This is a genomic window from Pseudomonas fluorescens Q2-87, assembly GCF_000281895.1.
In the GTDB taxonomy this organism is placed as follows: domain Bacteria; phylum Pseudomonadota; class Gammaproteobacteria; order Pseudomonadales; family Pseudomonadaceae; genus Aquipseudomonas; species Aquipseudomonas fluorescens_S.
In genome coordinates, this window is record NZ_CM001558.1 from 6203684 (window position 1) to 6261354 (window position 57671).

47 protein-coding genes and 2 pseudogenes (2 of these 49 running past the window's edge) are annotated in these 57671 nt (G+C 58.1%); 25 read left to right on the top strand and 24 right to left on the bottom strand.

Going from position 1 to position 57671, the window contains the following annotated elements:
* Positions 1 to 586 carry the start of a CaiB/BaiF CoA transferase family protein gene (locus PFLQ2_RS00660; RefSeq protein ID WP_003187006.1) on the bottom strand. Its footprint begins 635 nt before the window's first position, so the window shows 586 of its 1221 coding nt (coding positions 1-586); it begins with the start codon at positions 584 to 586; its stop codon lies beyond the left edge, outside the window.
* Between the two features lie 13 nt (positions 587 to 599).
* A complete protein-coding gene (locus PFLQ2_RS00655) occupies positions 600 to 1781 on the bottom strand; it encodes an acyl-CoA dehydrogenase (RefSeq protein WP_003187007.1) in 1182 nt (393 codons plus the stop codon).
* A 157-nt stretch (positions 1782 to 1938) separates the two neighbouring features.
* Here PFLQ2_RS00655 and PFLQ2_RS00650 point away from each other — a divergent pair, with 157 nt between their 5' ends.
* The 10 genes from PFLQ2_RS00650 (at position 1939) to PFLQ2_RS00605 (ending at position 11756) form a co-directional block, all read left to right on the top strand.
* Entirely contained in the window at positions 1939 to 2838 is a 900-nt protein-coding gene (locus PFLQ2_RS00650; RefSeq protein ID WP_003187008.1) for a LysR family transcriptional regulator, read from the top strand.
* A 431-nt stretch (positions 2839 to 3269) separates the two neighbouring features.
* Positions 3270 to 4391 (top strand): Re/Si-specific NAD(P)(+) transhydrogenase subunit alpha, encoded by a 1122-nt coding sequence (locus tag PFLQ2_RS00645; protein ID WP_003187009.1) that lies wholly within the window; start codon positions 3270 to 3272, stop codon positions 4389 to 4391.
* 15 nt (positions 4392 to 4406) lie between these two features.
* Entirely contained in the window at positions 4407 to 4730 is a 324-nt protein-coding gene (locus tag PFLQ2_RS00640; protein WP_003187010.1) for an NAD(P) transhydrogenase subunit alpha, read from the top strand.
* Entirely contained in the window at positions 4730 to 6166 is a 1437-nt protein-coding gene (locus PFLQ2_RS00635) for an NAD(P)(+) transhydrogenase (Re/Si-specific) subunit beta (RefSeq protein WP_003187011.1), read from the top strand. The genes PFLQ2_RS00640 and PFLQ2_RS00635 overlap by 1 nt, the downstream gene beginning before the upstream one ends.
* 197 nt (positions 6167 to 6363) lie before the next feature.
* Positions 6364 to 7857: an acetyl-CoA hydrolase/transferase family protein gene (locus PFLQ2_RS00630; protein WP_003187013.1), complete on the top strand. Its 1494-nt coding sequence runs from the start codon at positions 6364 to 6366 to the stop codon at positions 7855 to 7857.
* 318 nt (positions 7858 to 8175) lie between these two features.
* On the top strand, positions 8176 to 8391 hold the full coding sequence (locus PFLQ2_RS00625; protein WP_003187014.1) for a DUF1127 domain-containing protein: 216 nt from the start codon (positions 8176 to 8178) through the stop codon (positions 8389 to 8391).
* 327 nt (positions 8392 to 8718) lie between these two features.
* Positions 8719 to 9036, top strand: a complete 318-nt coding sequence (locus PFLQ2_RS00620; protein ID WP_003187016.1) for a DUF2388 domain-containing protein — start codon at positions 8719 to 8721, stop codon at positions 9034 to 9036.
* Positions 9037 to 9142: 106 nt separating this feature from the next.
* Positions 9143 to 9451 (top strand): DUF2388 domain-containing protein, encoded by a 309-nt coding sequence (locus PFLQ2_RS00615; RefSeq protein WP_003187017.1) that lies wholly within the window; start codon positions 9143 to 9145, stop codon positions 9449 to 9451.
* A gap of 26 nt (positions 9452 to 9477) precedes the next feature.
* Entirely contained in the window at positions 9478 to 9798 is a 321-nt protein-coding gene (locus PFLQ2_RS00610) for a DUF2388 domain-containing protein (RefSeq protein WP_003187020.1), read from the top strand.
* Positions 9795 to 11756 carry a DUF4105 domain-containing protein gene (locus PFLQ2_RS00605; protein WP_003187022.1) on the top strand — a complete coding sequence of 654 codons (1962 nt, stop codon included), beginning with the start codon at positions 9795 to 9797 and terminating at the stop codon, positions 11754 to 11756. The genes PFLQ2_RS00610 and PFLQ2_RS00605 overlap by 4 nt, the downstream gene beginning before the upstream one ends.
* Positions 11757 to 11856: 100 nt before the next feature.
* Here PFLQ2_RS00605 and PFLQ2_RS00600 read toward each other — a convergent pair whose 3' ends face one another.
* The 16 genes and pseudogenes from PFLQ2_RS00600 to tssA form a co-directional block, all read right to left on the bottom strand.
* Positions 11857 to 12789 carry a serine/threonine-protein kinase gene (locus PFLQ2_RS00600; RefSeq protein WP_003187024.1) on the bottom strand — a complete coding sequence of 311 codons (933 nt, stop codon included), beginning with the start codon at positions 12787 to 12789 and terminating at the stop codon, positions 11857 to 11859.
* A complete protein-coding gene (locus PFLQ2_RS00595; RefSeq protein WP_003187025.1) occupies positions 12786 to 13505 on the bottom strand; it encodes a PP2C family protein-serine/threonine phosphatase in 720 nt (239 codons plus the stop codon). Before PFLQ2_RS00595 ends, PFLQ2_RS00600 begins: the two co-directional genes overlap by 4 nt.
* Complete coding sequence (tssM, locus tag PFLQ2_RS00590; protein ID WP_003187026.1) at positions 13505 to 16987, bottom strand: type VI secretion system membrane subunit TssM; 3483 nt, start codon at positions 16985 to 16987, stop codon at positions 13505 to 13507. Before tssM ends, PFLQ2_RS00595 begins: the two co-directional genes overlap by 1 nt.
* Before the next feature lie 13 nt (positions 16988 to 17000).
* Positions 17001 to 17864: a type IVB secretion system protein IcmH/DotU gene (icmH, locus tag PFLQ2_RS00585; RefSeq protein WP_003187027.1), complete on the bottom strand. Its 864-nt coding sequence runs from the start codon at positions 17862 to 17864 to the stop codon at positions 17001 to 17003.
* Between the two features lie 5 nt (positions 17865 to 17869).
* Positions 17870 to 19201, bottom strand: coding sequence for a type VI secretion system baseplate subunit TssK (tssK, locus tag PFLQ2_RS00580; RefSeq protein ID WP_003187028.1), 1332 nt, complete (start codon positions 19199 to 19201; stop codon positions 17870 to 17872).
* Entirely contained in the window at positions 19198 to 19698 is a 501-nt protein-coding gene (gene tssJ / locus PFLQ2_RS00575; protein WP_003187030.1) for a type VI secretion system lipoprotein TssJ, read from the bottom strand. Before tssJ ends, tssK begins: the two co-directional genes overlap by 4 nt.
* A 4-nt stretch (positions 19699 to 19702) precedes the next feature.
* Entirely contained in the window at positions 19703 to 20896 is a 1194-nt protein-coding gene (gene tagH, locus PFLQ2_RS00570) for a type VI secretion system-associated FHA domain protein TagH (RefSeq protein ID WP_003187031.1), read from the bottom strand.
* A 19-nt stretch (positions 20897 to 20915) separates the two neighbouring features.
* Positions 20916 to 21056, bottom strand: a complete 141-nt coding sequence (locus tag PFLQ2_RS00565) for a hypothetical protein (RefSeq protein ID WP_003187032.1) — start codon at positions 21054 to 21056, stop codon at positions 20916 to 20918.
* Positions 21057 to 21117: 61 nt separating this feature from the next.
* On the bottom strand, positions 21118 to 22629 hold the full coding sequence (locus PFLQ2_RS00560; protein WP_003187033.1) for a sigma-54 interaction domain-containing protein: 1512 nt from the start codon (positions 22627 to 22629) through the stop codon (positions 21118 to 21120).
* Between the two features lie 10 nt (positions 22630 to 22639).
* A pseudogene (gene tssH, locus PFLQ2_RS28300) lies at positions 22640 to 25224 on the bottom strand (type VI secretion system ATPase TssH).
* Position 25225: 1 nt separating this feature from the next.
* The gene (gene tssG / locus PFLQ2_RS00555; protein ID WP_003187039.1) at positions 25226 to 26239 is read right to left on the bottom strand and encodes a type VI secretion system baseplate subunit TssG; all 1014 of its coding nucleotides are present in this window, start codon (positions 26237 to 26239) and stop codon (positions 25226 to 25228) included.
* Positions 26203 to 27990 carry a type VI secretion system baseplate subunit TssF gene (tssF, locus tag PFLQ2_RS00550; RefSeq protein WP_003187040.1) on the bottom strand — a complete coding sequence of 596 codons (1788 nt, stop codon included), beginning with the start codon at positions 27988 to 27990 and terminating at the stop codon, positions 26203 to 26205. The genes tssG and tssF overlap by 37 nt, the downstream gene beginning before the upstream one ends.
* A gap of 6 nt (positions 27991 to 27996) precedes the next feature.
* Positions 27997 to 28407 (bottom strand): type VI secretion system baseplate subunit TssE, encoded by a 411-nt coding sequence (tssE, locus tag PFLQ2_RS00545; RefSeq protein WP_003187041.1) that lies wholly within the window; start codon positions 28405 to 28407, stop codon positions 27997 to 27999.
* Positions 28408 to 28416: 9 nt separating this feature from the next.
* On the bottom strand, positions 28417 to 29892 hold the full coding sequence (tssC, locus tag PFLQ2_RS00540) for a type VI secretion system contractile sheath large subunit (RefSeq protein ID WP_003187042.1): 1476 nt from the start codon (positions 29890 to 29892) through the stop codon (positions 28417 to 28419).
* A gap of 25 nt (positions 29893 to 29917) precedes the next feature.
* Entirely contained in the window at positions 29918 to 30421 is a 504-nt protein-coding gene (gene tssB / locus PFLQ2_RS00535) for a type VI secretion system contractile sheath small subunit (protein ID WP_003187044.1), read from the bottom strand.
* A gap of 32 nt (positions 30422 to 30453) precedes the next feature.
* On the bottom strand, positions 30454 to 32010 hold the full coding sequence (gene tssA / locus PFLQ2_RS00530; protein ID WP_003187045.1) for a type VI secretion system protein TssA: 1557 nt from the start codon (positions 32008 to 32010) through the stop codon (positions 30454 to 30456).
* A gap of 390 nt (positions 32011 to 32400) precedes the next feature.
* Between tssA and PFLQ2_RS00525 the strand changes: the two genes are divergently transcribed.
* Genes PFLQ2_RS00525 through PFLQ2_RS00510 form a run of 4 tightly spaced genes read left to right on the top strand, consistent with a single transcriptional unit; the run spans position 32401 to position 38290 of the window.
* The gene (locus PFLQ2_RS00525) at positions 32401 to 34473 is read left to right on the top strand and encodes a type VI secretion system tip protein VgrG (RefSeq protein WP_003187047.1); all 2073 of its coding nucleotides are present in this window, start codon (positions 32401 to 32403) and stop codon (positions 34471 to 34473) included.
* Positions 34470 to 35324: a DUF4123 domain-containing protein gene (locus PFLQ2_RS00520; protein WP_003187048.1), complete on the top strand. Its 855-nt coding sequence runs from the start codon at positions 34470 to 34472 to the stop codon at positions 35322 to 35324. Before PFLQ2_RS00525 ends, PFLQ2_RS00520 begins: the two co-directional genes overlap by 4 nt.
* Complete coding sequence (locus PFLQ2_RS00515) at positions 35321 to 36094, top strand: hypothetical protein (protein ID WP_003187050.1); 774 nt, start codon at positions 35321 to 35323, stop codon at positions 36092 to 36094. The genes PFLQ2_RS00520 and PFLQ2_RS00515 overlap by 4 nt, the downstream gene beginning before the upstream one ends.
* Before the next feature lie 12 nt (positions 36095 to 36106).
* Positions 36107 to 38290, top strand: a complete 2184-nt coding sequence (locus PFLQ2_RS00510) for a lipase family protein (protein WP_003187051.1) — start codon at positions 36107 to 36109, stop codon at positions 38288 to 38290.
* 59 nt (positions 38291 to 38349) lie between these two features.
* Here PFLQ2_RS00510 and PFLQ2_RS00505 read toward each other — a convergent pair whose 3' ends face one another.
* From PFLQ2_RS00505 to PFLQ2_RS00480, 6 genes are all read right to left on the bottom strand, one after another.
* Positions 38350 to 38661 (bottom strand): tetratricopeptide repeat protein, encoded by a 312-nt coding sequence (locus PFLQ2_RS00505; protein ID WP_003187053.1) that lies wholly within the window; start codon positions 38659 to 38661, stop codon positions 38350 to 38352.
* Positions 38662 to 38766: 105 nt separating this feature from the next.
* On the bottom strand, positions 38767 to 39303 hold the full coding sequence (locus tag PFLQ2_RS00500) for a DUF3299 domain-containing protein (protein WP_033046355.1): 537 nt from the start codon (positions 39301 to 39303) through the stop codon (positions 38767 to 38769).
* A gap of 87 nt (positions 39304 to 39390) precedes the next feature.
* Positions 39391 to 39636, bottom strand: a complete 246-nt coding sequence (locus PFLQ2_RS00495) for a GlsB/YeaQ/YmgE family stress response membrane protein (protein WP_003187057.1) — start codon at positions 39634 to 39636, stop codon at positions 39391 to 39393.
* A 102-nt stretch (positions 39637 to 39738) separates the two neighbouring features.
* Positions 39739 to 40824: a 5-(carboxyamino)imidazole ribonucleotide synthase gene (locus tag PFLQ2_RS00490; protein WP_003187058.1), complete on the bottom strand. Its 1086-nt coding sequence runs from the start codon at positions 40822 to 40824 to the stop codon at positions 39739 to 39741.
* Positions 40825 to 40836: 12 nt separating this feature from the next.
* Positions 40837 to 41328, bottom strand: a complete 492-nt coding sequence (gene purE / locus PFLQ2_RS00485; protein WP_003187060.1) for a 5-(carboxyamino)imidazole ribonucleotide mutase — start codon at positions 41326 to 41328, stop codon at positions 40837 to 40839.
* A gap of 333 nt (positions 41329 to 41661) precedes the next feature.
* On the bottom strand, positions 41662 to 42579 hold the full coding sequence (locus tag PFLQ2_RS00480) for a LysR substrate-binding domain-containing protein (RefSeq protein WP_003187061.1): 918 nt from the start codon (positions 42577 to 42579) through the stop codon (positions 41662 to 41664).
* 177 nt (positions 42580 to 42756) lie between these two features.
* On the opposite strand from PFLQ2_RS00480, the gene aspA reads away from it, so the two are divergent.
* From aspA to PFLQ2_RS00435, 11 genes and pseudogenes are all read left to right on the top strand, one after another.
* Complete coding sequence (gene aspA / locus PFLQ2_RS00475; protein ID WP_003187063.1) at positions 42757 to 44181, top strand: aspartate ammonia-lyase; 1425 nt, start codon at positions 42757 to 42759, stop codon at positions 44179 to 44181.
* 488 nt (positions 44182 to 44669) lie between these two features.
* The gene (locus PFLQ2_RS00470) at positions 44670 to 46121 is read left to right on the top strand and encodes an alanine/glycine:cation symporter family protein (protein WP_003187064.1); all 1452 of its coding nucleotides are present in this window, start codon (positions 44670 to 44672) and stop codon (positions 46119 to 46121) included.
* 135 nt (positions 46122 to 46256) lie between these two features.
* Entirely contained in the window at positions 46257 to 47261 is a 1005-nt protein-coding gene (locus tag PFLQ2_RS00465; protein ID WP_003187066.1) for an asparaginase, read from the top strand.
* Positions 47262 to 47500: 239 nt separating this feature from the next.
* Positions 47501 to 48493: an AraC family transcriptional regulator gene (locus PFLQ2_RS00460; protein ID WP_003187067.1), complete on the top strand. Its 993-nt coding sequence runs from the start codon at positions 47501 to 47503 to the stop codon at positions 48491 to 48493.
* A gap of 443 nt (positions 48494 to 48936) precedes the next feature.
* Entirely contained in the window at positions 48937 to 49476 is a 540-nt protein-coding gene (locus PFLQ2_RS00455; protein WP_003187070.1) for a hypothetical protein, read from the top strand.
* A 41-nt stretch (positions 49477 to 49517) separates the two neighbouring features.
* On the top strand, positions 49518 to 49730 hold the full coding sequence (locus PFLQ2_RS00450) for a hypothetical protein (protein ID WP_003187072.1): 213 nt from the start codon (positions 49518 to 49520) through the stop codon (positions 49728 to 49730).
* Positions 49731 to 49801: 71 nt separating this feature from the next.
* Positions 49802 to 49944 (top strand): annotated as a pseudogene (locus tag PFLQ2_RS31130) (DUF6124 family protein); the annotation flags it as partial.
* Between the two features lie 548 nt (positions 49945 to 50492).
* Positions 50493 to 50849 carry a DUF6124 family protein gene (locus PFLQ2_RS28305; protein ID WP_033046357.1) on the top strand — a complete coding sequence of 119 codons (357 nt, stop codon included), beginning with the start codon at positions 50493 to 50495 and terminating at the stop codon, positions 50847 to 50849.
* 332 nt (positions 50850 to 51181) lie between these two features.
* Entirely contained in the window at positions 51182 to 52213 is a 1032-nt protein-coding gene (locus tag PFLQ2_RS00445; protein WP_003187076.1) for a histone deacetylase family protein, read from the top strand.
* A gap of 11 nt (positions 52214 to 52224) precedes the next feature.
* The gene (locus tag PFLQ2_RS00440; protein ID WP_003187078.1) at positions 52225 to 53325 is read left to right on the top strand and encodes a polyamine ABC transporter substrate-binding protein; all 1101 of its coding nucleotides are present in this window, start codon (positions 52225 to 52227) and stop codon (positions 53323 to 53325) included.
* A gap of 205 nt (positions 53326 to 53530) precedes the next feature.
* On the top strand, positions 53531 to 57671 hold the 5' portion of the coding sequence (locus tag PFLQ2_RS00435) for a dermonecrotic toxin domain-containing protein (RefSeq protein ID WP_003187080.1). It continues 464 nt past the right edge of the window; only the first 4141 of its 4605 coding nucleotides appear in the window; its start codon is at positions 53531 to 53533; its stop codon lies off the right edge, out of view.

A 57671-nucleotide genomic window follows, 5' to 3' on the forward strand; every position in this document is an offset into this window, starting at 1 on the left:
GAGCCAGCGCCGCCAGAATGGCGGCAGTCGAATACAGCCCCGTGAGAATATCCGTCAGCGCAACCCCAACCTTGACCGGACCCGCCCCTTCATCACCTTCAGGCCGACCAGTGAGGCTCATCAAGCCCCCCAACCCTTGAATCATAAAGTCATAGCCAGCGCGCTTGGCATAAGGGCCGGTCTGACCAAAACCAGTGATCGAGCAGTAGATCAATTCTGGATTGATTGTCTTCAGCGACTCGTAATCCAACCCATAAGCCGCCAACCCGCCGACTTTGAAATTCTCGATCAGGATGTCGGACTTGGCCGCCAACTCTTTTACCAGACGCTGCCCTTCCGGACGCGTGAAGTCGATGGTGACCGATTGTTTGTTACGGTTGGCCGATAAGTAGTAAGCCGCTTCAGTCGTATTCTCACCACGAGCATCCTTTAAGAAGGGCGGGCCCCAGGCGCGCGTATCGTCACCATTACCGGGACGTTCGACCTTGATGACGTCCGCCCCCAGGTCCGCCAGGATCTGTCCGGCCCACGGCCCTGCCAATACTCTCGATAAATCCAATACCCGCAGATGCGAAAGCGCGCCCATGGCCGTTCTCCTATTAATAGAACGCCTGGATACCCGTTTGCGCACGCCCAAGAATCAGCGCATGTACGTCATGAGTGCCTTCATAAGTGTTCACCACCTCCAGGTTCACGAGATGACGAGCGATGCCGAACTCATCGGAAATACCGTTGCCGCCCAGCATGTCCCGCGCCATGCGCGCGATATCCAAGGACTTGCCGCAGGAGTTGCGCTTCATGATCGAGGTGATCTCAACCGCGGCGGTACCTTCATCTTTCATACGTCCTAGACGCAGACATCCTTGCAAGGCGAGGCAAATTTCTGTCTGCATGTCGGCCAACTTCTTCTGGATCAACTGAGTGGCAGCCAGCGGACGACCGAACTGCTGGCGGTCCAGCGTGTATTGGCGAGCGGTGTGCCAGCAGAACTCAGCGGCACCCAAGGCCCCCCAAGAAATACCATAACGTGCCGAGTTCAAGCAGGTGAACGGCCCCTTCAGACCGCGCACGTCAGGAAAAATGTTTTCTTCCGGAACGAACACGTTGTCCATGACAATCTCGCCCGTGATCGACGCACGCAACCCGACCTTGCCATGGATAGCCGGAGCACTCAGGCCTTTCCAGCCCTTCTCAAGAACGAAACCGCGAATATCACCCGCATCGTCCTTACCCCAAACGACAAATACGTCAGCAATCGGGCTGTTAGTAATCCACATCTTGCTGCCCGTCAGGCTGTAGCCTCCTTCCACTTTGCGCGCACGAGTAATCATCGCGCCCGGGTCAGAACCGTGGTTCGGCTCGGTCAGACCGAAGCAGCCGATCCACTCGCCCGATGCCAGCTTCGGCAAGTACTTCTGTTTTTGCGCCTCGGTGCCGAATTCATTGATCGGTACCATGACCAGCGAGGATTGCACGCTCATCATCGAACGGTAGCCGGAATCGACACGCTCCACTTCTCGAGCGATCAAGCCATAGCTGACGTAGTTCAGCCCACTACCGCCGTACTGCTCGGGAATGGTTGCCCCCAGGAGTCCGACTTCACCCATCTCACGGAAGATCGCCGGGTCGGTTTTTTCATGGCGGAACGCCTCCAGCACCCGTGGCGCGAGCTTTTGCTGGGCGAATTGCTCGGCAGTGTCGCGGATCATGCGTTCTTCTTCAGTGAGCTGCTGATCCAGCAACAATGGGTCGATCCAATTGAAGCTCGCTTTACCGGCCATGAAAGAGTCCTCACCAATTGAATGAATAATCGTGGATTGATCCTAGGCTCCGTTTCCTACAAGGGCAAACGAGGATTCCGCATGCTGTTGTGCTAATTTCTCACTCCGAAAGTGCCTAAAACGCCGTTTATATCGATGACGAGTGAGGTAGCCGTACATGCGTCGCAAAATTCCCAGCACTGCCGCCCTGATCAGTTTCGAGGCTGCTGCACGCCACGAGAGCTTTACCAAGGCCGCGCAAGAGCTGTCTCTAACGCAAGGTGCGGTCTGCCGGCAAATCGCCAGCCTGGAAGACTTCCTAAGCGTGGAGCTTTTCCGTCGCTCACGTCGCGGCGTCAAGCTGACCGAAGCGGGCCTTTCCTACAGTCGCCGGGTTGCCACTCAACTGGACGCCGTCGAACGTGACACGCTTTCGGTGATGGGACACACCGGCGCGAACGTAATTGAACTGGCGGTGGTGCCGACGTTTGGCACCCAATGGCTGCTACCGCGCCTGAAGGACTTCCAGCAGCGACATCCGGAAGTGATCGTCAACCTGACCAACCGCACGCGTCCGTTTCTGTTTGCAGACACGGACTTCGACGCCGCCATCTATTTCGGAGATGCGGATTGGTCCGGTACCGAATCCCACAAATTGATGGGAGAAAATCCGATGCCGGTATGCAGCCCAGCTTTATTAGACGGTCGTGACGGCCTGTCGCCAGAAGCCATTGCCGAAATGCCCTTGCTTCAGCAGACCACACGCCCCTATGCGTGGCGCCAATGGTTCAACTCACAAAACCTGAACATCGCGCGCGACCTGACAGGACCACGTTATGAACTATTCTCAATGCTTGCCCAAGCAGCGATGCACGACATGGGGATTGCCTTGATCCCGCCATTCCTGATCCAACGCGAGTTGGCGGAAAAACGCTTGGTGGTTGCCAACAGCAACGCCCTGTCGAGCATTAAGGCTTACTACCTGATGATTCCAGAACGAAAAGTCGAATCCGCATCACTGAAAGCCTTTCGTGATTGGCTGGTGGAACAGGCGAGAAGTTATCACCTTGATAAATAAGGCTATTATGGGCTTTGAAATAGGTAGTAGAACATCCGACAACCCTACAGATATAAATATTTGTCGCATTTTTTGGAACTGTTTATGACTCAGTACAATCGTCCCAAACCGTTGAGCTACGTGGCTTTGAGCCATAACGAACCGCTCATAAGGCCTCATTCATCTTAGCGATGGGATAATTTTCGGTTGGACTGCGTAGATCCTTTTAAATCAAGGCCTGCAAGGGACTTCATCTGTCGGTTGCGACATTCGGTCACAGGGTGACTTGTAGTTAATTTTCCGTCACACGTCATAATCCCTTGAAGGGCTGAATTTTCGCCTGCAAAATGCCGCGCCCCGCCTGTCTCGGCGGGATCGTGCTGATCGGCCGCCCCAGTCGCACCATCCGAAGTGCCTGGGTTTACTCAATAAGATCACGCAGGAGATTTGACGTGCACATTGGTGTTCCCCTCGAAACCCAAACGGGTGAAACACGGGTTGCTGCTACCCCGGAAACCATCAAGAAGCTGATCGGCCAAGGCCATAAAGTCACTGTCCAAAGCGGCGCCGGTATTAAAGCCAGCGTTATCGACAGTGCCTACGAAGCAGCGGGCGCAACCATTGGCAGCGCCAGCGAGGCGTTCGGCGCCGAGTTGATCCTCAAGGTGGTCGCCCCCAGCGACAGCGAGCTGACGCTGATCAAGAGTGGCACCGTTCTGGTGGGCATGCTCAACCCGTTCAACAACGAAACCATCGGCAAGCTGGCCGAACGCGGCATTACCGCGTTCGCCCTCGAGGCCGCACCACGCACCTCCCGCGCACAGAGCCTGGACGTGCTGTCATCCCAAGCGAACATCGCCGGCTATAAGGCCGTGCTGCTGGCCGCCCATCACTACCCACGCTTCATGCCGATGCTGATGACTGCCGCAGGCACCGTGAAAGCGGCGCGCGTGCTGATTCTCGGCGCCGGTGTGGCCGGGCTGCAGGCGATTGCGACGGCCAAGCGCCTGGGCGCGGTGATCGAGGCTTCGGACGTGCGTCCTGCGGTAAAAGAGCAAATCGAATCCCTTGGCGCCAAGTTCGTCGACGTGCCTTATGAAACCGATGAAGAGCGTGAATGCGCCGTCGGCGTCGGCGGTTACGCCCGGCCCATGCCTGCCAGCTGGATGCAGCGCCAGGCCCAGGCCGTGCACGAGCGCGCCAAACAGGCTGACATCGTCATCACCACCGCGCTGATTCCGGGCCGCAAGGCACCGACGCTGCTGAGTGCCGAAACCGTCGCGCAGATGAAACCTGGCTCGGTGGTCGTCGATCTCGCAGCGGCCCAAGGCGGCAACTGCCCGCTGACCGTGGCTGATCAGGTCGTGATCGAAAATGGCGTGACCATTTGCGGCCCGACCAATCTGGCCGGCGAAGTCGCGGCCGACGCTTCGGCGCTATACGCCCGCAACCTGCTGGACTTCCTGAAGCTGGTCTTCACCAAGGAAGGTCAGTTCGACGTGAACCTGGAAGACGACATCGTCGCCGCGTGCCTGATGTGCCGCGACGGCCAAGTCATCCGTAAAAACGCCTAAGCAGGGATTCAGACAATGGAAGAGCTTATCTCCCCCGGTATCTACAACCTGATCATCTTTGTGCTGGCAATTTATGTCGGTTACCACGTGGTCTGGAACGTAACGCCTGCACTGCACACACCGTTGATGGCGGTGACCAATGCCATTTCGGCGATCGTGATCGTCGGCGCCATGCTGGCCGCCGCGCTGACCGTGACGCCGCTGGGCAAAACCATGGGCACACTCGCCGTGGCCCTGGCCGCCGTGAACGTGTTCGGCGGCTTCCTGGTGACGCGCCGCATGCTTGAGATGTTCAAGAAAAAAGCCCCGAAAGCCGTAAAAGAAGAGGCGCCCAAGTAATGAGCATGAACCTGGTAACGACGCTCTACCTGATCGCGTCCATCTGTTTCATCCAGGCCCTCAAAGGCCTGTCGCACCCCACCACATCGCGCCGTGGCAACCTGTTCGGCATGCTCGGCATGGCGCTGGCGGTGCTCACTACCGTGGGCCTCATCTATAAGCTGGGTGCTGAGCTTGCGACCGCCGGTATCGGCTACGTCATCGTCGGCCTGCTAGTCGGCGGCACCGCCGGCTCGATCATGGCCAAGCGCGTCGAGATGACCAAGATGCCGGAGCTGGTGGCGTTCATGCACAGCATGATCGGCCTGGCGGCGGTGTTCATTGCCATCGCGGCAGTGGTTGAGCCGCAATCCCTGGGCATCGTCAAGCAGCTGGGCGATTCGATTCCGGCCGGCAACCGTCTGGAGCTGTTCCTCGGGGCAGCGATCGGTGCGATCACCTTCTCCGGTTCGGTGATCGCGTTTGGCAAGCTGTCGGGCAAGTACAAGTTCCGCCTGTTCCAAGGCGCACCCGTACAGTTCGGTGGTCAACACAAGCTCAACCTGATCCTCGGCCTGGCAACCCTGGGCCTGGGCCTGGCATTCATGCTCACCGGCAATCTCAGCGCCTTCGCCTTGATGTTGGCCCTGGCGTTCGTGCTGGGCGTGCTGATCATCATCCCGATTGGCGGCGCCGATATGCCCGTCGTTGTGTCGATGCTCAACAGCTATTCGGGCTGGGCTGCAGCGGGTATCGGGTTCTCGCTGAACAACTCGATGCTGATCATTGCCGGCTCGTTGGTAGGCTCAAGCGGTGCGATCCTGTCGTACATCATGTGTAAGGCGATGAACCGTTCGTTCTTCAACGTGCTGCTTGGCGGTTTCGGCAACACAGCGGATGCCGCTGGCCCGGCAGGTTCCAAGGAAGCCCGTCCGGTTAAATCCGGTTCCGCTGACGATGCGACCTTCCTGCTGACCAACGCCGACACCGTGATCATCGTGCCGGGCTACGGCCTGGCGGTGGCGCGGGCACAGCATGCGCTCAAGGAGCTGACCGAAAAACTGACCCACCATGGCGTGACCGTGAAATACGCGATCCACCCGGTGGCCGGGCGCATGCCGGGGCACATGAACGTATTGCTGGCCGAGGCCGAAGTGCCTTACGACCAGGTGTTCGAGATGGAGGACATCAACTCCGAGTTCGGCCAGGCCGACGTGGTGTTGGTGCTCGGTGCCAACGACGTGGTCAACCCCGCAGCGAAGAACGATCCGAAGTCGCCGATTGCCGGCATGCCGATCCTCGAGGCTTTCAAGGCCAAGACCATCATCGTCAACAAGCGCTCGATGGCCAGCGGTTACGCCGGCCTGGACAACGAGCTGTTCTATCTCGACAAGACCATGATGGTGTTCGGTGACGCCAAGAAGGTCATCGAAGACATGGTCAAAGCGGTGGAATAATCCTCACCGTTTCGCCAAAACGCCCCGACTTGTCGGGGCGTTTTGATTTGTATCAAGGCCCAGCGTTACGGATCCTGTAAAGATGTTTTGCCTGAAACCCCCGTAATAGACGCCTGAAATGCGACTTTTGTAGCGGGTCGGGTACCGCGCGAATTCACTAGACTGCGCATCCTGCTTCCAGCCCGAGATAACCACCTATGTACCGTGATCGCATCCGTCTGCCTTCGTTGTGGGAAAAAGTGACGAGCGCTGCTGAGGCAGCCTTGTTGATTCAGGACGGCATGACTGTCGGCATGAGCGGTTTCACCCGAGCCGGTGAGGCGAAAGCGGTTCCTCACGCCCTGGCCGAGCGTGCCAAGGTCACTCCGCTGAAAATCAACCTGATGACCGGCGCGAGCCTGGGTAACGACCTGGACAAGGAACTCACCGAAGCCGGTGTGCTGGCGCGTCGCATGCCTTTTCAGGTCGACAGCACGTTACGCAAGGCGATCAACGCAGGCGAAGTGATGTTCATCGACCAGCATCTCTCGGAAACCGTCGAGCAACTGCGCAACGGCCAGCTCAAGCTGCCCGACATTGCCGTGATCGAAGCAGTCGCCATTACCGAGCAAGGGCACATTGTGCCGACCACTTCGGTGGGCAACTCCGCCAGTTTCGCGATCTTCGCCCGGCAAGTGATTATTGAAATCAACATGGCGCACAATCCGAATCTGGAAGGGCTGCACGACATCTATATCCCGACCTACCGCCCCACGCGCACGCCTATTCCTCTGGTAAAAGTCGATGACCGTATCGGCAGCACGGCGATTGCGATCCCACCGGAAAAGATCGCCGCCATTGTCATTACCAACCAACCGGATTCGCCTTCGACCGTCATACCACCAGACAGCGATACGCAGGCCATTGCCGATCACTTGATCGACTTCTTAAAGCAGGAAGTGGCAGCCGGGCGCATGACCAACAAACTCGGCCCGTTGCAGGCCGGTATTGGCAACATCGCCAATGCGGTGATGTGCGGGCTGATCGATTCGCCGTTCGAAGATCTGACCATGTATTCCGAGGTCTTGCAGGACTCAACGTTTGATCTGATTGATGCCGGCAAGCTGAGCTTCGCTTCAGGCAGCTCCATTACCTTGTCGAGTCGACGCAACGCCGACGTGTTTGGAAACTTGGAGAAGTACAAGGACAAACTGGTCCTGCGCCCGCAGGAAATTTCCAACCATCCCGAGGTCGTGCGCCGGCTTGGCATCATCGGCATCAACACCGCGCTTGAGTTCGATCTGTACGGCAACGTCAACTCCACTCATGTCTGCGGCACGCGCATGATGAATGGCATCGGCGGCTCGGGGGACTTTGCCCGCAACGCGCATCTGGCGATTTTCGTGACCAAGTCGATCGCCAAGGGTGGCGCGATTTCCAGCGTCGTGCCGATGGTCAGCCATGTGGATCATACCGAGCATGACGTCGACATCCTGGTGACCGAAATCGGCCTGGCCGACTTGCGAGGCCTTGCGCCAAGGGAGCGGGCCCGTGTGGTCATCGACAATTGCGTGCATCCGTCGTACCGCCAGGCGCTGAATGATTACTTCGAAGCTGCGTGCGCTTTAGGTGGGCATACGCCACATATCTTGCGTCATGCACTGAGCTGGCACCTGAACCTGGAAGAAACCGGGCGGATGTTGGCGGTTTGATACAGCTGGATCAGCTGTTGTGTAGATACAGTTTTTGTCAGCCGCTCTCCCAGAATGAATCCTGACAAAAACTGTACTGCTGTACCGGTTGTTTTCGACTGTCTTTTCGGACGAACTCTTATTAAAACGCCAAATACGCACCAAATCAGTGCGTATAGGTACAGTTGCCTCAATATTGACCAGCACACCGCTGTTTAACAGTTAACTGGTCTCTCACAATACAAGTGAACTGTATCTAGAGAGACTGGCCAAACCAGAGGATCATGGGCACCAGTTAAACCACTACCTAATCCCGCCACAAGCGGAAGGATGTCAACCATGGAACGTACACTCAGTTCCGAGCTGTTTTTCGAAGATAAAGCTGAAAAAAACCAGGCTTCCCTGCCTCTTCGCGTTATCGCTAACCTGATGTTGTGGCAGCGCCGCATCGCCAGCCGCCACCAGTTGGCTCGTCTGGATTCGCGCCTGCTGGCCGACGCCGGTATCAGCGAAGCACAACGCTACGAAGAGCTGAGCAAGCCGTTCTGGCGCTAACTTAGCGTCGCTGGCCCTGACCCACCGGGTCCACCGCCAGCACCGAATTGAACAAACAAGACCCGTCGCGGGTAACCGCGACGGGTCTTGTCGTTTCAGGGTTTGATTCTCGAAAATGGGCTGGAAATTACAGTTTAAGAAAATAGTTAAGATGACCAGTACAGTTTCGTCATTGGCATTTGCATGCGCACACGGATCATTGGTAAAAGCTGTCAGCCGAAGCGTTCTGCCCTAATATCAATGCAAACGTGGCGAAGCGAATCGAGGATGCGTCTCTTCTACCAGCTACCTGCGCCACAGGCCCCCTTACGTTAAAGGAGTTTCACCATGACCCGTCTCCGTCTGCTCAGCGCAACGGCCCTGTTGGCTTTGGCCGCTCACGCCAACGCCAGCAGCTTTATCGTTACCACCGACTCCATCGTCGGCGCTCTCAAGGCCACATCCGATGCGAGCTCCGACGCAACCTCATCGCTGCGGGACAACAAAATCGTTCAGGCCGCCCGCGATGACGCCGCCAGCTTCGTCGCCAGCGAAGGTGCCATTCGCGGCGTGAAACTGGAAAGCGCCCTGGATTACATCCGCCAACAGGCACCCCAGCTGAACGCCACCGATGCGCAGTTGGCCCAGGCAATTCTGGTTATCTGATGCAACATGAAACATCGGGCACCATAAGGTGTTCCGGTGTTTCAGCGCTGGCTCTGGACCGAGGGTTTGCGCTAGCCTTCAGGCTCACTATCAACCGTCGAGCCCCATGCGTTTTTACTCACATCTGCCCATCGTTTTTTCATTTGCAGCGTTTTGCTGGTCCATCACGGCCCAAGCCTTCGATGTGTCTACCCAGCAGGTGGTCGTCAGCGGCTATGCCACGAGCATGGTGACCTCCGCGCCCTTCGACCATAAAATGATCGTCGCCGCTCGCGATGATGCCGCGGCATTCATCGCCAGTGACGGACAGCTGCGAGGTGCACAGCTGGAATCGGCCTTGGATTACCTGCGGCGGACCCAGCCGAAACTTCATGTCAGCGACCTTGAACTGGCACAGGCAATTCTCGTCCAATAGTTATCTTTATTTTCCGGAGTCGTTCCATGCGTAGCCCGCTGATTGCTGCCGCCCTAGGCCTGCTGGTATTGGCCGATGTGGCCCAGGCACATACCCTGGTAGCCACCAGTAACATCATCGTTCGCGCTTCCCAGCGCACGATTGATTTCACTTCCGACACCACCACATCCATCCGTGATTCCAAAATCGTGCGTGAAGCCCACGACGACGCGGCCAGTTTCGTCGCCAGTAACGGTGAAATCCGCGGGGCTCACCTCGAAGCAGCCTTCGACACCTTGCGCACCCGCGTGCCGGAAGCCCGCGATGCCAGTGACCAGGTTCTCGCCGAAGCCATCCTCGCATTGTGAGGCGGCTCGCCGCCTGGCTGGCGGCCGGGGTGTTGTTGCTCACCGGCAGCATTGCCCAGGCCGGCCTGCGACTACACCTTAACGCCGAGGGGCTGAGCCCCGCGCAACAGCAGGCCAGCCAGGCGCTTCTCGACGAAGCCATGCAGGCGCTGCCGCCACGCTTCGTCGAGCAGTTGGACCGGCGCATCGACGTCGGCTGGACCGACCAGATGCCCGCCAACGCCTACGGCCAGGCCTCGCTGGTTTCGCAACTGGACCTCAATCGCAACCTGCTGGACAGCCTTGCCGACGGCACCGCTGCAACGCAGAAAACCCATCGTCCCCACGGCACCGTGCGGCGTGAAATGCTCGCCACGGTCCTTCACGAACTCACCCACATCTATGATCGCTCGCGCTTATGGCCGGACGCTGAGCGCGCGCTGATCCAACGCTGCACCCGACGCAACAGCAGCGCCGGGCTGATCGGCCTCCCGGACGAATGCCGGGGCCAGAACGACCGCCGCTTCACCCTCAGCGATGACCCGCGCCTGCTGGACCTGGCCGGCTGGCCGCAATACGTTGGCCGTCGCGGTGAGCGCGAACAACATAACCGCCAAGTCGCCCGCAGCCCGGATCTCTACGAAACGAGCAGCCCCAAGGAGTTCGTTGCGGTCAACATGGAGTACTTCCTCCTGGACCCGAGCTACGCCTGCCGAAGGCCCGCGCTGTATCGCTATTACCAGGAACACTTCGGCTGGGCTCCCCCAGCCAAGGACACCTGCGCCAAATCGTTCGCCTTCCTCAATGCCGGTAACGATTTCGCCAAGACTCCACTGGGCAAGGTTGATCCGGAACGGGTCTACGCCATCGATTACCTGTTGGCCGAGGCAAACCAGAACTGGGTCAGCCGCTGGGGCCACAGCATGCTCCGCCTGGTGATCTGCGCACCGGGCCGCCCGCGTGGCCCGGACTGCCGACTGGACCTGGACCAACACTTGGTGCTGTCGTACCGCGCCTTCGTCGGCGACGTGCAGCTGTCGAGCTGGGACGGGCTGGTGGGCAAATACCCGTCGCGCCTGTTCGTACTGCCGCTGGCCCAGGTGATCGATGAATACACCAAGACCGAACTGCGCAGCCTGGCCTCGGTGCCGCTGAACCTGTCGCGCACCGAGATCGAGGAGACGGTCGAGCACGCCGCCGAAATGCACTGGAGCTACGATGGCAGCTATTACTTTCTGTCCAACAACTGCGCCGTCGAAAGCCTGAAGCTGCTACGCAGCGGCAGCAACAACGACCAGCTCAAAGGCCTGGACAGCATCATGCCCAACGGTCTGCTGGAGGTGCTCAAGGGCCGGGGCCTGGCAGACACAAGCGTGCTGGACGATCCCAAGGAAGCCTTGCGCCTGGGCTACCGCTTCGACTCATTCCGCGACCGGTACCAGGCGATGTTCGACGTGCTGAAAAAGCGCCTGCCGATCAAGCAACAGACCGTGGAAGACTGGCTGGCCCTGGACCCCGCCGAGCGCCGCGTGTGGTTTGCACAGGCCGACCTGCGCACCAGCGCAGCGTTGTTGTTGCTGGAACAGGCCAGTTATCGTCGGCAATTGTTGTTGGCCCAGGACGAAGTCAAACAGCGTTACCTCGGTGCCCGCGAATTGCAGAACGGCGGCATGGAACGCGCTAACGCCACGCTGCAGCAGATCCTCGCCAACAGCGGCTTCCTGAGCCGCCCCGCCGAGTTGCTGGGCAGCAGCGGCTACGGGTTGCCACAGCCCAGCGAGTGGCAACGGCTGGAATCGGAAAGCAGCCTGCGTCAGAAACAGCTCCAGACGCTGACAGGCGATCTGGACAAGGAAGTCCGGGCCTTGCTGGAACCGAGCCGCGCCGCTGAGATTGCGGCGAATGAGGAAAACGTGAAAGTAGTTGGCGAGCATTTGCGCACGTTGCACAAGGCGGGTGGCGGGTTGGAGTTGCCCTGATTGGGTGGATGGGTTGGCGGCTTGGGGCGCGAGAGCTTGCTCTCGGTGGGTGGTGAAAGCCGCCCGAAGGCGTATTACCCCTTTTTGCCCACCGACGACATCACCACCAAGAAGATACGCGACCCAAGGCATCGCGCAACTGAGCCATACCGATGACACGCTTTTCCGGATCGAACCCGAGCGCTGAGCGTAGCGCCGTCCAACAGCGTTTGGGCAGGTTGCGCGGCGCCTTGAGTTCGCGCTCCAAGCGCGCGTCGCGGGCCTGAGTCGAAGGTACGCGGCCAAACGGTGGAGTGCCGCACGCTAGTTCATAAAGCAAACAAGCCACGCCATAGACATCGACGCTTGCTGAAAGCGGCGCGCCTTCGAGCAACTCTGGAGCAGCGTAGCCCGGCGTCCAGGCGTTGAGATATTTTCGGTTCAGATTCGCGAGGTTTTTCCATGGCCCCTTATCAGCGAGGCCCAAACCGAAATCGAACAAGCGCACCCCCTCCTCTCCAAGCATGACATTGCTTGGCTTGATATCGCCGTGCAGTACGCCCCGGCTATGGGCATACACCAGGGCGTCCAGCAGAGACACGGCAACGGGTCTAAGTTCCTGCCAAGACATTCCGAATGGCCGTTCGCAGAGCAACTTATCCAGTGTCAGACCGCGCATCAGCTCCATGGTGATGAAAGCCCGTTGATGGACAGGGTCCACCTCAAAGCTGTACGGGCGAAGCACGTTCGGATGATGCAATCGCCGGGTGAGGGCAAACTCGCTATATAACAGCGCGCTGGCGTCCGGTGCTTCGTTAAGTTGCTCATTGAGCATCTTCAGCGCGATGTACGGATCGGGATCACCGTATTGCTCGTGTAACAGATCGCGCGCGCGGTATACAACGCCCATGCCGCCGGCCCCAAGCAAGCGTTCGAGACGATAGCGCCCTGCAAGTATTTCGGGCATTTCGCTGATACTGCACTTGCTAGATGCTGTGGAAGGGGTGGTTCCGACAAAGCTGAAATATGTGGAGTGGCAACCCTCTTCACTCATTGGCGGATAACCACGGCCGTCAGGTTATCCCGAGCCGGGCCACTTAGAACGTCGTCGAAAAGGCGCTCCAAGGCCAGGCTCGGCGACGCCAGACCCAACGCATTGCCAAGGGCTTCCCCGCTGAGGTCTTGGTACAAGCCATCACTGCACAACAAAAACGTATCGCCGGGATGCACATTCAGCTCCAGCACCTCCAGAGTGAGCTCTAGAGCGGCACCTACTGCGCGGGTCAGCGCCTTGGCAGCGGGATGGGTAGCAGCCTCGTTACGACTGATCTGTTGTGTGTCGATCAATTGCTGTTGCAGCGAATGATCTTTAGACAATTGGTATAACCGTCGACCGCGCCACAAGTAACAGCGGCTGTCGCCAGCCCAGACGCATACCCCACGGGAGCCCTCCAGCAGCAAGACCACAACGGTACTGCCGGTAACGCGAGGGTGAACGCCCGTGACGGTGAGCTCCTGACTCAGCCGTCTGTTGGTCCAGCGCAAGCACTGGCGCACCGCTTTCGAACGCTCGCCCAAGTCCCGACAGATCGGTAAGTCCGACAGGTTGGCAACGATCAACTGGCTGGCGATATCGCCGCCCAAATGGCCGCCCATTCCATCGGCGACTGCCCATACGCCTTGTTGCGGGCATTCAAGAAAAGCGTCCTCGTTACCTGACCGAACCTTTCCACGATCGGTCCGTGCAGCGCTGCGCCAGCCCCCGTGCATCAGAGCTGAACCGGCATTCGAAAGGTCCGTAATACACTCATGTCGAAGGGATTCGGCGTGCGTTGGCTCGTCAACAGGTAATTGGCTCGCAGACCACCCAGATCGGCCTTGAGCACACGCACATCGCGCCCTGTCAGGTATTCGGTCTGCATCAGATCAAACAGACGAAACAGCGACCATGGCCCGGTATTCTTTTCGATACCCACGCCTCGTCCGGTCATTTTATCCAGCACCAGAGCAGTTCGACCGTTCTGCGCGTCGTTCGGCCAAGTGAACGCCACTGGCAAGATTGGACCATGACGGTATTCAAGCGTCTTGTCGCCAAAACGGAACTCCGAGCGGCTCACAGTCGGATCCAGTGTGTAAGGCTCAAGCCTGAACTGCACCTGCGGTTCCGCCGGATTTTCCGCGAAAAAGCTTCGGCGAATCGTGTGCATCGCCACCATCTGGTCTAGATAGGCGTTTGAGATCGGCAAGCTTTGGCCGTCGACGTTGCGTAAACGATAGTGCCCCGGAGCGCCACTAACGAAGGGCCGAACGTAGCTTTCGAAAAATTTGTCAGCGATTCCCTGTTCCTTGAAAAACTCTCGGAAATCATTGAGCGCAACATCGCTGGCGCTATGGGCACTGAACGGGTACCGCTTGTTGATCGCCTTGGCATAAAAACTATACAGCTCGCTCTGGTAGCGCTGGCTCAAGTAGCGGTAGGAGTCGTCGAGTACCAAGCGCCAACTGTCTTCGGCCAGCACATTGAACCATGTACTAACCGGACGTGGTAAGCGAGCAGATGCGCTGCGCAGGTTGCTCAGCGCATCGCGCTGACCGTCCATACGACTCCTGGCAAATTCGAAAGCGGCGTGCTGCGGTTCACCGGCTCGGGACAGACTCGCCAGTTGCAATTGCACATCATCAAGTGCTCGCAGCACTTGGAGCAAATCGGCCGTTGGGCCATTGTCCGGTGCAAGCAGCGCATGCAGCGGTTCGAAACGCCGCTGTAAGGATCTCTGCGCAGCCCCTGGCAGACTTTCAGTCAGGGAGCCAGAGGCCTTTTTGGCCACCGCACCGAGTCTTGCAAGGGAATCTGCACCCGCCCCTGCCACTTGGGTGACCTCGTCGATTCGCTCGGCAGTGGCCTTGAATCTGGTATTTTCGCGCACTTGTACCAGCATCTTAAGAATCGGCGAATGTGCTGAGGTCAGCCCCGCAAACTGCACCGCGCCCGCGCTGTTAACCGTTTGCAAGGCTACCCTACCAACCGCTTCGCTCCAGTGGTCGGCATAGTCACGAAAGTAAAGTTGCTCCACTTCGACCATCAGGCGCCGCATATCCATGCCGCTAAGGCCTTCACCTTCACCCAAGACCCAGTCGTCGCGCAGCAATTCGGTGACTATCATCGCCCCCCTGACCGAAAAATACTGTTCATAACCCTGTCTGGTATAAAAACCGGGAATGCCATGGTCGGCGCCGGTCAGCAAAGCGCCCTGCGAACCCAGATGTTGGCTGATTCTATAAAGCGGCAGATGGCTGGCCTGTTCATGCAGCGTTTTATAGACGATGCCAGCCAGGGACTCACTGCGCAGTGCTTCCCGGGCCTGGACCACCAGCGGCTCGTTGAGCGCATGGATAAAGGGTTGCTCCAGCAAACGCGCAAAATGGACATTCAAACCTTCCTGCAATACAGCATTGCCCGCGTAGCGAAGAGACCCGTCTTCAGACATTCGGTCCTTGAGCCACGCGATATCGCGACGGTCTCGCAGGCCCAGCATCAAATATGCGCGCAAGCTATTGAATAACCGCTCACGGTCACTCCAATCATCCCGAATACGCTCTTCCAGCCTCTGCGCGACATAAGGCAATAGCTGTGCTCTCAATTCACGTGCATAAGCATCGTTCACCACAGGACTACTTGTTTCACCCTGGTATAGGCCTGCACGTTCGCGTAGCGGCACCGCCCCGCTGGACGGAAAAACCCGGGTGGCCTCGAAACGGGTATCCAGTGATTCAAGCATCGCAGCCCATTCGTCGCCTGCCATCGGAAGCGATTGCTGCTGATCCCAGCGTTGCGCCAAGGTGCGCAAACTTTCAAGGCGCTCGTGATTGGCCGAAAAACCGTTCGCCAACAACAACCCGAACAAGCCAAGCGTCGTCAGCCCTGCGCCGTACAATGCTCGCTGCCCCCAATGGATACGACGCCGCTCGCGCTGAGCCAGATCAACCAGATCGGCTTCCGGAAAAATTACCCGACTGATCAGATGACGGATGAACCGCGAGCGCCGGCCAGGCTGTGCACCGCTGGTGCGTTGGCTCGCCTTCTTCTGTTCAGGAGAAAAGTTCCTGGTTTTGCCCGCCGGCAATGCACAGGTCAAGTAAAAGCCGCGCAGCGTGCAAACGTTTCCAGTGAACGCCTGCTCGACCAATTGGCACAAATTGGCACCGATCTGCGCCAGTTGCTCAGGGAAATCCAGGATGCTGCCACGGCGCAGCGCGTCGCGTTCCTGATGCAAACGCATGATCGTCTGACTGTTGAGCTGATGCAGCAGGGCCTGGAACTCGGCACGTAAAACGACCACGTCGCTACCACACCGATCCTGGCTGAAACTTGCGCCCAAGACCTGATCGCCTTCCTCATCCGTCAGCGAATCGAAGAACTCATTGAAGCCAGGCACACTGTCAGCTTTGCTCAGAACCAGATAAAGCGGCACTTCAATGTGTAACCTCTGGTGCAGCTCCTGCAAACGGCGACGAATCTGACAGGCCAGCGTAGTGATTTCACTCTCGCTGCCCAGTAACAGAATCTCAGTCGGCACCACCATCAGAACGCCGTTCAAGGGTCGACTGCGGCGTCGCTTGCGCAACAGTTCAAGCAATGCAGTCCATGCACTGCTGTCGACATGACTATCCGCCTGGGTCAGGTAACGCCCGGCGGTATCCACCAGCACGGCGTTTTCGGCAAAATACCAGTCGCAATGACGTGTACCCGATGCGTCGTCGAACACCTTTCGCTCTAGCCCGTTGAGAGGGAACTCCAGGCCCGAGCGATCCAGCAGGCTGGTCTTTCCACTCGCGGGCGGGCCCATTAGCAAATACCACGGCAGATCATTACGCCAGCGTTTGCCACGGCCAGAATAAAGGCTTGAGGATGCCCATGTTCTTAAAGCGGTCTTGAAGCGCGAGCGCACTTCGCGCTGCTCATCGTCCATCAGGGACTGGGGCAGGTTGCGAAGCTGTCCAGCGTCGTTGTTCTGGATGCCTGCGTTCAAACCAACACGCCCGTTGAGGAATACCATACCTAGGCCCCAGCCCAGCATAAGCATGCTGATAGTCAACATCCTTACCGTTGGATTGGCCCAGAACTTGTAGTCATTGAGGGCCAAGAATGGCCCGAGGAACCAGACCTGCAGCGCGATACAAAGGACCAGCAGCAGCGTCCAGGCCCAGGGCTGGCGCAACCAGGCACCGGTTTTCCTGAAAATCGATTTCATGACTCGTCCCTGTTCATGGTATCGCCGGAGCGGTAACCAGCTCTGGCATTAGATAAGGTTGCAGCACGCTTTTGCGTTGGTCGTCCAATACCCAGGCGAAGCTCGAATACATCATTCCCAAACAAACCAGTGTGAAGATCGCCACCGTCCAGGCCGGGACAATGCGAACCGGGTTGTTACGCTTGCCATTGAAACCCTCCCGGCGGGACGACAGCTCTCGAGGGGGATCGCCACGAACTTGACGAATCAACCGATACAGAGCGTCACGCAAACCTTCCAGCTCCAGCACCCCGCGCGGCTCAACCCGATACTTGCCCTCAAAGCCGAGGGATAGGCACAGATACAGCAACTCAAGCACTGACAAATGCTTGATGGGATTTTTCGACAAACGCTCAAGCAATTGGAAAACCTTCTCGCCGCCGAAGGTTTCGTTGTGGAACGTGCTAAGCAGACTGATCTGCGACCAGTCGCTCCGATGGCCCCACGCTGAGGTCGCGACCGCTTCATCGATTACGGTGCACAGCACATAACGGGCCGCAATCAACTGACTGTGTTCAACACCGCCCTGCAAGGCGCGGGCTTCGAACTGCTCCAGACCCCAACTTAATTCTCGCTTGAGAGTATGCAAGTCTTCCCGATCGTGACCGTGCTTGAGCTGCACCACTTGCGACAACAACCCTGACGCAGCTGCTACCAGCGGGTTGGGACTGACACTGAATATCTGACACCGCGGCAGATGCGCGGCATAGACCATCCGCTCTTGCAGCTGCTCCATGCGCGGTGGCGCGGCAGCGTCGGTCACCGGCCCTGACACAGGACGTTGTCCATGATGGTCGAGCAGGACGGTAGTTTCATCCTGAGGATTCTCCATATCCATATCGTTCAGTTCCTGATGGCCCAGAATTTCAAATCAAGCTCGGCGAAGCCTCCGCTTACATGGAATGCAAAACCTGCCGAACGCTTCAGTTGAATCAAGTCATCAGCACTGGGTTCAAGAACGAAATAGGTTTTGCTGGCATGAAATGCAATTTGCCGCGGTGCAACGGGCAAAGGCCGTATCTTGATCCCGGGGAGATGCAAGTTGACTAACTGGCGGATACGCTCCACCGAACCCACCTTGAGATGCGACGGCAATCGATGGCGCAACTCTTCGCCATCGCAATTGGCACTCGCTGCCAAGACGAACGAAGCCGAGTCCAGCAGCGTGAGATCTTGAACCGGAGCGACGATGATTCCGTATTGCCTTGCCTGCAATTGAAGTTCGACAGCGTGCTGTTCGAGCACCATCGACAACACCTGACGGATCGCTTGCATCAGGCTTCGAAAAGACCCGCCCTGGTCACTGTGCTGATAGCGATTGTCGAGCGGTGGGCGTTTATTGTCGCAAGAAAAAGTTGCCAGCTCGCCCAGCAGAATCAGTATCGCTCGGTATAGCGTTTCGGGATGTACCTGCTCCAAATCCAGATAATGGCGAAGCAACAATTCGCTACGGTTGATCAGTTGCAGCATCATGAAATCACCGACCTGCGTACCTCCCGCTTTGCCATGGGAGCAAATCCGCTCGGCGAGGCTATCGCCCCGGTGCGCAAGCATGCCAATCACCTCCTTGAGGCATGACAACAGGTAACTTGATGAGCGTGCCAGGATGAAGGTCGGCACAAAGTCCGGATCGAGCCGGATCACACCGTCCGCCGTGGCGTCGAGCACCTGGCAAAGTTTGAGTTTCACAAACGCATGGTCGCTCTGTTGTTCTCCTAACAGCAGGCGCAAGTCCGGACGGCCACAACTGATCTGGCTCCCTCCGGCCTCTCCGACGTTGGAGTCAGATATCTGCGCATCGTAAGTGGTGTAACGCGCCAGTACATCAGCTTGCTCAGGCCGCCGGGACTCAATGTAATTGCCTGTTACTAATGGCAGAGCCAGGTAGATTGGCGCATTGCGGATAGAGGAAGGTACTTCCAGGGCCAGCGGTTCGGCATTGCCACCCAACTCGAACAGGCTGCCATCTGGCAGGACGCCGCTGGCCTTGCTGACGACAAATTGGCCCATGTTGAGAAATTGCAAATCGATTTCCAGCGCCAGGAAGCCCCAGGTGTAACCGGCCAGCAACCGGGTGCGCACCTTCAATTGGTGATCGAAGTAACGATCGTTGTGTTGCAAATGCTGCGGACGCAACAACATGCCTTCCTTCCAAATGACCTTATCGTGATTCATTGGTCATTTACCTTGAGCATACTTTCAAGCGCCTTGGCGATCCCATCCTGGCCCAGGGTCAGGTTCGCTTTGGTCAACTGTTTGGCTGGTATCGGCAGTGTGTAGCGCCATCGGATGTGTGGCAGGTCACGGTATGCCGCGAGCACGCCAACATAACGACTACCCCCGGCGATACTGAGCCTGAGCTCCGTGGTTTCACCTGGACGCAGCTCCAGCTCTTCGCTGGAAACCAGATCAGGCGACAGGGTTTCTCGCGCACGCTCATACAGGCTGAAGAAGTCTGCATTTTCAAAAGCTACCGGATGCTTGAGTTCAAACAACCGCACTACCACCGGTGATGGCCGTCCATTGAGGTCAAGGTTGAGTTGATCGCTTGCGGTGAGCGTGAGGTTGAGCTTGGTCATCGTCGAAAAGGGCGACAGCGCGGCGCAACCGGCCAACAACATTGCCATGGATACAGCCGTCAGAATCTTTAAAAACATCGTGCAGTGATACATGGGTTCATCCGTGATAGTCGGTTTGCAGGCTGGAAATCAACCGAACCTGCTCTTCATAGGCCTGGGCGAAATCCCGGACCAATAGGCGATCGGTCCAATCCTCGTCCTGACATAGCGCTTGGTGATATCGGCTATAGGCCTTCCAATAGTGGCCGGAGGTGCTGATTAGCGGCTTGTGCTCCCGCTCCAGGCGTAGGATCAACTGTCGAGGGGAAAAGTGTTCCAACGTTGCACGCAAGGTGACGCGACTGGCTGAGAGCAAAGCCACCTGGTGGGCTTGCAGGTCGTGAAATGCACGGGTAATAAGTTGCTCGGCCGATAATGGTGCTGGGTTGGTCGGCAGCAATAGCTTCTGCAGCGCGCTGTCAGCGGATTTCAATGGATTTTCCTGCTCCTCCTGAATGAATGGCTGAGGTAGACGTAATTCGTTTTTCAACTCCGAGCGTGTGCGCAGGCTCTGTTGCACCCCCCTCATGCTTTGCTTGAGCAGCAGCGCGGCGCTGATCGCCAAAGCTTCACGGGCCTCTTGGTCCAAGCTTTCGAGGCTTATCCCCAAGGCGTTACCGAAACGCTGCCAGAAATCCTCGAGGGGGTGGTCGACAGGGTCGAATGACGGGGCTGGCTCCGCCACAGACTCAGCTGGCGCTGCAACCAGCTTTGGCAGTAGGAGGTTTTCCATATCGATGCGAGCGTAATCCGAACTCCCTGGGATGTCCGGTCGTGCAGTAGCCGGATCTATCAACGCATCTATATCCATGCGGACATGCTCGTGTTGTTCCAGAGCCTTCAGCGGATCGAGGTCCAGAAATGCGTCATCCGGAATAAGGCTACCGGCCAACATCGTGCGGTTGGGGTCAACAGGTCTCATTTCAGGCCCGCAGACCAGCCGTGCAAGGATCTCGAAATCACCCATGATGTAGGCGTCTCCGTCCTGTATGCGTACCGGTGCGTCGCTGGGCAGACGTCTTCCACTTTCACGATGGGTCGTCCCATTGCCACTTGTGTCGGTCAGAAAAAATGCGCCCTCCTGGAAGCTGACCTGGGCATGACGTTTGGAAAGCAGTCGCTGGCGGTCAGGGATGATCCAATCACAGTCCTCACCTCTTCCAATGACGCCACCAGCCGGCCCGAAAGTTTTCTTGCACCGCTGCGCAGCAACGAACTGCTTGGCACTGAGCATTTCAAGAACAAGTTCCATTTATTGAAGCTCCTTGTTGTTACTTGCCGCGATTGACCGCCTGTGGATCCCCCAGGGGACGATAATCAATGTCATCGAATTTATAGTTACCGCTGCAACCCATGAGGGCGGACAGCACAATGAACGCCAGCAGAGCGGCTTGCCGGGACAAAACAGGCATCGGAATATCTCCAGGTGTGAACGAGCCAGGCTGGCATCGGTACGGGCTAGTAATGGCTGGATCAATTGAAATCACCGCGCTGAATGTTCAAGCGGCCAAGGCGATAGATCAGTGTGCGGATTGGCAAACCCAGTTCACGGGCGGCACGCGTCTTGTTGCCGGCGCTCTCGCGCAGGCAGTCGATCAGTAGGCTACGTTCGATTTGCGCCAGCCGTTCTCGTAGGGTTACGCGGCCGCGATTGGATGGGGGCTGGATGTGCAGCGTAAAATGCTCGACGCGCAGTTCGCCGTTCTCGCATAGCAGTACTGCCCTTTCTACGACGCTTTTGAGTTCACGGACATTTCCTGGGAAGCCATAGGCGGCCAGATGATCGAGCGACTCGTCTGACCAACGAACCGGAGCGCGCTGCAGGAGCGCGCAAGCCTTGTCGGCAAAGTGCCGGGCCAATTCAATAATGTCGCCCTCGCGTTGACGCAACGCCGGCAGTTGGATCGGAAACTGTGCGAGGCGGTAATACAGGTCTTCGCGAAACCTGCCCTCTTCCATCAATTGCTTCAGATCACGATGAGTGGCGGCGATGATCCGAACGTCGACGTGGTGAGTCTCGTTCGATCCCAAAGGGCGGATTTCACCCTCCTGCAAAACTCGCAACAACTTGGCTTGGAGGGACAATGGCATGTCGCCAATTTCATCTAGCAGCAGCGTGCCCCCATTGGCCGCATCGAATAGCCCGGTACGATCCCGGTCGGCACCGGTGAAAGCCCCTTTGCGATAGCCAAAAAGCTCGCTTTCCAACAAGTTTTCAGGAACGGCCGCGCAGTTCTGTACGATGAACGCCTGGGACCGACGCTGCCCATAATCATGGATAGCCCGAGCCACGACTTCCTTACCCGTACCGGTCTCGCCCCGTAACAAGATGGAGTAGGGGCTGCACAATACTTTACTGATCAGCGAGCAAGTCTGGCGCATCGCCGCGCTCCTGCCGATCAGGCCATAGTCATTGCCGGTCGGCAGATCACCGATGACATGTACGGGCTCTTCGACTGGACCGCATATGCGTCGTAATAGATGCATCTGGCCAAGCGCGAAAGCTCCAAGATGTCGCAAGGATTCAGCGAACCCATGCAAATCGACACGCTGAACACTGGCGCATAGCAACAGGCCCGTAACGCCCCCCTGCGGGTTGGCGAGGGGCACACAGAGCAGCGACTGCCAGGGCCTGGCCCGGACCGGAAGGAAACTGGTTTCATACAGGCAACTGCTCAGCTCTGTGAGGCTAACCACACGGTTCTGGCGCAGGGCAAATTGCAACAGTTGCTCGCTGTGGTAATTGAACCGTTCGGTCCGCTCCCGAAACCGCAAGAGACCATCAAGGCATTCAGCATGTACTTTCAGGTGGCCTTGACTGGCATCAAGCAAGTACAGCTGAGCCAGCTCACAACCGGTCAGTCCCGCTACACCCTGAATGAAATCCCTTACCAAACAATCACCGTCCGCCAAGCGCGAAAGTTTGGAAAACTGCGTCAAAAGCGCTTCGGCAAGGGCAAGCGGTTGGGTAGCCGTCTCGAACATCGCACCCACCTCAGGCGAACTCACACACTACGCTGACGTCGCCGTCGAGCGTAGCGTGTACATGCCGCAGTGGCTGGTCCTCCGCCATGGCCGCAACCAACCGATCGGCGACCAATGGCATCAGATGCAGGTCCAGCAGACGGTCAATCAGGCGGGCGCCACTACCATTGGGGACGTATCGTTCGACCAGATGCTCAACAAGACGCCCGCAGTAGCTGAAACCCAGCTGACGCCGGCTCAGTCGCTCCCCCAAACGATCGAGTTTGAGTTCCACCAACTCTCGCAAGACCGGCCCGCTGAGGGGGTAGTACGGCACCACACACATCCGGGCCAAAAGCGCTGGTTTGAAATGCTTGACGAGTATCGGGCCAATGGAATCTTTCAGGCGTTCGGCACTCGGACGAGCGTCGTTCTTGCACAACTCGCTGATACGCTCACTGCCCAAATTCGATGTCATCAGAATCAGTGTGTTGCGAAAGTCGATTTCCCGTCCTTCTCCATCATTGGCTATGCCTTTGTCGAAGATTTGGTAGAACAGATTCAGCACATCCGGGTCGGCTTTTTCGACCTCATCGAGCAATACCACCGAATAAGGTTTTTGCCGTACGGCTTCAGTGAGCATCCCGCCGTCACCAAAACCGACATAGCCCGGTGGCGCACCGATCAGCCGAGAGATGGTGTGTTTCTCCTGAAACTCGGCCATGTTGAGGATGGTCATGAAACGATCACCGCCGTAGAGCAGGTCGGCCAGGGCATGCGCCGTTTCGGTCTTGCCGACGCCGCTCGGACCCACTAACAGAAACACGCCCACCGGAGCATCGGGCTTGTTCAGGCCTGCCGCAGCCGATCGCATCGCAAGATCCAGCGCCTGCACCGCCTGTTCCTGGCCGCGAATACGGGTACGCAGGTCCGTCGCGAAACGGGCGACTTTTACGTTGTGCTCCCTTGCCAGTTGCGAAAGTGGTACACCGGTCCAGGCACTGATCACTTCTGCCACCAGCCGCGGGCAAACTTCAAAGCTGACCAGGCGCCCATGGACCTGCGCTGCAACCAACGCGCCATGAGTTTCACGTAATGCCGCCTCTAGAACCTCGACATCAAGCGCCTGATCCGCTGCGGCTCCCCGCGCCGCGGCCAATTGTTGACGCAGCGATAGCAGGCGCTCCGCAAGGATGCGTTGATTGGTCCACTGGTTCTCCAGCGCCCGACACTCATCCTTCATGGCACCCAGACGCGCCTCTAACGCCTCCAGCATCTGAAGATCAATAGACAAGCCGGCTCCGACATCGCGGCGCAACGCCTGGCGCTGACGCTCACTTTCGACCAACTCACCGCGTTGTCGCTCAAGGCTTTGCGGCGCAGCGGCCAGACTGATGCGCACACGAGCACAGGCGGTGTCGAGCACATCGATGGCCTTGTCAGGCAGTTGGCGCCCGGCCAGGTAACGTGCAGACAATTGCGCCGCTGCGACCACCGCATCATCACGTAGGTAAATTCCATGGCTGCTCTCGTAGGTCTGGACCAAGCCACGCAGGATGGTCACCGCCTCATCGACAGTCGGCTCGTGCAATCGCACTGGCTGGAAGCGCCGTGCCAGGGCAGGGTCCTTCTCAAAATATTTTTGTATTCCGCCCAAGTGGTGGCGGCAATGGTGCGCAGTTCGCCCCGAGCCAACGCTGGCTTCAGCAGGTTGGCCGCATCGCCCCCCCCGGCGCTGTTACCCGCACCGATCAAGGTGTGGGCCTCGTCGATAAATAAAATGATGGGTTTGGGCGAAGTCCTGACCCCTTCGATTACACCTTTGAGACGGCGCTCGAACTCACCTTTCATGCCGGCGCCGGCCTGCAGCAGGCCCATGTCCAACGAAAGCAACTCAACGCCTTCAAGCACGGACGGTACTTCTCCCGCAGCGATACGCAAGGCCAGCCCTTCCACAATGGCGGTCTTGCCCACCCCTGCTTCACCGACCACGATTGGATTGTTTTTCCGGCGTCGAACGAGGATATCGACCATTTGCCTGATCTCACCGTCTCGACATAACACTGGGTCGAGCTGGCCTTCACGGGCCTGTTGAGTCAGGTTATGGGTAAAGCGCTCCAGCAGAAAGTCGCCCGACGCAACGGTTTGAGCTTCGGTCGGTTGGACCTGCTGTGACAGGACGAAATCTTTCAGTCGGTCGACATTCAACTTGCTAAGCAAAGCTTGATAAGGGCGATCCACATAGCGAAGCGGGTTAAGCAGCAATGCCAGGACCAATGCCGCTTGTCCAACCTGGCTCCGCCCCAATTCGAGATTGGCTACCAGCAGTGCATCTTGCAGCCATTGCACCAGCTCGGGAGCGAATGTCGGGTTACGCGAGGCGCAGCTTTCCGCTCGTCGTTGCAAGTTGACACTCAACTCGCCCGCACTTATCCGGACATCCTCCAAGGCACGCACGAGCAGACCCCGTGGGCGCTCCAACAGGCCCAACATCAAGTCTTCCACCAGAACTTCATTGGCACCACGGTCTACGCATCGCTCGGCCGAACGCTCCAGGTCGCTTCTTGTTTCGGCGTCCAATGTTTGAATAAGTCGCTGAAGATCTACGTTGATCATGTCATCCATTCCTAATGAGTTTGCTGCCGAGGGTCAGCACACCATCGGCGCGTTCATGTCCAAGCCAACTGGTCCATCCCAAGCGACACGTGTTCTGTCCTCCAAGGCGCAACTCACGTATTTCCTGCCGGCGCAGGACCAGGCGAATGTCATATTCAAGGGGATCACGCAGGATGAATCGCACCAGCGAACACAGCGGCTGATAACCCATACCGATGGGCAGGAATTCGTGGAAGCGTTGCCAGTCCAGCTCGCGGATATGGATACGAAACTTGCCGCTGCGGTCGCGTACCCTTTCGCCAAGCACCAGGTCTTCGCTCAGATGGCTGTTGAAATTACCCAGGCGATTGCGCTGCTCGCCAAGGATGTCGACGCAGCGCTCAATACATTGTTCGAGCTTCAGCTCAGCGTGCTTGAAGTAGTAACGTAGTACGGCTTCGATCAGTGCCGCGGAGTGGGCACGAAGGCTGAGCAAGCCCAGGTACGGCAACAAACGTTTCCAATTAAGTTGGCGGGCCGTGCGAATTTCTTCGCCGCCCAGGCCGATCAGTGCAAATAACTGTTCGGAAAACGAGTCTCTGGCACCACTCTCGAAGCTTGCGCAGTAACGGTACTTTTGCCATATCGGCAGCATTAATCGTTGGAGACGATGGTGAAACAAGTCGAGGAAATGGCGAGTCGAATTGGTGTCCTCTTGTCCCAAGGCTTGTTCTGCATAGAACGCCGGTAACGGTGACCCTGCGCCCACAAGGCTAATGAGGTTCAAGCACAGGCGCGCTTTCACCCTTCCCTGCTCCTCGAAAAACTCCACACGCTCGATGTCACTGGCCGGAAATCCCAGGCTAGGGTTAGCCTGGAATTCCAATTGGTCGTACAGTTCCTCGTCACTCAGATCAGGATGGGCTTCACGCAGCCGGTCAATAACCAGCAACACAGCCTGAAACAGTGAGTATTCACGTATCGATTTTGTCAGCACGTTTATAGAAGCGGCTGCTGGCCCATGCGTGGCGTCCATTGATACACCTCTCCCTGTGTGCTGTTCACTCGCAGCTCGTGATACGAATTGAGGCTGGCATAAAGAGCAAAAAATTCGTTGAGGACTGAAGCGAAGACGAACACGTCGCCTTCTCCAATGTAGCCCTGTGGATCAATGGTCAGCTCAGTGCGCAGGCCGCGAACCGGCAGCCCCCGGTGCAGCCGGTCTACATGCTGGTGCTTGATCGACTTGAGCCCATCCAGCAAACGCTTGCTGACCTTCTCTGTCTGCTCGTCGTAGTAGCGCGGAAAATCGTAGGTTTCGAGAATTACCTTCAGCGCATTGACGTCCGCCAGCGATAGGTAGTTGAGCGACATGTTGCTAATCAGCTTCCAGAGGAAGTCGCGATTGAGCGGAGGCGCAAAGCTTTGGGTGACTGGGCCTATGTTGCGGAAGCTCAACGATTCCGGACTTCTGTCACTAGGTTGATTGATGTCCCCGGGCTGTAGGTGGCGAGGCAAGTTTTGGTTCGTGCACATCAGCTCAATCGAAAGCGTTTCATGGGATTGGACGTGTCTGACGCCAAAGCCCAGGCAAGTGTCGAGGCCATCGTGCACCAACGAAGGACGTTGGCGGACGCTGTAGTAGGGGCGGCTGTGGGGCACGTCGAAGCTCGAATCATGCTCGAAGGATTCGAACGGTACATAAGCCTGGTAACCCAGACCGCCGGGATTCCAACCCGTGACACTCTCCACCGAAAACACCCCGCAGTGCTCCTGGTCATAATCGGCTGGCAGCAGCAGGTAATCGTCCTGTTTGCCATCCAGGCGAATCGGCAGAGCGTCATGCTTAAACAGATTGACGATGGGCGTGCAGTAAAGCTTCACGTTATCCAGCGTGGGGCGCATCCGCTGGATGCTGCTTTTGCCTATATCAAAGCGCATGTCCAGGCCTCGCATCCGCTTGAGGCTGCTGAGCGGCCAAGCATTGATCACATCGAGGCCATTGACATCGACGAACAGGAACTTTTCCTGAAAAGCAAAATACTCCTGCAGGTATCGATAGCCGCGGAAGGTATTCAGCGGGTACGGGATGAGTGCTTCCTCTTCGGCAAACCCCACCGGCTGGACATGGTCAGCTGGGATCCTGAGCACCAGCGGACTGCCATCTTCAGCAGCGAGCACGTCACCGGCGTAGTCCAGCGGGATCAGCTCGATTCCCTCAAGGTTACGTAACAGACTGAGGTAAAGCATTTGGCTGATGTAACGCTCGCCGGCGAAGTGCAGACGCAAACGGTTCAATTGCAATTCACCAAAATGGCCGTCGCAATGCATCTCCAGACGCAGGCTCAATAGCGACCCGTCCCCTTTCACTGAATAACTCAACTTGGTCAAATCAAGCGCCAAGACTTCAGTTGGATAACAAGTCAAAAAGCGGCAACGCACCTCTTGGACTGGCTTGCTTTCGACTGGCGTATCTCGCTCCACTCGTAATGCAGGACCGGATCGTTGCAGCGGATCGAACTGTAAAATACTGAAGGCGGGTAGCGGCCGCATGTAATTCGGCCAAAGCAGTTGCATCAGTGAATGGCTCAGTTCCGGCAACTGATCATCGAGCTTCTGACGCAGTCGGCCGGTCAAGAATGCAAACCCTTCCAGCAACCGCTCGACATCTGGGTCCCGTCCCGCCTGCCCTAGAAATGGCGCCAATGCCGGATTCCGCTCGGAGAAACGTCGCCCCAACTGGCGAAGCGCCGTCAACTCGCTCTGGTAGTAATGGTTAAACGACATGATTGGCTATCCTTGTCTGACCTTGACCTGGCCGCGGCCATCCAGGCACGCGATAAAACTTACCTGCCGCTTGACACCTGTCACCTCCAACAACGCGTCGATGCTGAAGGACAGACGAAGCTGATCAGCGTCATTCGGCATTGAAGCGACACGGACATTTTTGAGGCGAGGTTCGTACGCCTCGATGAAGGTCCTGATGGCCGCGCGGGCTTGGCTTCTTGCGTCATGCAGGCTCAAGCGCATGTCATTGAGATCAGGTAGTCCGTAGTCGGGTACCGTCTGCACGCTACCAGCGCGGGTACTGAGCATCTTGGCCAGGTGGGCAGCCACTGATGCGGTGACGCGAACCTGACGGCTCAAAACCGCATTTTTTCCGACATCATCGGACAGGCGCTCGAAAAGGCTGCCATAAGTCATGAGTCGCGCCTACGCCTTGTCCAGCTTGCCAACCAGAGACAAGGTGAAATCGGCACCCATATATTTGAAGTGAGGGCGTACGTTCAGGCCAACGCGATACCAACCAGGGTCGCCTTCAACGTCGCTGACAATGATTTTCGCCGCACGCAACGGACGTCGACCACGGACCTCGGCACTCGGATTCTCCTGGTCGGCCACGTACTGGCGGATCCAATTGTTGAGCTCACGTTCCAGGTCCGTACGCTCCTTCCATGACCCCAGTTGCTCGCGCTGCAGAACCTTCAAATAATGAGCCAAGCGATTGACGATCATCATGTACGGTAGCTGGGTGCCAAGCTTGTAGTTCAGCTCCGCATGCTTGTCCTCGGCGCCGATGCCATAAAATTTCGGTTTCTGTACGGAACTGGCTGAGAAAAACGCGGCGTTATCGCTGCCCTTGCGCATGGTCAGGGAAATGAACCCCTCCTCGGCCAGTTCGTATTCGCGACGGTCGGAAATCAGCACTTCGGTTGGAATCTTGGTTTCGATCTCGCCCATGCTTTCGAAATGGTGCAGCGGGAGGTCTTCTACAGCACCACCGCTTTGAGGCCCGACTATGTTCGGACACCAGCGAAATTTGGCAAAACTATCAGTCAATCTTGTAGCAAACGCGTACGCAGTATTACCCCAGAGGTAATGCTCATGGCTGTTGGCGACGGCTTCCTTGTATACGAATGACTTGACCGGGTTTTCTTCTGGATCGTATGGGTTGCGCAACAGGAAGCGCGGTACGGTCAACCCCATGTAACGGGCGTCTTCGGATTGACGGAAGCTTTGCCACTTGGCGAATTGCGGTCCCTCGAAGTGGTCTTTGAGATCCTTGAGATTCGGAAGACCAGCGAAGCTCTCCAGTCCAAAGAATTTCGGGCCAGCCGCAGCGATGAACGGAGCGTGAGACATACAGGCGACGCTGGACACGTACTGCATCAATTTCACGTCCGGCGCGCTTGGGGACATGAAGTAATTAGCGATGATTGCACCTACCGGCTGCCCCCCGAACTGCCCGTATTCAGCAGTATAGATATGCTTGTAGAGGCCCGACTGCATGATTTCCGGCGAGTCCTCGAAGTCATCCAGCAAATCGCCCTTGGAGACGCTGAGCATCTCAATCTTGATGTTTTCGCGAAAGTTGGTGCGCTCGACCAATAGTTGCAAACCGCGCCACGCCGACTCCAGTGCCTGGAACTCTTGGTGATGAAGTATCTCGTCCACCTGGAGGCTGAGTGTGGCATCGATATCGGCGATCATGCGGTCAACCATGGCCTTCTTGACCGGTTCACCGCTGTTTTGCGGTTTGAGTAACTCTTCAATAAAAGCAGACACGCCTCGCTTGGCGATATCGTAGGCTTCGTCGTCCGGGGTCAGTTGTGTCTGACTGATGATGCTGTCAAGAATGCTGTGGTTAGCGCTTCCCTGGCTCTGCTGCTGTACTGCGTGGGTACTCATGTATCGGCTTCCTTGTCTGAGTGATTCAAGCACTGGGGGCTACAGGATTCAGACCCAGCTCATCCAGAACGCGGCGGCGGGAGTCATCATTGGCGAGTACACCTTCGATGGCTTTACGAAACGCCGGAGCGTTACCTAATGGCCCTTTGAGCGCCATCAACGCGTCGCGCAATTCCATCAGCTTTTGAAGCTCTGGCACCTGTTCGACCAGGCTCGCCGGGTTGAAGTCCTTCATCGAATTCAAGCGCAGCTGTATAGCCAGGTCCTGAGTTTCACCGCCGTCCTGCAGGCGATTAGGCACGTTCAGGGTCAGGGTCAACTCTTGCTTGGCCAGTACTTCGTCGAAGGTAATCTTGTCGATACCAATCGGCTTTCGGTCCTCGATATTGCGTTCATCCTTGCGATAGGTGTAATCGCCTATTGCCAATAACTTCAATGGCAACTCAATTTCCTCCTGAGCGCCGCCGGTGGCTGGTTTGAAGGTGACGTTGATGCGCTCCTTGGGGGCGACCGAGCCTTCTTTGGCCATGACTTTCTCCTTACAGTTAGGGACCCGGAGGCCTATTCGATTACCAGTTCCAGGTCGAGATGACACAACCTGCGGTAGCTCTCTTCTTTGCATTCACGCACCGAGTGGTTCTGGGGCAACAACTCGCAGCACGTGTGCAGCAAATCCAGCACCTGCAGCTCCAGACTGGGCTCCCAGATGTTCAGGCCTGAGTGTTGTAGCGTCTGATCAAGGGCTTCGAGCTGGACCTTGGCGAGCTCATATTTCCTGGCCGAAAAGCACAACCGAGCCATCACGAACCGCCAGAAGAAACGGTCGCGCCCCCCAGGAGTGCTTTGCATGCCTTGCCTTAAAAACTGGACAGCAGTTTTAAGGCCGCTTGAACGCTGGATCGACTGAGCCTCTTGCAGAGCCAATTCCCAAGGTGCATGGTTGCCCCTGGCACTTACTTCGGGCGAAGCGCTGGGTTTCTGCAGATGGGGCGTGACCTGGGCTGCAATCCATGTCCGGGTGTCTGGATCAGCGAACGGCGTACCGTCATGCCAGCACAATTCGATGACTCCCGGCAGGCGCTCGATGAAAAGCGCGAATTGGATTTCCACCTCTCGCATGGCCAACTCAGCATCCAATCCTTGCAAGCACTCCCAGGCGAGCCGTTGTCCATCTAGCCAGAACGGTGCCTTCGCCAGGCTAGCCTCGATCTCAACAAGCAGGTCCGCGTAATTACCTTGTTGGAGACCATCCCGATAAGTCTTCAGTCTGTCTGCCGGCACCCCACGCAGTTGGGTGATCTGTTCTGCGTTGCGCTCAGGCATTGCGTCAATGGCTAGCCAAAGCATGGTGCGATTCAAGCGCAGGGCGCGGGGGTCGGTCGCCTTTTGCTTGAGCCACCAAGCGCATAACGAACGAGCACTCTCCTGCTGGGCACGCAATGCCTTATGAGCTTCTTTTTCATTTTCAATCGGAGCATCGGACGCAAGCAGTTGGCTGGCGGCATGCTTAACCTGGGCCACCACGGTTCCAATGGCCCCGGCCTGTGGCAAGTTATCAGTGACACGCTGGATCATGTTCCTGAGCCGCCGACACAACGGCAATAACAGAGGCGCCTCCTCACCCAACTGGGCGCTGCAAACGGTATCCAGGCCTTCAAGCTGTTCCGCCAGATGACGGAACAGCGGCAACTGCTCTTTAATCGCAACGCTATCGCTTAATACCTGCTCCAGACGAGGCACCAACCAGTTGATGCTGGCGGCTCGGGTTCGGTTTTTGGCGGGATGAACTTCAAGCCAATGGTTTTTACATAGATGCTGCAAAAGACAGAGCCCAGCCAGCAGCCCCTGAAAGGATTCACACTGATACAACGCCCAGGTCAGCCATACGGCCACTCGCAAATCCTTCGACTGGGTACTCAACAGTAATTCACTTCCCCTCAGGACTTTGAGCCAGTCGACTTGGCCACTTTCATGCATCGACTGGGCTTTGCCCAACTCGTTTTCCAGCGTTTCGTATTCATTTGAAAAACGCACGTCCACTCCCGCGAAGCTCTCATTGGAAACTGGCAATTTAGCGAGAGCCATATAATGGGCGGACAGTTTTTCGGAATATGACATTCACGACCTGCTTGGGAAGTAAGGGTTATAAGCTGAGCGATTTGGACGGGAGCATCGACTGAAGAACATTGGCCTTCACTTCAAAGCACCTCCACCCATCCGGCTGCCATGGAGAATGCCAAAGCCTAGCGAAGAAAAAAGTAGGACTTTTCGCTTTTTTTATAGAAACAGATAAGCAGAACAATACATAAAATTTCTAAATCAGCAGCGCCACTCCAAGCTCAGGTACTGAACTCCGTCAACAATACAATTAATTAAAAACATTTCAATTTTTCCAGTCCAATGAAAAATCCTACATCCCTTTCTTTTTTTGCAGAAGTCTGCACCGCTCCCCCTCAGTGCTGCTTCAATGTGATCAGGAGCTAAAGCCACAGCCCAAGGACCCGAGCAATGCCACAAGTCACCAACACTAACGAATTTCAACTCATAATTCCCGGCTTCGAACATGAACTACAGATCTTGGCCTTCGAAGGTTATGAAGCGATAAGCACACCTTATTGTTTCGACGTAAAACTTGTCAGCGAACAAAAAAACATCGATCTAGAGCAACTGTTAAATAAACCAGCATTCCTAGCCTTTGATAAACAGCACAGTGGCATACACGGCTTTATCTATCGAGCTCAGCAAAACGATTCAGGTAAACGCTTGGCGCATTACAAGATCAAACTGACCCCACGACTGACCTATTTGGCGCATCGGACTAATCAACGAATTTTCCAGCAAATCAGTGTGCCCAAGATCATCACTTCGATCCTCAAGGAGCACGGAATCTTCACCGATGCTCATCGCTTCCAGTTGAGTGCAAGTTATCCGCCGCGTGACTACTGCGTTCAGTATCAGGAGTCCGATTTGCATTTCATCGAGCGCCTATGTCACGAAGAGGGCTTGCACTATCACTTCCAGCACAGTGTATCTGGCCATCAACTAATTTTTGGCGACGACCAGACCGTATTTCCCCGGCGCGACCGACCCACTGCTTATAAACACGACAGTGGAATGGTTTACGACGAACCGGTTATTCAGCGCTTTGGTCTTCGGCTTGAAACCCGGACCAGCCGAGTCACATGCCGTGATTACGACTTCAAGAAGGCTACGTTCCTGCCGGAAAACGCCTGTCAGCTCAACATCGGTAAAATCCAGCCGGACTTGGAAGCCTACGATTATCCCGGTGGTTTTTTTCAGGAACAGCGCGGCAAATTACTGAGTCGGCGGGCCCTGGAACGACATCGCGCCGACTACTGCCTGGCCGAAGGCAGGAGTAACCAGCCAACCTTGATGACGGGACATTTCTTGGAGTTGAGAGAACATCCACGCTCGGAATGGAATGACCTATGGTTGTTGACTGAAGTACGTCACGAAGGCAAACAGCCGCAGGTCCTGGAAGAAATTATCCCCAACGAAACTGGCCCTAGTGAAGGCCTCTTCAATCAGGGCTACCGCAATCGGTTTGTCGCTACACCGTGGGCTGTGATCTTTCGCTCCCGACGGTTTTTTCAAAAGCCACACATATCCGGCTGCCAGACAGCAGTCGTTACCGGGCCCGAGGGTGAAGAAATCCACTGCGATCAATACGGCCGGGTCAAGGTCAGGTTTTTCTGGGATCGTGCGGATCGCGTCGATAGCAACAGCAGCTGCTGGTTGAGAGTCGCTTCAAGTTGGGCAGGCAATGGCTATGGGGGCGTTACGATACCAAGAGTGGGTATGGAGGTATTGGTCACCTTCCTTGAAGGCGATCCCGACAAGCCCTTGATCAGCGGATGCCTGACCAATAGTGCAAATACCTTGCCCTACCCACTCCCTGCACATAAAACGCGCACCGTGTTTCGCTCCCGCAGCTCCCCCGGCTACAAGGGCGCCAACGAATTGCATCTGGAGGACCGTACAGGCCAGGAGCTGATCTACCTGCGTGCCCAGCGTGATATGGAGCAAAAAATAGAAAATGACAGCCGGCTAGAGGTGGGCAACGAACGGCGAGAGACCATCAAGGGCAACAGCATTACAGAAATTCATGCGGAGGAGCATCGGACTACAGCCGCCGACCGCACGATCCGGGTCGGAGGTAACGATTACCTGAACGTCGTCAATCGCCATACCCATGTCGATCAGACGTTCATCGTCGACGCCGGTCAGCAAGTGCATATCAAGGCCGGCGCTCATCTCGTTCTCGAAGCAGGCGCAACCCTCAGCTTGAATGCCGGGGGCCAACACATCGTGATCAATCCCAGCGGCATCTACAGCAGCAGTGAAATCCAAATCGGTGGCACCCCGCTACCTGCGATCAGTGCTTCGTCATTTAATCCTGAACTAGCGGCCACCTTGGTCAAGCTGGAGGATCTACCGGCGATGCTTGCCCCTACGCAGCGGGCCCTGATGACGGCCAGTCAAGCATTGGGATTAGATTTCTGTCCTATCTGCGAGGCCTGCCGCAACGGTATATGTACAACGGAAGCCGTCGCAGCATGACTTGCTCGTTCCCCCATCAGTGGTTGGTCGAGCACCACCGCCTTGGCCGCGCATTGTGTGTTGTTCTGGACTCGGAAAATGAGCGACAGATACGCCAGGCGCTTTTAAAGAACTGTCGCCCTGACCAATATCTGAACATTTTTGGCCAGACCATCATCGCCGACCTAAGCGACGCTGGGCCGCTCGTCTTCGAATTTGATCAGCCCGGCGACCAAAGTATCCATCAATTACTCGAGTCCCCGGAAAGAAACTGGGGCTGGCTTGCCAGCCTTCGTAAAGGAAACCTGCAGGTATTGGCAGAACATTGGCGGGAACGGTTGATCATTGGAAAGCGTCCTCATCAAGCGCTGTATCGCTTCCAGGACAATCGTGTGCTGGCACGGGCACTCGGGTATTTGCCCATTGAAGCCTACCCCGTCTATCTCGGGCCGGCGATCAGTGTCTGCTACTGGCAAGGTACAAGCTGGGAACGCGTGGATAATCCGGCACCCGACGTATATCCGGTGCCTGAATCGCCTCTCTGGCTGCAAGTACCTGTTCCCCCGCAGCAAGTAATGGAAACCCGCCTGATCAATGCCCGCCGTTTTCTGTTGGCCGAGCATGTCCAGGCCTACGCCCGACTTGCCGAGCGCCAGGATCCGGAGGCGTGGTTGCGCGCCACGCTCAATCAAGCCGAGGCATGGAACTGGCAAGCGCCTGAGAAGTTGGAATTCTTGCTGACCTATCGTCTGCAAGCGCCTGCGCACACGTTGATGCGGGAATGGCAAGCGCTCCCTGCTGAAAGCCCTGACGAACATTTTGAACGGGTGCGTCTGATGACGACCTTTTGGCAAGTCGAGACGTTGCGATGAAACATTTCCTACGGATTGCAGGCTTGAGCTGCAGCTTAGCGATAGCGACAGGCTGCATCAGCAAACCTCCCAACACGTTCACCTTTACCGCTGATCTACCTCCGGACTTTGCTTATCAAGCCGTCGCGGTGTATGTCCCTGCCAAAGGGCAATCCTGCACTGTGCCGGGTGGTAGAAATACAGAAGTCGGATACAACCTGCATTGGCGCAAACATTACCAGCCGAACTCGGAGATTGCCTTGTACAGAACAGTTGGCGGCTGCCCATTGGTGATCTACCGCATCAGACTCGAGATCAACGCTGCATATGGCAAAGATTGGAGCGACATAAGTGGAGACTCAGCGGTTATCGCCATACGCGATGAGTTGGAAGCGCAATACAAGAGAACATTCAACGAGGCAGATGAAAGCGTCTTTTATGGCCAGTGCCAATGGCTATTTCGCACCTCGGGCAAGCCTCGCATTCTCCGGAAAATACTCAATTGTAAACAAATCACGCCGCTGGGAATGCTTGGACGCGGCCGTCCTTTCTCGGCCTATACCCTCGATCAGCTTCCGGGAAAAACCATAACAATGAAGATCTCCTTGGCAAATGAAGAAAGACCCTACATGGGCGACACCTGGGTAAAGGTACCCAGTGGCTGGAAACGATGCATGGGTAAAAATTTTGAAGACCAATATGCGTTTTGTTCCGGCAACTACACAGATTTCAGTGGTTTTCAGATGCCTGATGGCCGGCGATGCACCATATACCCAGGCTGCACGGAATAAGGAAGCCCGCGCATGACGTCGTTGAAAAATGAACTGGAATCAAGGTTGAGCGGCAGTACCCTGGCGTGCCCGGTGGCAGGGAAATGGACGAGCTTTCAGCTAGTCGATGAGTTGGGCTCTGGCGAACCTTACGCAGGACTGGTTTATGTCGCTACCGATTCAGAAGGACAGGTACATTCCGGAAATCTAGATGCATCGGGGGCCGGCAAGGTCAGGAATCATTACGCCGGACCGATTGCCCTTGTCTTTGAACAAAAGTACCAAGGGCCGGAACAGCTTTATCTGGAGCTTCAACGCAGAGACAGCTATCCGCTGAAGATTACCGAGCTGCAAGTCCGTGCAGAACACACCCGCTACATGCATCCAAACGCTATACGCTCCCGAGAAAGCCCGGCCCAAACTCGCGCGGACGATTTCTTCCAGGTGGAGGTGCGCCATCTCGTCAAGCACGTCGCGCATTTGCCTCCCGAGGTGTATCGCCATTACCCGTGCCCTACCGGGCCGGCACGGCTGATGGGTGAGCATGGCAAATCCGGTGTAATCCTTATGCCACACAAGCACACGGTGCTGGAGGTGCGCCCGTTACGGGCCTTGCGGCCCATGTTGTCCATCGCCCCCGAATTCTGCGCACTCAACTTATATCAATTGGCGCTCATGTCGACCTTGACCTATTGCCCCTTTGGCCAGACTCCAGAACTACCTCCGATCAATACCCGGGTGAGCTTCACCCACCAGCCGAGCGTCGGTAACTGGTTCGCAGATGCGCTAGCCAAATCCGAGGAACTTTGGATGCTCAATCCGGGGCAAACAAAAGCCTATTATCCGTTATATCAGGACGTGCCCTATTCCGAACGCCTGGAGATCGTGCCGTTCGACCCTGCCCTGTATGCGGTCAATAATCCAGAGCTGGGCGAAGACCAGGAACATCCCGCCAAGATCCACTTTCTTGATGACCGCAAACTTGAGTCGCAGGCCACTGATACCCAGGCGTTTATCACCCATAACGGCCAACTGATCCTTATTGCAATACGCGGAACTTCGGAAATGATCCCTGACGGCCTGCGTGACGCAGATGCGCTCCAAGTACCGTTTGAAGAAGGTAATGGTCGAGTACATCGCGGATTCTATGGAGCCGCAAAAAAAACGGCCGCCTTCGTAACGAGCTACTTGGATAAATTCTATGCTGGCCAACCACTACTCATTTGCGGCCACAGCCTTGGGGGCGCGGTAGCGTTATTACTTTCCGAAATTCTGCGGCGCCGACCGGAAGGCTACACCATCCAGCTCTACACCTACGGCGCCCCCCGCGCCGCTGATGCAACTTTCGTAAAAAACGCCGAGCCCCTGGTGCATTACCGCATGGTCAACCACAACGATCCGATACCCAGCGTACCCGGCAGTTGGATGAACACAAAGGCAGGCATCTATGGCACGGGGTTGGCGCTGACGTTCGCCAACGTACCGGTCGGCCTTTCGGTGTTTGTGGCGGGCATCACCAACTGGACGGGGGAGAACTATGAACACCACGGAATCTTGCGACATTTCATGCCAGTGGAGTTAGATCGCAAGGAAACCTTTTCGATACTCTGGACGCCCAGTTGCGACACCATCATTCAACACGCCGCCTGCGATGTCGCCCTTCAGCATCAACACGGCCTACCGGATCGTCCGTCGTTACTGTCCCAACTCTTTCACACCGAGAATCATTTCATGGTCCCCAGCTATATTCCCGCTTGTTGGGCGACCTTGCATCGCTGGCAGCAAGCGCAGGTAGCCCAGGACTCCCTGGTAACGAAGCGTGAATATGAATGGGTGGAAAGTGCTCTGGCACACATCACCCAGCGCTTGCGAAACGAAAAACGCCACCTGACAGCACGGGCCGCTCCCAATGGTCGTAGCCACAACCCTGACCATGATGCACTTACCCACGAAATCGACATGATACGAACCACGCTCGCTCGTCTGGCCACGCTGCGCACCGCGTCGGTCAGCGAAAAAGACGTCTACGGAAACCTGGCGGAACAACCCGAACAACTGGCGCAAAGCCTGTCGCGCTGGCATGCCCACCCGGAAAACAGCGTAGCGGTGCAATTGGCGAGGGCACCGAGCCCGGGTACCGAAAATGAGTGGATCAACAATGCTGACGGATACGCAGTCGGTAAACCTTACACCTTGGATATCGACGCCATCGTCTGACTGACTAATTTCTCTGGGTAGCCCTTCCCTTGTTTCCTTTGGGGGCGTTGTGGCGGGCGTCAGGGTTGGCGGTCCAGCTTCTTCAGGAAAACCGTCATTTCCTTTTCCGCTTGCTTGTCGCCATGGGCGCGGGCGGCTGCCAGGCCCTGCTGCCAGGCGTGGCGCGCCGCCGCGACATCGCCTTGGCCTTGGTGGGCTTTACCCAATAGTTTCCACGCCGCCGAGTACTTTGGATCGAACTCGACGCAGCGCTGAAGGTGCTCCGCCGCCCGGGCGAATTCGCCGAGATCGAGATAGCCTTTGCCCAGGCCAAAGCGCAGCAGTGCGTTATCCACACCCTTGTCGAGCATTTTTTCCAGGGAGTCGAGCATGGGGCGCGTCCTCGGTTGGGTCGGTGGTTGGTTTGTTGGCAGTTGGATCGCTTTCGCGAGCAAGCCCGCTCCCACAATGGGATTTGTGTCGAGCCAACCAGCCGCCTACAAATCCGCCTCCTGCACCACCCTCACCTTCTGCGCGTCCAGCGCATACGCCGCGCTCGCCAAGTCGTTGTCGACCTTTTCGATCTTCAGCGTGCCGGTCACCCACAACGGCGTATAGATGTCGTCGAGCTTCAGGCCCTTGGGATAACGCACCAGCACCAGTTGATTGGGCGGCGGTGGCGGAACGTGGATGCAGGCGCCAGGGTAAGGCACCAGGAAGAACAGCGTGCTGCGCCCCTTGGCGTCGGTTTCCAGTGGGACCGGATAACCGCCGATACGGATGTGCTTGTCGTTCATCGACGCCACGGTCTTGGTCGAATACATCACCGCTGGCAAGCCTTTGCTTTGTTTCAGGCCACCTTTTTCGGTGAAGGTGCCGTTGGCTTCGGGGGAGTCGTGGTCGATCTCGGGCATGGCCTCGAGGGCTTTCTGGTCCGACTTTGGCATCAGTTCGAGCCAGTCGGTTTCCGGCAGTTCGGCGGCATGGGCCAGGCCGCTGCCCAGCAAAAGAAGGGTCAACACTAGACGGCGCATGAAAGGGCTCGGCAATGAAGGAAGGTAGAACGCCGAGCATTCTAGCCCCCTCTGCGCGCCAGGCAGAGAGGGCTTATCGCATTTGGATCAGTTTCTTTTGATCAGGCCGTAGATCACCAGCAGGACGATCGCGCCCACCAGGGCACCGATGAAGCCAGCGCCTTGGCCTGCCTGGTAGATGCCCAGGGCCTGGCCGCCGTAGGTGGCTGCCAACGAACCGCCGATACCGAGCAGGATGGTCATGATCCAACCCATGCTGTCATCGCCCGGTTTCAGGAAACGCGCCAGCAGGCCGACGATCAAGCCGATAAAGATGGTTCCGATGATTCCCATGGCATTTCCTCTTGATTGAGTTGCTATGCCAAAGCCTAGTAGGACTTTGGCACCTTGCCATGAGAGAAGCCGGCCGACGAATGGTTCCGCCGATGTTTCAGATTATTGCTCGGCGATCAGCGTCTCGACCTTGATGATCTGTTGGGCCAACGTCGCCCGGTCACCGCAGCGCAGGTTGGCGTGACCGACCTTGCGCCCGACCTTGAACGCCTTGCCATAGTGATGCAGGTGGCAGTCGGCGATCGCCAGGACCTTCTCGGTGTCGGGCACCTTGCCGATGAAGTTGAGCATCGCGCTCTCGCCGACCTTGGCGGTCGACCCCAGCGGCAGCCCGGCCACCGCCCGCAGGTGGTTTTCGAACTGGCTGCACTCGGCGCCTTCGGTGGTCCAGTGCCCGGAGTTATGCACACGCGGGGCGATTTCGTTGGCCTTGAGGCCACCGTCCACTTCAAAGAACTCGAACGCCATCACGCCGACATAGTCGAGTTGCTTGAGCACCCGGCTGGAGTAATCCTCCGCCAAGGCCTGCAATGGATGATTGGTGCTGGCGACGGACAATTTGAGAATGCCGTCCTTGTGGGTGTTATGCACCAGCGGGTAGAAACGGATTTCACCGTCGCGGGCACGCACGGCGATCAGCGAGACTTCGCCGGTGAACGGCACGAAACCTTCCAACAGGCACGCCACGCTGCCGAGCTCGGCAAACGTACCGGCCACGTCTTCAGGGTTGCGCAGGACCTTCTGGCCCTTGCCGTCGTAACCCAGGGTGCGGGTCTTGAGCACGGCAGGCAGGCCGATGGTGGCAACGGCGGCGTCCAGGTCGGCCTGGGACTGGATGTCGGCGAAGGCCGGCGTCGGGATGCCCAGGTCCTTGAACATGTTCTTCTCGAACCACCGGTCACGGGCGATGCGCAAGGCTTCGGCGCTCGGGTAGACCGGGACGAATTGCGACAGGAAGGCCACGGTTTCGGCCGGGACGCTTTCGAATTCGAAGGTCACCAGGTCGACTTCATCGGCCAATTGGCGCAGGTGATCCTGGTCGCCGTAGTCGGCCCGCAGGTGCTCACCCAGGGCGGCTGCACAGGCGTCCGGCGCCGGGTCCAGGAAAGCGAAGTTCATACCCAGCGGCGTACCCGCCAGGGCCAACATGCGGCCCAACTGGCCGCCACCGATTACACCGATCTTCATTCGTCAACCACCTCAGGCAATGCGTGGGTCCGGATTGTCCAGGACGCTGTCTGTCTGCTCAGCGCGGAATTTTTTCAGCACGGTATGAAACTGTGGATGCTTGGCGCCCAGGATACTCGCCGAGAGCAGGGCGGCGTTGATCGCGCCAGCCTTGCCGATGGCCAGGGTCGCGACCGGGATGCCGGCTGGCATTTGCACGATCGATAGCAACGAATCGACGCCCGAGAGCATCGACGATTGCACTGGCACGCCCAGCACTGGCAGGTGGGTCTTGGCCGCACACATGCCTGGCAAGTGAGCCGCACCGCCGGCACCGGCGATGATCACTTCGATGCCACGGGATTCGGCCTCTTCGGCGTACTGGAACAGCAGGTCCGGGGTGCGGTGGGCAGAGACCACTTTCACCTCGTAAGGGATGCCGAGCTTTTCCAGCATATCGGCGGTGTGGCTAAGGGTGGACCAATCGGACTTGGAGCCCATGATCACGCCAACCAGTGCACTCATCGTCGTGCCTCTTCTCTCTGGGCGCCCGCAGGCGCGTCAAAAAACAACAAGCCACGCAGGAAACCGGCGTGGCTTGTTGTACGAATAATGGCCGGGCGAACCGACCGAAGGCCGGGCAGTATACCGAAAATGGTGCGTTAAACGCACTTTCGCCGACCATCTGTCGTTTGGGGCGAAGCGGCGGTTTTATTGACTCGAAGGTCAGCGAAAGAGCGCCATTAAACCATCTGTGGGAGCGGGCTTGCTCGCGAATGCGGTGTGCCAGCCGACATCATCGCAACTGATACACCGCATTCGCGAGCAAGCCCGCTCCCACAAGGGTGACGGTGGTTTTCAAGACCCGGCCGCGCCCTGCGCCACGCCGCCTTCAAGCTTGCGCCACAACAACCGCACGTTGGCCTTGCGCACCAGGGCGCAGCGGTACAGGCGGATTTCCAGTGGCACGTGCCATTGCGTGCCGCCGCAGATCACCAGTTCGCCCCGGGCCAGTTCGGCGCGCACGCTCAAATGCGGCACCCAGGCGATGCCCAGGCCTTCCAGGGCCATGCTCTTGAGACTGTCGGCCATGGCGGTCTCGTAGATCGTGGTGAAACGCAGCGCTCGCTGGCGCAACAATTGATTGACCGAGCGGCCGAGAAACGCCCCGGCGCTGTAGGCCAGCAGCGGAACACTGGCCTCGCCTTCGAGATCGAACAGCGGCTTGCCGTCGGCATCGGCCGCACACACCGGCAGCATTTCAGTCTGGCCCAAGTGCAGCGAAGGGAAGATTTCCGGGTCCATCTGCATCGCCGAATCCGGGTCATAGAAGGCCAGCATCAAGTCGCAGCCGCCTTCGCGCAATGCGTGCACGGCGTCACCGACGTTGGTCGCCACCAACCGCGTGGCGATGTTCATCCCCTCGTTGCGCAGTTGCGCGATCCAGCGCGGAAAGAAACCCAGCGCCAGGGAGTGCGCGGCCGCCACCTGGATGACTTCGCCCTGCCCGCCTTCCAAGTGATGCAGATGACGCAGCACTTCACCCAGTTGCTCCACCACCGTGCGCGCCGTCACCAGGAACAGCTGCCCCGCGGCCGTCAGTTCGACGGGCGTGCGCGAGCGGTTGACCAGCGTAAGCCCCAGCGCCGCTTCCAGGCTGCGGATTCGCCGGCTGAACGCCGGCTGCGTCACGAAACGTCGCTCGGCCGCCTGGGAGAAGCTGCGGGTAGCCGCCAAGGCACTGAAGTCCTCAAGCCATTTGCTTTCAAGATTCATCACGTCCCTCCCACGCACCAAAACAGGTCACACGTCCGCCACACAGGCGGCGTCACATCCGCATTATGCCGAATATGCATACCCCAGTGCTTAACAGCATTGGCCCATTTTTTTCTGAAAGCCTAGGATCCACAGCGTTCCGGCTCAGACCGGGTCCTTATCGAGATGATTTCCGTCATGTCCTCCGCTGCATCATTCCGCACAGAAAAAGACCTGCTTGGCGTACTCGAAGTACCGGCACAAGCGTATTACGGCATCCAGACCCTACGAGCGGTAAACAATTTCCGTCTCTCCGGCGTCCCGATTTCGCATTACCCCAAGCTGGTGGTCGGTCTGGCAATGGTCAAACAGGCCGCCGCTGACGCCAACCGCGAATTGGGCCAGCTCAGCGAAGCCAAGCACGCCGCTATCAGCGAAGCCTGTGCACGATTGATCCGCGGCGATTTCCACGAAGAGTTCGTGGTGGACATGATCCAGGGCGGCGCTGGCACGTCGACCAACATGAATGCCAACGAAGTCATCGCCAACATCGCGCTGGAGGCCATGGGCCACCAGAAAGGCGAGTACCAATACCTGCACCCCAACAACGACGTGAACATGGCGCAGTCCACCAACGACGCCTACCCGACCGCGATCCGCCTGGGTCTGCTGCTGGGTCACGACGCCTTGCTGGCCAGCCTCGACAGCCTGATCCAGGCGTTCGCGGCCAAGGGTGAAGAATTCAGCCACGTCCTGAAAATGGGCCGCACCCAGCTGCAGGACGCTGTGCCGATGACCCTTGGCCAGGAATTTCGTGCCTTCGCCACCACCCTGGGCGAAGACCTGGCACGCCTGAGAACCCTGGCGCCTGAACTGCTCACCGAAGTGAACCTGGGCGGCACCGCCATCGGCACCGGCATCAACGCCGACCCGCGCTACCAGGCTTTGGCCGTACAGCGCCTGGCGACCATCAGCGGCCAGCCGCTGGTACCGGCTGCCGACCTGATCGAAGCCACCTCCGACATGGGTGCCTTCGTGCTGTTCTCCGGCATGCTCAAGCGTACCGCGGTCAAGCTGTCGAAGATCTGCAACGACCTGCGCCTGCTCTCCAGCGGCCCACGCACCGGCATCAACGAGATCAACCTGCCGGCCCGCCAGCCAGGCAGCTCGATCATGCCCGGCAAGGTCAACCCGGTGATCCCGGAAGCGGTCAACCAGGTGGCGTTCCAGATCATCGGCAACGACCTGGCCCTGACCATCGCGGCCGAAGGCGGCCAACTGCAATTGAACGTGATGGAGCCGCTGATCGCCTTCAAGATCTTCGACTCGATCCGCCTGCTGCAACGGGCCATGGACATGCTGCGCGAGCACTGCATCGTCGGCATCACCGCCAACGAAGCGCGCTGCCGCGAACTGGTCGAACACTCGATCGGCCTGGTCACTGCGCTGAACCCGTACATCGGCTATGAAAACGCCACCCGCATCGCCCGTGTTGCCCTGGAAAGCGGCCGCGGCGTGCTGGAACTGGTGCGCGAAGAAGGCTTGCTCGACGACGCTATGCTCGACGACATCCTGCGCCCGGAAAACATGATTGCTCCACGTCTGGTCCCGCTCAAAGCGTGATCGACGCGAACACCGCTCACCAGGTCGAGGGACTAGACACCTCTCACCTTTTGAGGGCTTGGGGATCTTCCCCAAGCCCTTTTTTTAATTGATATCAGTAAAGGATGACTGAACCTGTGGGAAGGAACCTGCTCGCGATAAACGACGACGCGCTGCCCGTTGTAAACCGCGTCGCCCGCCAACTCGAGCAAGCTCGCCCCCACAAGAACCTGACCGAAAGGCCAGGTGTTTCAACGGGTCCGTTTCGTCGGACGCACCACAACTGTGCAGACGGGCACCGCACTGATAGGTATAGTGCCGCCCCTCTTCGCATGAGCGGTCGCCCGCAACGAGACCTTTAAACATGCGAAAACCGAACTAATAACAAACCCGCGAAAGTGGACCGGGACGAAACTTCGCCTCAAATATCGGGCCGCGCGCCGACCGATGTAACGCGATGTTTCCAAATGGCCAGCATTTGCTTAAACAAAAAACAGCGAGGAATACTCATGCTCGAAGTCATCAACGACTTCCTATCAGGGAAAGTGCTGATCGTGCTCATTGTCGGGCTCGGTGGCTACTTCACGATCCGCTCGCGTTTCGTCCAGTTCCGTCACTTCTTTCACATGTTCACGGTATTCCGTGACAGCCTGAAAAGCAGCTCTGACCAACTCAGCTCCTTCCAGGCCCTGATGCTCAGCCTGGCCGGCCGTGTCGGCGCGGGCAACATCGCCGGTGTCGGCATCGCCGTGACCCTCGGTGGCCCAGGTGCGGTGTTCTGGATGTGGGTGACCGCGCTGGTCGGTATGTCCAGCAGCTTCTTCGAATGCTCCCTCGGCCAGCTCTATAAGCGCTGCGACTCCGAAGGCCAGTACCGTGGCGGCCCGTCCTATTACATCCAACACGGCCTGCAGAAACGCTGGTTGGGCATGATCATGGCGTTCCTGCTGCTGGTCACCTTCGGCTTCGCCTTCAACGGCTTGCAAGCCCACGCGGTGACCCATTCCCTGAACAACGCCTTCGGCTTTGACACCACCTATACAGGCCTGGGCCTGGCGGTGTTGCTGGGCCTGGTGTTCATCGGCGGGATCAAGCGTATCGCCAAGGTTGCCGACCTGTTGGTACCGGTCAAGACCCTGGCGTACATCGCCGTGACTCTCTATGTCATCGTGCTGCAGTTTGACCACGTACCGGCCATGCTGGCGACCATCGTCAGAAGCGCCTTCGGCCTGGACCAGGCGTTTGGCGGCTTGATCGGTAGCGCCATCGTCATGGGCGTCAAGCGCGGCGTGTTCGCCAACGAAGCCGGCCTGGGCAGTGCGCCTAACGTGGCCGCTGTCGCCTCGGTCGAGCATCCGGTGGCACAGGGCGTGGTACAGGCGTTCAGCGTGTTCCTGGACACCTTTGTGATCTGCACCTGCACCGCGCTGCTGATTCTGCTGTCGGGTTTCTACACCCCAGGCTTCGAAGGCGATGGCATTGCCCTGACCCAGAATTCCCTGGCGGCCGTAGTGGGTGACTGGGGCCGGATTTTCATCTCCGTGGCACTGTCCCTGTTCGTGTTCACCTCGATCCTCTACAACTACTATCTGGGCGAGAACAACCTGCGCTTCATGATCGGCGACAACCGCAAGGTACTGATCGGCTACCGCGCGCTGGTGCTGGTCCTGATTTTCTGGGGCGCCATCGAAAACCTCAGCACCGTGTTCGCCTTCGCCGACATCACCATGACGCTGCTGGCGTTCGTAAACCTGATCGCGCTGTTCCTGCTGTTCAAGGTCGGCATGCGCATCCTGCGCGACTACGACGACCAGCGTTCGGCCGGCATCAAGGTTCCGGTCTTCGACTCCAGCAAGTTTCCGGACCTGGATCTGGACCGCAAGGCCTGGCCTGCCAACCCGTCGGCACCGGTTGCCCAGCCTGACGCCGCTACCGCGGGCGTGACCGCAGCGCAACGCTGACCGGTAACAAGCTGTCTGGAAAAAACCGGGCGCCCCCCCTGCGCCCGGCGTGACACAACCTGAGGTCGGCGTCATGCTCGGCCTTATGTTGTGGCAGCGAAGTAGAGCTGCCGTTTTCGTCCTCGGAGAACAACCATGAATTCCTCGACCTACCCTGCTGCCCAGCACGTCATGGTGCTCTATACCGGCGGCACCATCGGCATGCAAGCCAGCGCCCACGGCTTGGCACCTGCATCCGGTTTCGAAGCGCGGATGCGCGACTACCTGCACAGCCAGCCCGAACTCGTCATCCCGCAATGGCGTTTTCGCGAAATGTCGCCGCTGATCGACAGCGCCAACATGACCCCGGCCTACTGGCAACAGCTGCGCGAAGCGGTGGTTGATGCTGTGGATGTGCAGGGCTGCGATAGCGTACTGATCCTGCATGGCACTGACACCCTGGCCTACAGCGCGGCGGCGATGAGTTTCCAATTGCTGGGCCTGCATGCCCGGGTCTGCTTCACCGGCTCGATGCTGCCGGCCGGCGTGACCGACAGCGATGCCTGGGAAAACCTCAGCGGCGCACTGGTCGCCCTCGGTCAAGGCCTGGCCCCGGGCGTACACCTGTACTTCCACGGTGAGCTGCTGGCGCCGACCCGTTGCGCCAAGGTGCGCAGCTTCGGCCGTCACCCGTTCAAGCGCCTGGAGCGCCAGGGCGGCGGCGTCAAAGCCTCTTCGCTGCCGGCGCAGTTGAATTACAACCAGCCCAAGCAGCTGGCCAATGTCGCGGTATTGCCGCTGTTTCCCGGCATCAGCGCTGAGATCCTCGATGGCCTGCTCGGCGGCGGTATCCAGGGCCTGGTCCTGGAGTGCTACGGCAGCGGCACCGGGCCGAGCGACAACCCGGCGTTCCTCGCCAGCCTCGAGCGGGCGCGGGACAGCGGCGTGGTGGTGGTGGCGGTGACCCAATGCCATGAAGGCGGCGTGGAGCTGGATGTGTACGAGGCTGGCAGCCGCTTGCGTGGCGTCGGTGTGCTGTCCGGCGGCGGCATGACGCGCGAGGCGGTGTTCGGCAAGTTGCAGGCGTTGATTGGCGCAGGGTTGCCGGTGGACGAGGTTCGGCGGTTGGTTGAGCTGGATCTGTGTGGCGAACTGAGCTGACACGGCCCCGCATCAACTTGTAGTGAGGGGCTTTTGTGGCGAGGGAGCTTGCTCCCGCCCGGCTGCGCAGCAGTCGTAAAGCAGACAGCGCCGTTTTACCTGAATAGAGCCGGTTGCCTGTTTGGGGCTGCTGCGCAGCCCAGCGGGAGCAAGCTCCCTCGCCACAAAAGCGACGTCATACCAAAGTACCCGGCACACAACTTGCTCCGTTCCCAGCCTCCCAAAGGCTGGAAACGAACATGCTTCATTCCCACCTCACCACCCTCAACGCCGTCTCCCTGGTCCTCAACACCTTCAAAAACGAAGGGCTATCCAGTGAGGCGTTGCTGGCCGGCAGCGGCATCAGCGCGGCGGACCTGAGCCGGGCCGACACGCGCATCACCACCAATCAGGAAATGCAGGTCTGCGCCAACGCCGTGGCGCTCAAGCGCGACATCGGCCTGGAACTGGGCCTGCGCATGCACGTTTCGTCCTACGGCATGCTCGGCTACGCCCTGCTCACCAGTGCCACCTTAGGTGACGCTTTGCGCCTGGCGCTGCGTTATCCGGCGTTATTGGGAACACTCTTCGACCTCAACCTGGAAGCGGACAACGAGACCGTCTGGTTCAGCGCCAGCGACTATCGCGAGAACCCGGCCCTGGCGGCGTTCAATGCCGAGTTCTGCATGGTTTCGCTGAAGGTCATCTGCAACGACCTGCTCGGCCGTGTCTTGCCGCTGCGCGCGGCGCGTTTCGAACACCCGGCGCCCGATTACCATGGGCGCTACAAGGCGCATTTCGATTGCCCGGTTCGCTTCGACAGCATCGACAACGCTTTCGCCTTCGACCGGCACTGGCTCGAACAACCATTGCCCCTGGCCGATCCTATCACCCACCAAGCCATGGCCGAACGCTGTCGCCGGCAGAACACCGAATTCACCGGCCGCCAAGCCTGGCTAGGGCGGATCCGCCAACTGCTCGACGCCCAACTGGACGCCGCCCCCGGCCTCGACGGCCTCGCCGAACACATGAACTGCTCGGCGCGCACCTTGCGCCGGCACCTCAAGGAGCTAGGTTGCAGTTATCAAGAACTGCTCGACGAACTGCGCTTCGAACGGGCCAAGCAGATGCTCTGCGAGGATCAATTGCCGATCTATCGGATTGCCGAAAGGCTGGGCTTCAGTGAAACAGCCAGCTTTCGCCATGCTTTCGTGCGCTGGAGCGGGGTGGCGCCGAGTCAGTTCAGGTCCTGAACCTGCTGGGCAAACACCGCTTTCATGTACAACACCAACCCCTGTGGCGAGGGAGTTTGCTCCCGCTGGGTGGCGAAGCCGCCCCAAAAAGTCCTGACGCATGCCTCCAAGCACACCACATCACCGGTCTACGACGGCTGCGCCGCCGAGCGGGAGCAAGCTCCCTCGCCACGGGTCCCAGTGCGTTATGGATGCTTTGTTTATTCTCCTTCCGCCGCCCTTCGCCCAACCCACGCACTCTTGCGCCATTGCCTACAACTACGCCAGAAGCCGCCGGCTTGTGCGCCTTGCTCCCGGATTCTATCGTTTCCCTGCCACTGCCCATCAGTGGTCGGGCTTAGTAGTCATTGCTGGCGAACCGGGTGCCGGACAACGTTGAGCCTCGCTAGCAGGGTCTCGGTGCACAGAAGGGCGACAAATTCGCTGAAACCAAGGATTGAGAAGTGGCAAGAGTTTCACGGCGCAAATATGAGGAGTGGAGAGCTTATGCCAATGCTGCCCGCACAGCTTCCAATGAGCTATTGGCATTGCTAGCGCAAGAATCAGCAGATCCTGAACGAGCAGGTGAGGTTGATTTCGCACTGGTGCGCTTCGGATACATCGATACTCGCGCACTCGAACAATTTGATCTATGGGAGTCAGACCATGGTTTCCCCTGGCATGATTCTCCGGGGATCATCAAAAGCGATGCCCGGCATCTCGATCTCGCGCTATGGTACGGGGACTTACTGTGTGGCCTATGCTTCGCCACGCCCAGCGGCAAACGCGCTGTTGTGCGAATCAAATTACTGGAGGGGCATCCCAAACGGGAGGATCGCCCGCATCCTTTAAAGAGAAGAGTCATAGAACTTTGCGTGCTTGCCGTTACTCAGTATTGCAAGATCATCGGAGCGGAACTCATTGAAATCGATAGCCCACTGCCCGGAGCAGTCCCGGTATACGTCGAGAACGAGTTCCAGATGGTAAACGGCGCCTTGTGTTGACTCTTGATGAGTAATAGCATCATTTCAGAGGTGATCGAAAAATGAGCAAATTGAAAGCAACCCAAAGCGGTAAGGCCGGCAAGCACAAAGGGCAAGACACCTTTGGCTGCTTGTACGTGCGCGGCTTGCGCAAAGCTCGTGTGACTAGCTCGATGGATCTGCGGATGCTCGACCGCATCCGTCGTGGTTCGTCCGATGAGCCAGAGGGTGCGCTCGCTGGTTCGCGTCAGACCAAGCTTTCCGCCAGTGCGTAAGACCAAGACAAAGTGAGAACTGGGCGACCTTGGTCGCCTTTTTTGTGTTTGTCCGGTGACGGCGAATAGCTCTGCCCGCCAATCTCACCGAAACCCTGGCATCTGCCGATGCGGTGGTCAACGAACTGCCTCCGAGCTGGAAGGCTCCCGCCGCTCCATCTCCCTCGGCATCCAGCAACTGATCGAACTGAGTTCATTGTTGGCAAACCGTGCAACTGGATAACGTCTATCCACTATACCCGCTACACCCTCAATCCCGTGGCGAGGGAGCTTGCTCCCGCTGGGTGGCGAAGCCGCCCCAAAAAGTCCTGACGCTGGCTTCCAGACACACCGCAGCAACCGGTCTGCGTCGGCTGCGCCGTCGAGCGGGAGCAAGCTCCCTCGCCACGAGTCCCAGTGCATTACGGATGCCTTGTTTATTCTCTCTCCGCCACGCTTCCGACAAGCCACACATCCTTGCGCCATTGCCTACAACTACGCCAGAATCCGCCGGCTTGTGCGCCTTGCCCCCGGGCCCTATCGTTTCCCTGCCACTGCTCACCAGTGGTCGGGCTTGGCGGCCCGGTACACGAAAGGCGCATAGCCCCTCAATGTGATTGCGATGCCTCTAGCATTAGCAGTCCCATGTTATGGCGGGTTGCGCAAGGATCCCTTCGGGGATGCCGGGTTCCTTTCGTTCCGGTCCGCCAACCTTGTGTAATCCGTCACCCCATCTGCTTGGCGGCAGACGGTGATGGTGCCTCTTACGAAAGGAGCTCCACCATGTTCAAACCTACACCTAATCCGCCGGAGGCGGCCCCCACTCCTTCGCAAACCAAATCCAAAACCAAAAAGCTCGACGAAGCTGCCGAGCGTGCCCTGGATTTCTATCTGTCGCCGAAAACAAAACCTGAAGACTCGACCAAACCAGGCCAGCTCTTCACCGTCATAAAAGACATCGACAACGAAATCCTCCTGACCAACCTCAGCGAAACCCTCGCTTCAGCCGATGCGATGGTCAACGACCTTGCCTTCGAACTGGAAGGCTCCCGCCGTCACGTTGCCCTAGGCATCCTGCAACTGATCGAACTGAGCTCATTACTGGCGAACCGAGCGCTGGATAACGTCGACCCACGCTAACCGCAACACCACCAACCTGTGGTGAGGGGATTTATCCCCGCTGGGCTGCGCAGCAGCCCCAAAAAGGCTGACGCACGCTTCCAGGCACACCGCATCACCCGGTCTGCGACGGCTGCGCCGCCGAGCGGGAGCAAGCTCCCTCGCCACAGGTTGCCGGCAGCCGTACAAGCATCGTCTATGCCCCAACCCCGCGCACACCCGCGCCAACAAGGGGCGATTTACGGTCAAATCTTTTGGCCGTTTTGATCCCCTTTTGGCCTCTCCCGTCGTTCTCTGAAACTGCGCGTGCCGCAAGACTGTGGCTGAACGGATCAGCCCTGCGGAGAACAACAATGCTGACGATCTACTCAGACGATCACCACCTGCACCACGGACGCTGCGAGTTAATGGACGGGCAACTGATGCCCTGCTTCGAAATGCCGTCCCGGGCCGATCATGTGTTGGCTAGGGTCAAGACTCAGGCACTGGGGCCAGTGGAGGCGCCGCAGGATTTCGGCCTCGCGCCGATCCAGCGTATCCACAGCGCGGCGTACCTGGAATTCTTCAAAGGGGCCTGGGATCGCTGGGCGGCACACCACCGTGACGGCGATTTGCTGCCCTTCACCTGGCCAGCGCGGACCCTGCGCGCGGTCATTCCGAAAAGCTTGCACGGCCAACTCGGCTATTACAGCTTCGACGGCGGCGCGCCGATTACCGCTGGCACGTGGCAAGCGGCCTACAGCGCAACGCAGGTCGCCCTCACCGCCCAGGCTGAAATCCAGCGCGGCGCCCGCAGTGCCTTTGCCCTGTGCCGACCGCCGGGACACCACGCCGCCAGCGACTTGATGGGCGGTTATTGCTACCTCAACAACGCCGCCATCGCCGCCCAAGCGTTCCTCGACCAAGGCCATAGAAAAGTCGCGATCCTCGACGTCGATTACCACCACGGCAACGGCACCCAATCGATTTTCTACGAACGCAGCGACGTGTTGTTCGCCTCGATCCACGGTCATCCGGAATTCGAATTTCCGTTCTTCCTCGGCTACGCCGACGAGCGCGGTGAAGGCGTCGGCGAGGGTTTCAATTTCAACTACCCTTTGCCCGCAGGTTCAGGTTGGGACACCTGGAGCGCCGCGCTGGAGCAAGCCTGCGCTGAAATCCAGGGCTACGACGCCGATGTCATCGTCGTGTCCCTGGGCGTGGACACTTTCAAGGACGACCCCATCTCGCAATTCAAGCTCGACAGCCCGGATTACCTGGCGATGGGCAAGCGCATCGCGGCGCTTGGCAAGCCGACGCTGTTCGTGATGGAAGGCGGCTACGCGGTGGCAGAAATCGGCGTAAATGCGGTGAACGTTCTCGAAGGTTTTCAAAGCGCCCAATGAGGAATAACAGCATGAAAAGAATCAAGCGTTTAATGGCTCCGGCCCTGTGCGCCACCCTGCTTTGCGGCGCTGCCCAGGCCGAAGAGCGCACCTTGCGTGTCTACAACTGGTTCGACTACATCACGCCCAAGGCGCTGGAAGATTTCAAGGCGCAGAACAGCCAGGTCAAGCTGGTCTATGACATCTTCGACACCAACGAGGCCCTGGAAGCCAAGCTGTTGACGGGCAATTCCGGCTACGACGTGGTGGTGCCGTCCAACGTGTTCCTGGCCAAGCAGATCGAAGCCGGCGTGTTCCAACCTCTGGATCGCAGCAAGTTACCTAACTGGAACCACCTCGATCCCAAGCTGATGAAACTGATCGAGGCCAACGACCCGGGCAACAAATTTGCCGTGCCCTATATGTACGGCACCATTCTGATCGGCTTCAATCCGGACAAGGTCAAGGCGGCCCTGGGTGACAACGCGCCGGTAGACAGCTGGGACCTGATCTTCAAGGAAGAGAACATCAGCAAGCTCAAGCAGTGCGGCGTGGCGTTGCTCGACTCGCCTTCGGAAATCCTGCCGCTGGCCTTGCAGCACTTGGGCCTGGACCCCAACAGCAAGAAACCGGCGGACTACGCCAAGGCCGAAGCGCTGCTGCTGAAGATCCGTCCGCACATCGCCTATTTCCATTCGTCCAAGTACATGGCCGACATCGCCAACGGCGATATCTGCGTGGCGGTGGGCTACTCCGGCAGCTTTTCCCAGGCGGCCAACCGGGCCAAGGAAGCCAAGAACGGCGTGAAGGTCGACATGCGTCTGCCCAAGGAAGGCGCGCCGATCTGGTTCGACATGCTCGCCATTCCCAAAGGCGCGAAAAACCCGGACGACGCCTACACCTTCATCAACTATTTGCTGCAACCTCAGGTGATCGCGCCGGTCAGCGATTTTGTCGGCTATCCCAACCCAAACAAAGACGCCACCGAAATGGTCGACCCGGCGATCCGCAGCAACCCCAACCTGTACCCGACCGAGGCCGCCATGGCCACGTTGTATACCTTACAACCCTTGCCAAGGGACGCCGAGCGGGCGCGGACACGAGCCTGGACCCGGATCAAGTCCGGGCAATAAATACGCCCCGGCGTGCACAACCCTGTAGCCAGGGGGCTTTTCCCTTGGCACAGGGCTTGTCTGTCGATTGAACGCTCGGCTCAGCCCCAACGACCTCCTCGGCATATACATAGTTACCACCTTCCCTGTCGCGCCGCGCCCTAGCATGGCGTTCCCGAAGCGTTCGCTTGCGGGATTGCCTATATCGCGAGACAGGAAGACTCAGATGACGCAAACCACCACCAGCACGAGCCCCGCCACGCCCAACGCGAACCTCGGCGATGCAGTGCTCAACCAGTTGCTTGCCGGCCCGACATCACCGGAGGTCGCCGCCGCCCTTTTGCGCAACGCCCTCAAGAAGCTATACCCCGACCTTCACCTCGATCCGAACAACACCGTGGTCGGCGAGCCGGACTGGGCCATCATCGACGACGAGATCGTAGAACTCCCCACCCGCTATCAAACCCTGAGCAACATGCTCGCGGCACGGATGAAGCAGAGTTCTGCGACGTTGCTGATCGAAGGTTTTCACTTTCTGACTCATTTGCCGCTGGCCTCACCCGAAGTGCACCTGCCGGTCCGTATCGGCCAGATCGGAAGGCTGATCAACGAGCTTACCCCTGTCATGGTGCCTGCCTGCCAGGAACAACAACTGGAGTACTGGAACACCGCGCTTGGCACTGCCCCGCCTCGCTGGCATGGGCTTTCCAGCATGCTGCACAGGCTCTGGGACGTTCAGGAGGTCAAGGGCTGGACGACGGGCGAATGCGAGATGGCCCGGCAATTGTTCCTTTACCCCGACCTGCAGGACCGCAAGGCCAATGACCCTTATGACACCCACGCGTATCTGGTGGACATCAGCGAGGTCTTCGGCGAAAAGACGATACGCCTGATCGACAATTCCCTGGTGGTCCTGATCGGCAACATCGACAAAGAAGAGACCATCCTCGCGTACTCGTTGCGCCGTGGTTATGAGAAGTTCGATTCGCTGCGGGCGCTGGGGCAGACCTTGCCAGACCTTCTGGGCAACCTGGATGGCAAGAAAATTCGCTGGCGGCTTTACGAGCCCGACGGCAACATCTTCGATCACAAAGCCTGCGGATTGATCGACGCCCAGATACAAATCCTCGGTTCGCCAGATATCCTCAGAGGGTTTATCGTCGACGAGAGCGAACAGCCAGCCAACAGCGCAACGAACACAAAGACCGGCCCTGACGGGGCCTGGTTCGAAAAACAGATGCCTGACTGGTTGCAACAAGCGTCAGCCTCCGACCAGGCGCTGTTCGCCCAACACATGAAGAATCTGTCGGCCTTGGGCAGCTCCCATGCCGGCAAGACCTACCTGGACGATATCCCCACCATCAAGCGCTATGCACTGGACGAGCTGAAGCGGCAGATGCAATCGGAACATGCCGACGCCGCGACGCTCGACCCGCAACAGATCGAAATGCAGATACGCAGCCCCGTGGTCTGGGGCACGTTCGTTGTGCCCGGCAAAATCGAAACCACCCGGTTCAACCTCGTTGACCTTGCCCTGCAAAATCTGATTGCGCTTCCCCTTGGCGACAAGGCAGTCAATTCGGTGGGTGACAACGCGCTGCCTAAATGGATGACCGTCGACTATGTCGAAAAACTCATTACCAAAATCGATATCGGTCGCGTTTATCCCGATCTGATCAAGCGCAAGCTGCTGGGCGATACGACGGAGTCGACCCGTCGTGAAAACCTGTATGTCTCCCAGTTGCGCATCCAATTACCGATGCTGGCGCTGGAGAGCAAGATCCGCGGCCAGGGCAATATGGATGAACGGGGCTACCGCTATGTGGCCGCCCTGATGGAGCCCGAAGAAGCCGAGCGCAAGGTCGATGGCCAACCCATTGTCCTGCGCAAACTGGCGTTCGTATCCGGCCAGGCATCGAGCGACCCAGGGGATGTTGTCACGAATATGTTCGTGATCGGCCCACAAGACTTGGCCGCCGGCCCCTGCGTGCTCTACCGGCCTTTGCTGGAACCGCAGTTGAGCCAGTATCCGACGCCCAGCAACTTGATTTATGCGATCCGGCAAACAGCCTCCTTGCGCCAGTCGGTGCTGGCGTGGCTGCCCGATGGGGTGCGCGAAACCTACAGCCGATACGTTTTCCCGGGGCCCATGCCTTCGCCCTGGGCGATTGTGGAGTTCGCGACGGACCCGTTTTCGGCCTGGACCAACACTGCCCCCGTCAGCTTGAGCAACCAGACCCTGGGCGCGGATTTTCTGCCCTACTTGTTCAAGTCCAACGCCCAGGCCCTGACCGAGCTTGCCGACCGCCAATCGGTATCCAATAGCGAAAGCCGTTGGCAGACGTTCAAACAGGCGAGCTGGATGATTTTCAACCTGGCCCTGCCCTACCTCGGCGCCGCTGTCGGCACCGCAACGTGGCTCTGGCAGATCCTGGACGATGCCGAAACGTTGACCCAGGCGGATGAAACCTCCGACAGCCAGGCCACGTGGGAGGCGTTTGTCGACCTGCTGTTGAACATGGCCATGGCAATCACCGCCCACGCTATCGACCGCGCCCGGGAAAACACTCGCAGTCGTCAGACGGAGGCGCAGCAAGTGGCGCCCGAACTGGAGAGCCAGGCGAAAGCTGAACCCGTCATCGAGCAGCTCGCATCGTTGAAAAGTACTGAGCTGCCGCCTGAACACTATGACGCCATTCATTACAGCGGCGCGTTGGCAGGCAAGTCCGGCGAGCGGGCGAAATTGCTCAAGAGCTTCAGCATCAACAAGCCTGCACACGCCGAACAGCTCAAGGGCGAAGGTCCATTCAAGGGCCTGTACAAAGAGGACGAGGCTTGGTTCGCCAAGATGGCCGACAAATGGTTCAAGGTGACCGTAGAAGGCGATCACGTTGCCATCGTTGACGAGCACGACCCCAAGCGCACGGGCCCGGCCCTGATGAGGCATATGTATGGCGAATGGCAGGTCGACACGCGCCTGCGTCTACGCGGCAGCGGATCGGAGGGTGCCCGGCACAAAGTCATCGCCGACGCCAGAAGCCTGGGCGTTGAACTGCTGGCGGAACTGAACCGCTTTGAAGAACGAAAACCGGAGAGCCAGAAGCTGCTGACCATGAACGCCAAGGAAATGAACAAGGCGTCGGGTTCTGCCAAGGAGCTCAAGCGCATCGTTTATTTGAGCACCTTGAAAACCCAGCGGGAAAGCTACGAAGAGGCGCTGAAGATATTGACCGAATGGCCTGTCTTCGAATCCAGGCCCGACGCCCCGCAAGCCAGGCTGGGCTACCTTAACGCACAAATCAATTTCACCTTCGAGGAAATCGACGCGCTCCAGGAGCGGTTTATTCCCGCCCTGAGAGAGTCCCTGGACATGGTCACCTCGGGTGTCGAGGAAGTGCAGCAGCAGCACATCGACGCGGCCGATGCGATGATCCGGGTCGGTGATGACATGGTCGAACGCCTGGATTACATGGAAACCCGCTTTACCAGCCTCAAGAAACTGGGGCGCGAAGGCTTTGATTTCCTTCGTGAGCATCGTGCCAAGATGCCGGCCTACAAGAGCGACGCCATTCGCCTGATCCAGCTGGATATGTACCGGCATATCTGCCTGACACTGGACAGCGTCAATACCGTGCCTGAAGCCTGGTCAGACGTTAACCAGCTCGTCGACAACATCACGGTCGCGTACCAGAGCCTGCACGATGCCATCGACGAGCGTAGCGTGATCCGGCTGGACGAGCAGATCGATACATTCGGCAGCCTGACAGAACAGTTCACGGCCATCGAAGAGCACCTCCAATACCTGAGCACCGAATACAAGGACAATGTCCGCCCGCCCGAACTCAATCGACTGGGCAAGCAAATCGGTACGATCAAGAAACGCGCGCTGCGTCACCTGGCCTGGGCCCTGGACGAGCGAAGCAACCGACGAAGCACCGACGGCCCGTATGAGGCGCGCCCCAGGCCGCGGAAAAAATTCATTCGGGCACGTTTCTGGGGCCTCGTCAGCGGCGAACCCCGTCTCTCGAAAATGAAGGAGGAAACGGGTTGGGTCGACGTAAAGAATCCCCTCACGGACACGATCATTGCCACCTTCCATCGCAAGGAAACCGGCGAGTGGGTTCCTCATTTGAACGCCGCCCTTCCCGCGATCGTCCCAGCGCTGACCACCAGCATCGAAAAGGGCAAGGCCCTGATCGGTGGATTGACCACGTTCAAGGCGCAGATCCAAACCTACATGAAGACGCCGAGCCGTTCGCCCACCGGGGTCGGCATCATTCTTAACGCCCATGCCAGCCGGATGGAGAAGGTTGGCATCGCCATCACCAAGGCGCTGGACAACGCTTCGAACGAAACGGTAGGGGTTG

Coding starts and splice junctions, on each gene's coding strand:
- PFLQ2_RS00655 (WP_003187007.1), bottom strand. CDS start 1,781: ATGGCCGGTAAAGCGAGCTTCAATTGGATCGACCCATTGTTGCTGGAT.
- PFLQ2_RS00595 (WP_003187025.1), bottom strand. CDS start 13,505: ATGCACGGGGGCTGGCGCAGCGCTGCACGGACCGATCGTGGAAAGGTT.
- PFLQ2_RS00525 (WP_003187047.1), top strand. CDS start 32,401: ATGCCACAAGTCACCAACACTAACGAATTTCAACTCATAATTCCCGGC.
- tssF (WP_003187040.1), bottom strand. CDS start 27,990: ATGTCGTTTAACCATTACTACCAGAGCGAGTTGACGGCGCTTCGCCAG.
- PFLQ2_RS00615 (WP_003187017.1), top strand. CDS start 9,143: ATGCGTTTTTACTCACATCTGCCCATCGTTTTTTCATTTGCAGCGTTT.
- tssA (WP_003187045.1), bottom strand. CDS start 32,010: ATGTCATATTCCGAAAAACTGTCCGCCCATTATATGGCTCTCGCTAAA.
- PFLQ2_RS00600 (WP_003187024.1), bottom strand. CDS start 12,789: ATGAGTGAAGAGGGTTGCCACTCCACATATTTCAGCTTTGTCGGAACC.
- tssM (WP_003187026.1), bottom strand. CDS start 16,987: ATGAAATCGATTTTCAGGAAAACCGGTGCCTGGTTGCGCCAGCCCTGG.
- PFLQ2_RS00565 (WP_003187032.1), bottom strand. CDS start 21,056: ATGCCTGTTTTGTCCCGGCAAGCCGCTCTGCTGGCGTTCATTGTGCTG.
- tssK (WP_003187028.1), bottom strand. CDS start 19,201: ATGAATCACGATAAGGTCATTTGGAAGGAAGGCATGTTGTTGCGTCCG.
- PFLQ2_RS00445 (WP_003187076.1), top strand. CDS start 51,182: ATGCTGACGATCTACTCAGACGATCACCACCTGCACCACGGACGCTGC.
- PFLQ2_RS00515 (WP_003187050.1), top strand. CDS start 35,321: ATGAAACATTTCCTACGGATTGCAGGCTTGAGCTGCAGCTTAGCGATA.
- PFLQ2_RS00510 (WP_003187051.1), top strand. CDS start 36,107: ATGACGTCGTTGAAAAATGAACTGGAATCAAGGTTGAGCGGCAGTACC.
- PFLQ2_RS00490 (WP_003187058.1), bottom strand. CDS start 40,824: ATGAAGATCGGTGTAATCGGTGGCGGCCAGTTGGGCCGCATGTTGGCC.
- PFLQ2_RS00520 (WP_003187048.1), top strand. CDS start 34,470: ATGACTTGCTCGTTCCCCCATCAGTGGTTGGTCGAGCACCACCGCCTT.
- PFLQ2_RS00640 (WP_003187010.1), top strand. CDS start 4,407: ATGGAAGAGCTTATCTCCCCCGGTATCTACAACCTGATCATCTTTGTG.
- tssG (WP_003187039.1), bottom strand. CDS start 26,239: ATGGACGCCACGCATGGGCCAGCAGCCGCTTCTATAAACGTGCTGACA.
- PFLQ2_RS00465 (WP_003187066.1), top strand. CDS start 46,257: ATGAATTCCTCGACCTACCCTGCTGCCCAGCACGTCATGGTGCTCTAT.
- PFLQ2_RS00620 (WP_003187016.1), top strand. CDS start 8,719: ATGACCCGTCTCCGTCTGCTCAGCGCAACGGCCCTGTTGGCTTTGGCC.
- PFLQ2_RS00560 (WP_003187033.1), bottom strand. CDS start 22,629: ATGTTCGAGACGGCTACCCAACCGCTTGCCCTTGCCGAAGCGCTTTTG.
- tssC (WP_003187042.1), bottom strand. CDS start 29,892: ATGAGTACCCACGCAGTACAGCAGCAGAGCCAGGGAAGCGCTAACCAC.
- purE (WP_003187060.1), bottom strand. CDS start 41,328: ATGAGTGCACTGGTTGGCGTGATCATGGGCTCCAAGTCCGATTGGTCC.
- PFLQ2_RS00635 (WP_003187011.1), top strand. CDS start 4,730: ATGAGCATGAACCTGGTAACGACGCTCTACCTGATCGCGTCCATCTGT.
- PFLQ2_RS00450 (WP_003187072.1), top strand. CDS start 49,518: ATGAGCAAATTGAAAGCAACCCAAAGCGGTAAGGCCGGCAAGCACAAA.
- PFLQ2_RS00470 (WP_003187064.1), top strand. CDS start 44,670: ATGCTCGAAGTCATCAACGACTTCCTATCAGGGAAAGTGCTGATCGTG.
- PFLQ2_RS00630 (WP_003187013.1), top strand. CDS start 6,364: ATGTACCGTGATCGCATCCGTCTGCCTTCGTTGTGGGAAAAAGTGACG.
- PFLQ2_RS00500 (WP_033046355.1), bottom strand. CDS start 39,303: ATGCGCCGTCTAGTGTTGACCCTTCTTTTGCTGGGCAGCGGCCTGGCC.
- PFLQ2_RS00610 (WP_003187020.1), top strand. CDS start 9,478: ATGCGTAGCCCGCTGATTGCTGCCGCCCTAGGCCTGCTGGTATTGGCC.
- aspA (WP_003187063.1), top strand. CDS start 42,757: ATGTCCTCCGCTGCATCATTCCGCACAGAAAAAGACCTGCTTGGCGTA.
- PFLQ2_RS00625 (WP_003187014.1), top strand. CDS start 8,176: ATGGAACGTACACTCAGTTCCGAGCTGTTTTTCGAAGATAAAGCTGAA.
- PFLQ2_RS28305 (WP_033046357.1), top strand. CDS start 50,493: ATGTTCAAACCTACACCTAATCCGCCGGAGGCGGCCCCCACTCCTTCG.
- PFLQ2_RS00505 (WP_003187053.1), bottom strand. CDS start 38,661: ATGCTCGACTCCCTGGAAAAAATGCTCGACAAGGGTGTGGATAACGCA.
- PFLQ2_RS00480 (WP_003187061.1), bottom strand. CDS start 42,579: ATGAATCTTGAAAGCAAATGGCTTGAGGACTTCAGTGCCTTGGCGGCT.
- tagH (WP_003187031.1), bottom strand. CDS start 20,896: ATGGAACTTGTTCTTGAAATGCTCAGTGCCAAGCAGTTCGTTGCTGCG.
- tssE (WP_003187041.1), bottom strand. CDS start 28,407: ATGACTTATGGCAGCCTTTTCGAGCGCCTGTCCGATGATGTCGGAAAA.
- PFLQ2_RS00495 (WP_003187057.1), bottom strand. CDS start 39,636: ATGGGAATCATCGGAACCATCTTTATCGGCTTGATCGTCGGCCTGCTG.
- tssB (WP_003187044.1), bottom strand. CDS start 30,421: ATGGCCAAAGAAGGCTCGGTCGCCCCCAAGGAGCGCATCAACGTCACC.
- PFLQ2_RS00650 (WP_003187008.1), top strand. CDS start 1,939: ATGCGTCGCAAAATTCCCAGCACTGCCGCCCTGATCAGTTTCGAGGCT.
- PFLQ2_RS00460 (WP_003187067.1), top strand. CDS start 47,501: ATGCTTCATTCCCACCTCACCACCCTCAACGCCGTCTCCCTGGTCCTC.
- icmH (WP_003187027.1), bottom strand. CDS start 17,864: ATGGATATGGAGAATCCTCAGGATGAAACTACCGTCCTGCTCGACCAT.
- tssJ (WP_003187030.1), bottom strand. CDS start 19,698: ATGTATCACTGCACGATGTTTTTAAAGATTCTGACGGCTGTATCCATG.
- PFLQ2_RS00440 (WP_003187078.1), top strand. CDS start 52,225: ATGAAAAGAATCAAGCGTTTAATGGCTCCGGCCCTGTGCGCCACCCTG.